This window comes from Companilactobacillus tucceti DSM 20183, assembly GCF_001434665.1.
Classification (GTDB): domain Bacteria; phylum Bacillota; class Bacilli; order Lactobacillales; family Lactobacillaceae; genus Companilactobacillus; species Companilactobacillus tucceti.
Genome location: NZ_AZDG01000014.1, coordinates 1 through 57,671 on the forward strand (window position 1 = coordinate 1; position 57,671 = coordinate 57,671).

Annotated in this window: 54 protein-coding genes and 1 pseudogene (1 of these 55 running past the window's edge); 19 read left to right on the forward strand and 36 right to left on the reverse strand. The window is 34.8% G+C overall.

Annotated features, from left to right (window positions below):
* Positions 1 to 109 precede the first annotated feature (109 nt).
* The 4 genes from FC72_RS06870 to FC72_RS06885 form a co-directional block, all read right to left on the reverse strand.
* Positions 110 to 946: a WxL domain-containing protein gene (locus FC72_RS06870; RefSeq protein WP_057766123.1), complete on the reverse strand. Its 837-nt coding sequence runs from the start codon at positions 944 to 946 to the stop codon at positions 110 to 112.
* A 138-nt stretch (positions 947 to 1,084) separates the two neighbouring features.
* Complete coding sequence (locus FC72_RS06875) at positions 1,085 to 1,516, reverse strand: LPXTG cell wall anchor domain-containing protein (RefSeq protein ID WP_057766126.1); 432 nt, start codon at positions 1,514 to 1,516, stop codon at positions 1,085 to 1,087.
* Between the two features lie 117 nt (positions 1,517 to 1,633).
* On the reverse strand, positions 1,634 to 2,143 hold the full coding sequence (locus tag FC72_RS06880; protein WP_057766128.1) for a GNAT family N-acetyltransferase: 510 nt from the start codon (positions 2,141 to 2,143) through the stop codon (positions 1,634 to 1,636).
* A gap of 2 nt (positions 2,144 to 2,145) precedes the next feature.
* The gene (locus tag FC72_RS06885) at positions 2,146 to 2,793 is read right to left on the reverse strand and encodes a nitroreductase (RefSeq protein ID WP_057766130.1); all 648 of its coding nucleotides are present in this window, start codon (positions 2,791 to 2,793) and stop codon (positions 2,146 to 2,148) included.
* 98 nt (positions 2,794 to 2,891) lie between these two features.
* On the opposite strand from FC72_RS06885, the gene tpx reads away from it, so the two are divergent.
* The gene (gene tpx / locus FC72_RS06890) at positions 2,892 to 3,389 is read left to right on the forward strand and encodes a thiol peroxidase (RefSeq protein ID WP_057766132.1); all 498 of its coding nucleotides are present in this window, start codon (positions 2,892 to 2,894) and stop codon (positions 3,387 to 3,389) included.
* Positions 3,390 to 3,437: 48 nt separating this feature from the next.
* Here the strand turns inward: tpx and FC72_RS06895 are convergent, their stop codons facing one another.
* Positions 3,438 to 4,202: a flavodoxin family protein gene (locus FC72_RS06895; RefSeq protein WP_057766134.1), complete on the reverse strand. Its 765-nt coding sequence runs from the start codon at positions 4,200 to 4,202 to the stop codon at positions 3,438 to 3,440.
* 95 nt (positions 4,203 to 4,297) lie between these two features.
* On the opposite strand from FC72_RS06895, the gene FC72_RS06900 reads away from it, so the two are divergent.
* Positions 4,298 to 4,939 (forward strand): SDR family oxidoreductase, encoded by a 642-nt coding sequence (locus FC72_RS06900; RefSeq protein ID WP_057766136.1) that lies wholly within the window; start codon positions 4,298 to 4,300, stop codon positions 4,937 to 4,939.
* 171 nt (positions 4,940 to 5,110) lie between these two features.
* Here FC72_RS06900 and FC72_RS06905 read toward each other — a convergent pair whose 3' ends face one another.
* Positions 5,111 to 5,959: a YitT family protein gene (locus FC72_RS06905; RefSeq protein WP_057766137.1), complete on the reverse strand. Its 849-nt coding sequence runs from the start codon at positions 5,957 to 5,959 to the stop codon at positions 5,111 to 5,113.
* A gap of 154 nt (positions 5,960 to 6,113) precedes the next feature.
* Here FC72_RS06905 and FC72_RS06910 point away from each other — a divergent pair, with 154 nt between their 5' ends.
* Positions 6,114 to 6,980 carry an NAD(P)-dependent oxidoreductase gene (locus FC72_RS06910; protein ID WP_057766139.1) on the forward strand — a complete coding sequence of 289 codons (867 nt, stop codon included), beginning with the start codon at positions 6,114 to 6,116 and terminating at the stop codon, positions 6,978 to 6,980.
* A gap of 429 nt (positions 6,981 to 7,409) precedes the next feature.
* On the opposite strand, the gene FC72_RS06915 is transcribed toward FC72_RS06910, so the two are convergent.
* From FC72_RS06915 to FC72_RS06925, 3 genes are read right to left on the reverse strand one after another with little or no spacing between them, the layout of a single operon-like run.
* The gene (locus FC72_RS06915) at positions 7,410 to 8,177 is read right to left on the reverse strand and encodes an ABC transporter ATP-binding protein (protein ID WP_057766142.1); all 768 of its coding nucleotides are present in this window, start codon (positions 8,175 to 8,177) and stop codon (positions 7,410 to 7,412) included.
* Positions 8,110 to 9,075: an ABC transporter permease gene (locus tag FC72_RS06920; protein WP_057766144.1), complete on the reverse strand. Its 966-nt coding sequence runs from the start codon at positions 9,073 to 9,075 to the stop codon at positions 8,110 to 8,112. Before FC72_RS06920 ends, FC72_RS06915 begins: the two co-directional genes overlap by 68 nt.
* An 18-nt stretch (positions 9,076 to 9,093) precedes the next feature.
* On the reverse strand, positions 9,094 to 10,062 hold the full coding sequence (locus FC72_RS06925; RefSeq protein ID WP_057766146.1) for an ABC transporter substrate-binding protein: 969 nt from the start codon (positions 10,060 to 10,062) through the stop codon (positions 9,094 to 9,096).
* Positions 10,063 to 10,615: 553 nt separating this feature from the next.
* Between FC72_RS06925 and FC72_RS06930 the strand changes: the two genes are divergently transcribed.
* Positions 10,616 to 11,839 (forward strand): MFS transporter, encoded by a 1,224-nt coding sequence (locus tag FC72_RS06930; RefSeq protein WP_057766148.1) that lies wholly within the window; start codon positions 10,616 to 10,618, stop codon positions 11,837 to 11,839.
* A gap of 44 nt (positions 11,840 to 11,883) precedes the next feature.
* Positions 11,884 to 12,273 carry a winged helix-turn-helix transcriptional regulator gene (locus FC72_RS06935; protein WP_057766150.1) on the forward strand — a complete coding sequence of 130 codons (390 nt, stop codon included), beginning with the start codon at positions 11,884 to 11,886 and terminating at the stop codon, positions 12,271 to 12,273.
* A gap of 54 nt (positions 12,274 to 12,327) precedes the next feature.
* Here FC72_RS06935 and FC72_RS06940 read toward each other — a convergent pair whose 3' ends face one another.
* From FC72_RS06940 to FC72_RS06965, 6 genes are all read right to left on the reverse strand, one after another.
* Complete coding sequence (locus FC72_RS06940) at positions 12,328 to 14,715, reverse strand: isopeptide-forming domain-containing fimbrial protein (protein ID WP_057766152.1); 2,388 nt, start codon at positions 14,713 to 14,715, stop codon at positions 12,328 to 12,330.
* A gap of 232 nt (positions 14,716 to 14,947) precedes the next feature.
* Positions 14,948 to 15,361 carry a DUF805 domain-containing protein gene (locus tag FC72_RS06945; protein ID WP_057766154.1) on the reverse strand — a complete coding sequence of 138 codons (414 nt, stop codon included), beginning with the start codon at positions 15,359 to 15,361 and terminating at the stop codon, positions 14,948 to 14,950.
* A 12-nt stretch (positions 15,362 to 15,373) separates the two neighbouring features.
* Complete coding sequence (locus FC72_RS06950; RefSeq protein WP_235805160.1) at positions 15,374 to 15,718, reverse strand: fluoride efflux transporter FluC; 345 nt, start codon at positions 15,716 to 15,718, stop codon at positions 15,374 to 15,376.
* Complete coding sequence (locus FC72_RS06955; RefSeq protein ID WP_057766155.1) at positions 15,715 to 16,122, reverse strand: CrcB family protein; 408 nt, start codon at positions 16,120 to 16,122, stop codon at positions 15,715 to 15,717. Before FC72_RS06955 ends, FC72_RS06950 begins: the two co-directional genes overlap by 4 nt.
* Before the next feature lie 301 nt (positions 16,123 to 16,423).
* On the reverse strand, positions 16,424 to 17,323 hold the full coding sequence (gnd, locus tag FC72_RS06960) for a phosphogluconate dehydrogenase (NAD(+)-dependent, decarboxylating) (protein WP_057766157.1): 900 nt from the start codon (positions 17,321 to 17,323) through the stop codon (positions 16,424 to 16,426).
* Between the two features lie 75 nt (positions 17,324 to 17,398).
* Positions 17,399 to 17,926: a MerR family transcriptional regulator gene (locus tag FC72_RS06965; protein ID WP_057766159.1), complete on the reverse strand. Its 528-nt coding sequence runs from the start codon at positions 17,924 to 17,926 to the stop codon at positions 17,399 to 17,401.
* Between the two features lie 176 nt (positions 17,927 to 18,102).
* On the opposite strand from FC72_RS06965, the gene FC72_RS06970 reads away from it, so the two are divergent.
* The gene (locus tag FC72_RS06970; protein ID WP_057766162.1) at positions 18,103 to 19,197 is read left to right on the forward strand and encodes a CAP domain-containing protein; all 1,095 of its coding nucleotides are present in this window, start codon (positions 18,103 to 18,105) and stop codon (positions 19,195 to 19,197) included.
* A 77-nt stretch (positions 19,198 to 19,274) separates the two neighbouring features.
* Positions 19,275 to 20,663: a hemolysin family protein gene (locus FC72_RS06975; protein WP_057766164.1), complete on the forward strand. Its 1,389-nt coding sequence runs from the start codon at positions 19,275 to 19,277 to the stop codon at positions 20,661 to 20,663.
* Positions 20,664 to 21,071: 408 nt separating this feature from the next.
* Here FC72_RS06975 and FC72_RS06980 read toward each other — a convergent pair whose 3' ends face one another.
* From FC72_RS06980 to FC72_RS06995, 4 genes are all read right to left on the reverse strand, one after another.
* The gene (locus FC72_RS06980) at positions 21,072 to 22,754 is read right to left on the reverse strand and encodes a hypothetical protein (RefSeq protein ID WP_057766166.1); all 1,683 of its coding nucleotides are present in this window, start codon (positions 22,752 to 22,754) and stop codon (positions 21,072 to 21,074) included.
* Between the two features lie 101 nt (positions 22,755 to 22,855).
* Positions 22,856 to 23,218, reverse strand: a complete 363-nt coding sequence (locus FC72_RS06985) for an iron-sulfur cluster biosynthesis family protein (protein WP_057766168.1) — start codon at positions 23,216 to 23,218, stop codon at positions 22,856 to 22,858.
* A gap of 16 nt (positions 23,219 to 23,234) precedes the next feature.
* A complete protein-coding gene (locus FC72_RS06990) occupies positions 23,235 to 24,047 on the reverse strand; it encodes a hypothetical protein (protein ID WP_057766170.1) in 813 nt (270 codons plus the stop codon).
* 2 nt (positions 24,048 to 24,049) lie between these two features.
* Positions 24,050 to 24,712, reverse strand: coding sequence for an HAD hydrolase-like protein (locus FC72_RS06995; protein ID WP_057766172.1), 663 nt, complete (start codon positions 24,710 to 24,712; stop codon positions 24,050 to 24,052).
* A gap of 89 nt (positions 24,713 to 24,801) precedes the next feature.
* Here FC72_RS06995 and FC72_RS07000 point away from each other — a divergent pair, with 89 nt between their 5' ends.
* On the forward strand, positions 24,802 to 27,129 hold the full coding sequence (locus FC72_RS07000; protein ID WP_057766174.1) for an HAD-IC family P-type ATPase: 2,328 nt from the start codon (positions 24,802 to 24,804) through the stop codon (positions 27,127 to 27,129).
* Positions 27,130 to 27,355: 226 nt separating this feature from the next.
* Here the strand turns inward: FC72_RS07000 and FC72_RS07005 are convergent, their stop codons facing one another.
* Positions 27,356 to 29,572, reverse strand: a complete 2,217-nt coding sequence (locus tag FC72_RS07005) for a hypothetical protein (protein WP_057766176.1) — start codon at positions 29,570 to 29,572, stop codon at positions 27,356 to 27,358.
* Between the two features lie 372 nt (positions 29,573 to 29,944).
* On the opposite strand from FC72_RS07005, the gene FC72_RS11130 reads away from it, so the two are divergent.
* Positions 29,945 to 30,145 (forward strand): hypothetical protein, encoded by a 201-nt coding sequence (locus tag FC72_RS11130; protein WP_057766179.1) that lies wholly within the window; start codon positions 29,945 to 29,947, stop codon positions 30,143 to 30,145.
* A gap of 581 nt (positions 30,146 to 30,726) precedes the next feature.
* Here the strand turns inward: FC72_RS11130 and FC72_RS07015 are convergent.
* The 3 genes from FC72_RS07015 to FC72_RS07025 all read right to left on the reverse strand — a co-directional run bounded on the left by FC72_RS07015 (position 30,727) and on the right by FC72_RS07025 (position 32,371).
* Complete coding sequence (locus FC72_RS07015) at positions 30,727 to 30,927, reverse strand: hypothetical protein (protein ID WP_057766181.1); 201 nt, start codon at positions 30,925 to 30,927, stop codon at positions 30,727 to 30,729.
* A 70-nt stretch (positions 30,928 to 30,997) separates the two neighbouring features.
* On the reverse strand, positions 30,998 to 31,975 hold the full coding sequence (locus FC72_RS07020) for a ribose-phosphate diphosphokinase (protein WP_057766182.1): 978 nt from the start codon (positions 31,973 to 31,975) through the stop codon (positions 30,998 to 31,000).
* Positions 31,976 to 31,990: 15 nt separating this feature from the next.
* Complete coding sequence (locus tag FC72_RS07025; RefSeq protein WP_057766185.1) at positions 31,991 to 32,371, reverse strand: YueI family protein; 381 nt, start codon at positions 32,369 to 32,371, stop codon at positions 31,991 to 31,993.
* Between the two features lie 72 nt (positions 32,372 to 32,443).
* Here FC72_RS07025 and FC72_RS07030 point away from each other — a divergent pair, with 72 nt between their 5' ends.
* The gene (locus FC72_RS07030; protein WP_057766187.1) at positions 32,444 to 32,680 is read left to right on the forward strand and encodes a hypothetical protein; all 237 of its coding nucleotides are present in this window, start codon (positions 32,444 to 32,446) and stop codon (positions 32,678 to 32,680) included.
* Between the two features lie 173 nt (positions 32,681 to 32,853).
* On the opposite strand, the gene FC72_RS07035 is transcribed toward FC72_RS07030, so the two are convergent.
* The gene (locus tag FC72_RS07035) at positions 32,854 to 33,714 is read right to left on the reverse strand and encodes an ROK family protein (protein WP_057766189.1); all 861 of its coding nucleotides are present in this window, start codon (positions 33,712 to 33,714) and stop codon (positions 32,854 to 32,856) included.
* 85 nt (positions 33,715 to 33,799) lie between these two features.
* Between FC72_RS07035 and FC72_RS07040 the strand changes: the two genes are divergently transcribed.
* On the forward strand, positions 33,800 to 34,621 hold the full coding sequence (locus FC72_RS07040; RefSeq protein WP_057766191.1) for a MurR/RpiR family transcriptional regulator: 822 nt from the start codon (positions 33,800 to 33,802) through the stop codon (positions 34,619 to 34,621).
* A gap of 344 nt (positions 34,622 to 34,965) precedes the next feature.
* Here FC72_RS07040 and FC72_RS07045 read toward each other — a convergent pair whose 3' ends face one another.
* Together FC72_RS07045 and FC72_RS07050 are read right to left on the reverse strand one after the other, a co-directional pair.
* Positions 34,966 to 35,658, reverse strand: coding sequence for an N-acetylmannosamine-6-phosphate 2-epimerase (locus FC72_RS07045; protein WP_057766193.1), 693 nt, complete (start codon positions 35,656 to 35,658; stop codon positions 34,966 to 34,968).
* Positions 35,659 to 35,672: 14 nt separating this feature from the next.
* Complete coding sequence (locus FC72_RS07050) at positions 35,673 to 36,548, reverse strand: N-acetylneuraminate lyase (RefSeq protein WP_057766194.1); 876 nt, start codon at positions 36,546 to 36,548, stop codon at positions 35,673 to 35,675.
* Positions 36,549 to 36,984: 436 nt separating this feature from the next.
* Between FC72_RS07050 and FC72_RS07055 the strand changes: the two genes are divergently transcribed.
* The 5 genes from FC72_RS07055 to FC72_RS07075 all read left to right on the forward strand — a co-directional run bounded on the left by FC72_RS07055 (position 36,985) and on the right by FC72_RS07075 (position 42,079).
* Entirely contained in the window at positions 36,985 to 37,728 is a 744-nt protein-coding gene (locus FC72_RS07055) for a sugar phosphate isomerase/epimerase family protein (protein ID WP_057766203.1), read from the forward strand.
* Entirely contained in the window at positions 37,728 to 38,921 is a 1,194-nt protein-coding gene (locus tag FC72_RS07060) for a cation:proton antiporter (RefSeq protein ID WP_057766205.1), read from the forward strand. Before FC72_RS07055 ends, FC72_RS07060 begins: the two co-directional genes overlap by 1 nt.
* A complete protein-coding gene (locus tag FC72_RS07065) occupies positions 38,918 to 40,423 on the forward strand; it encodes a sodium:solute symporter family protein (protein ID WP_057766207.1) in 1,506 nt (501 codons plus the stop codon). The genes FC72_RS07060 and FC72_RS07065 overlap by 4 nt, the downstream gene beginning before the upstream one ends.
* 25 nt (positions 40,424 to 40,448) lie before the next feature.
* Positions 40,449 to 41,423, forward strand: a complete 975-nt coding sequence (locus tag FC72_RS07070; protein ID WP_057766209.1) for an acetylxylan esterase — start codon at positions 40,449 to 40,451, stop codon at positions 41,421 to 41,423.
* Between the two features lie 215 nt (positions 41,424 to 41,638).
* Positions 41,639 to 42,079, forward strand: a complete 441-nt coding sequence (locus FC72_RS07075; RefSeq protein ID WP_057766211.1) for an OsmC family protein — start codon at positions 41,639 to 41,641, stop codon at positions 42,077 to 42,079.
* Positions 42,080 to 42,320: 241 nt separating this feature from the next.
* Here FC72_RS07075 and FC72_RS07080 read toward each other — a convergent pair whose 3' ends face one another.
* The 6 genes and pseudogenes from FC72_RS07080 to FC72_RS07105 all read right to left on the reverse strand — a co-directional run bounded on the left by FC72_RS07080 (position 42,321) and on the right by FC72_RS07105 (position 48,636).
* Positions 42,321 to 43,928 (reverse strand): TIGR03766 family XrtG-associated glycosyltransferase, encoded by a 1,608-nt coding sequence (locus tag FC72_RS07080; protein WP_057766213.1) that lies wholly within the window; start codon positions 43,926 to 43,928, stop codon positions 42,321 to 42,323.
* 70 nt (positions 43,929 to 43,998) lie between these two features.
* A pseudogene (locus FC72_RS07085) lies at positions 43,999 to 44,361 on the reverse strand (6-carboxytetrahydropterin synthase); the annotation flags it as partial.
* A gap of 3 nt (positions 44,362 to 44,364) precedes the next feature.
* Positions 44,365 to 45,720 carry a TIGR03111 family XrtG-associated glycosyltransferase gene (locus tag FC72_RS07090; RefSeq protein WP_057766215.1) on the reverse strand — a complete coding sequence of 452 codons (1,356 nt, stop codon included), beginning with the start codon at positions 45,718 to 45,720 and terminating at the stop codon, positions 44,365 to 44,367.
* The gene (xrtG, locus tag FC72_RS07095) at positions 45,720 to 46,319 is read right to left on the reverse strand and encodes an exosortase family protein XrtG (protein WP_057766217.1); all 600 of its coding nucleotides are present in this window, start codon (positions 46,317 to 46,319) and stop codon (positions 45,720 to 45,722) included. The genes FC72_RS07090 and xrtG overlap by 1 nt, the downstream gene beginning before the upstream one ends.
* 36 nt (positions 46,320 to 46,355) lie before the next feature.
* Entirely contained in the window at positions 46,356 to 47,540 is a 1,185-nt protein-coding gene (locus tag FC72_RS07100) for a Firmicu-CTERM sorting domain-containing protein (RefSeq protein WP_057766219.1), read from the reverse strand.
* 343 nt (positions 47,541 to 47,883) lie between these two features.
* Entirely contained in the window at positions 47,884 to 48,636 is a 753-nt protein-coding gene (locus tag FC72_RS07105) for a glycosyltransferase family 2 protein (protein WP_057766221.1), read from the reverse strand.
* A gap of 73 nt (positions 48,637 to 48,709) precedes the next feature.
* Between FC72_RS07105 and FC72_RS07110 the strand changes: the two genes are divergently transcribed.
* The 3 genes from FC72_RS07110 to FC72_RS07120 all read left to right on the forward strand — a co-directional run bounded on the left by FC72_RS07110 (position 48,710) and on the right by FC72_RS07120 (position 53,071).
* Positions 48,710 to 49,459, forward strand: coding sequence for a tyrosine-protein phosphatase (locus tag FC72_RS07110; RefSeq protein ID WP_057766223.1), 750 nt, complete (start codon positions 48,710 to 48,712; stop codon positions 49,457 to 49,459).
* Positions 49,460 to 49,512: 53 nt separating this feature from the next.
* Positions 49,513 to 51,459: an ABC transporter ATP-binding protein/permease gene (locus FC72_RS07115; RefSeq protein ID WP_057766225.1), complete on the forward strand. Its 1,947-nt coding sequence runs from the start codon at positions 49,513 to 49,515 to the stop codon at positions 51,457 to 51,459.
* Positions 51,460 to 51,772: 313 nt separating this feature from the next.
* A complete protein-coding gene (locus FC72_RS07120) occupies positions 51,773 to 53,071 on the forward strand; it encodes a zinc-ribbon domain-containing protein (protein WP_057766228.1) in 1,299 nt (432 codons plus the stop codon).
* Positions 53,072 to 53,590: 519 nt separating this feature from the next.
* On the opposite strand, the gene FC72_RS07125 is transcribed toward FC72_RS07120, so the two are convergent.
* From FC72_RS07125 to FC72_RS07140, 4 genes are all read right to left on the reverse strand, one after another.
* The gene (locus FC72_RS07125) at positions 53,591 to 54,478 is read right to left on the reverse strand and encodes an alpha/beta hydrolase (protein WP_057766229.1); all 888 of its coding nucleotides are present in this window, start codon (positions 54,476 to 54,478) and stop codon (positions 53,591 to 53,593) included.
* Between the two features lie 8 nt (positions 54,479 to 54,486).
* Complete coding sequence (locus tag FC72_RS07130; protein ID WP_057766231.1) at positions 54,487 to 55,233, reverse strand: glycerophosphodiester phosphodiesterase family protein; 747 nt, start codon at positions 55,231 to 55,233, stop codon at positions 54,487 to 54,489.
* Between the two features lie 116 nt (positions 55,234 to 55,349).
* Complete coding sequence (gene nagA / locus FC72_RS07135; protein WP_057766232.1) at positions 55,350 to 56,507, reverse strand: N-acetylglucosamine-6-phosphate deacetylase; 1,158 nt, start codon at positions 56,505 to 56,507, stop codon at positions 55,350 to 55,352.
* Positions 56,508 to 56,677: 170 nt separating this feature from the next.
* Positions 56,678 to 57,671: the 3' portion of a D-alanine--D-alanine ligase family protein gene (locus tag FC72_RS07140; protein WP_057766234.1), read on the reverse strand. 59 nt of this gene lie beyond the right edge of the window; the window shows 994 of its 1,053 coding nt (coding positions 60-1,053); its start codon lies beyond the right edge, outside the window; the stop codon is at positions 56,678 to 56,680.

A 57,671-nucleotide genomic window follows, 5' to 3' on the forward strand; every position in this document is an offset into this window, starting at 1 on the left:
TCTTACGATTTCCACGTTCTGATCTTTTTTCTTAGGACTTTTGTCACAGCCTCTTTATTTAAATCAATTGTTGTTAACTACTAAATTGACTTTATTATCAAACTAATGACTAGTTACCTGAACCACCAGTAGCTGCTTTTGTCATAGCTGTTGGTGTTAATGTCCATGTAATAGGTGCCTTATATGATTGTGCTGTTGGTGTTGAACCATTAGCTGCATCTGCTGGAACTGTTAATTGAGCATCTGAGTTAGGTGTACCTGTTTGTGCTGCAAATTGGGCAATGATAGCACCATTATTATATGAACCGGCTTTAAGATTCATAACATCGTGATCTGTTTTATCTCCAGCTGTAAGACTTGCCTCAATTGACTTTTGTCCTTGGATAACATCTTTAGAATCTGTTGATGTTGTTAATTGTACTGGTTTCAATGCTAGAAGGAATTTACCAGTTGCTGGATTATCTGCGTCAGTAGTATAGAATGAACCTAATTGAGCAGAAACTGTAAATCCTGCTGTTGTTTTATCTGAATTTTGACGTGAGTCAGTTACTTGTAAAATACCTGATTGGTTACCATCATCTTCAATAGCTGAACTATTGTTTTGAAGATCAACTGTTGATCCAGCTGCGGCTGTACCAAATCCAAAATCAGGAACCTTATCTAAAGTTAAAATACCACTGATAACTGTAACGTTTGCATCTGATTGTGCAGTTGCTGTTTTAACATTACCTTCACCATCATCATAAGCAATTGCAAGACCTGGATTATCTGGATCATTTAATGAGTTAACGTCTTTATTTGTGTCACCTGTTGGTTTAACTACACCATCTGCACCAACTGTTGCTGATGTTGTAGCAGCTTGTGCTGTTAGTGATGGGGCAAATGCTCCTAATACGATACCTGCTGTAGCTAATGAGCCTACTAATACGTTTCTTGATAATTTCATGTTTGTTTCCTCCCTGATATACGAATTACTTTTTGTTTGATGTAACTTGATTACATATTGATAATACCAATAAAAATGCTTCTGTAAACTTCACCTTTTGTAAATGAAATTTATTAAAAATGGTATTTTTTGTAACCATTAAATCTTTAAAGCTTTACGAATTCTCTTCATGTAAAAAGCGAATAGACCAACCAACATAGATAAACCGACAATAACCAACCCTGTTTCATCGGCATCCCCTGTTTGTGGATACGATGATAGATTATTGATGTTTACTGATGGCACGTTATCTGATGACTGAGTTTTACTTGAATCCCCGTCTGTGTTATCCCCTGTATTATCACTTGTTACTAGTACGTGGGCGTTTGAAGGTCCTCCGCCATCGTCACTATCTTCAGCGACAACAGGTTGAGCACTATCAACGGAGCTTCCAGTAGAGTTCGCGGAATCGGCGATGACTTGATTTACCCCAAAGGCACCAACAACTCCAAAAACAATAACGGCAATCGCAAATAAACCGATCATTCGCTTTTTGACTGTGAGACTTTTACTTGATCTTCTTTTTTTCATATCAAAAACCTCTCATCAAAAATCAGTCTATTATCTCCTTACCAGAATTAAGTGTAACATGCATGTTATACCTTTAAATTCCGTTTTACTTAAGAAATCTTTTCCAAAAGTGGGAAACTAGGGTTTCAAAAGATAAAAATCTAAAGGCACTTTATTATCCGTCAGGAGAGAATTCTGATTAACTTGGTAAATAAATTTGAATTTTAGCTTGTTTAATAGATTTTTTGTGGGTAAATTGTCAGTTTCTACTGCTGCCCACAGTTCAATTAGATCTAATTTCTTAAATCCATACTCAATTAGTAAAGAAATTGCCTCACTGCCGATCCCTTTTCTTCGATAATCTCGATCAACAATGAAGCCAATTTCTCTAGTTTTTCTCAAATCAGCGGTCATTCCACGCTCATTTAATTCAATTATCCCTACCATTGAATTATTTTCCAGCGCAATCGCGTAACTATTTGGTAATTCTTGATACTTTTTAAAAAGCTCTTTGGCAAGATCTCTATTGAGCACAAACTCTAATCCAGCCTTTTTATGATTGTCCTCATCTTGTACTAATCGATAAAAGCTTTCAAAGTCTTCATCGACAAAATCTCGGATGATCACTTTTCTTCCTATTAAATGCATTTTTATTCCTTCATATGTAAAATTTGCTTAACTGAAGCACGCTTAGTTTGGATATCATTTATCTTACTTTCATTAGCATAACCCATTGCAATACCAACAACAATTTCTTGGTCTTGTGGGATAGATAATTCCTTTTTAATAATATCCGGATGGCTTACTAATGCATAAGCGGGAATAGTTCCGATACCTTTACTAGCTGCACTTAGCATCAATGTCTGCCCAAATGCACCCATATCATAAATTGTAAATTCACTGGCTTTTTTGTTAGTCGTTAAATAAATTACATACGGTGCATAGAATAGATTTTCTCTTGCTTCAACAAATTCAGGGTCGGAAGTTCCTTTGTCACCAACTGCATCTTCGACTGATTTAGACCATTCTTTGATATTATTCAATGATAATTCAGACCTATTATTACGATGTGGTGTAGACAAGTCAGGATTACCTGGAACATCGGATTTCTTAAAAGCCTTTCTGATTCTATTTAAACTATCTCCAGAGGCAATATAAACATCCCAAGGTTGTGAATTTTGCCAAGAAGGTGCACGTTGAGCATCTTGGATTATTTCTTCTATATTAATAGTAGAAACTTTCTTATTGCTAAACGAACGAATCGACTTTCTTTGATAAATTAAGTTACTATTTTCCAATGGTAATTACCTCCCAATAATCTAATTTCTAGGTTTTTACTTTTTTTTAATCTATAATCAAATTATAAACATTTGTAACAGGAAAGGTGTGGACAAGTATGGATTTAGATTTCAAAGGAGAAACAGTAACAACTTTGGGGCAACCTCCTCTAGTTGGTGAAAACTTCCCAGATTTCAAAGCATTAGATAAAGATGGCAACACAGTAAAGTTAAGTGATCTTTTAGATAAGCCTCTTTTGATAAGTGTCGTACCTGATATTAATACCCGTGTATGTAGCATTCAAACAAAGCACTTCAATACTGAAGTTGATGGTCATTCAGAGATTAATTTCATCACTATTTCAACTAACACGATCGAACAACAATCAAATTGGTGTGCAGCTGAAGGCGTTAAAAACATGAAGATGCTTTCTGATGTCGATCATGATTTTGGTAAAAATAGTAAATTATGGATCGAAGATAAAGATATCCTAGCTCGTTCTGTTTGGGTAGTTGATACAAACAAACAAGTTATCTACTCAGAAATTCTCAAAGTACAAACAAATGAACCAGATTACAACAAGGTATTAGATCAAATCGATCAAATGCATGAATAAAAATAAGGGACAAGATCACATAAAAGTGAACTTGTTCCTTTTTTATATCTAACGTCTTCGATGCTTTACAAAAGTAACAAAATGCAAAATGCATGCTAAAAGTACAAAGAAAATAACTGTGAAACTTATATAATTGATCCAAAAGTTATCAATCGGCATTATATTTTGCAAAGGAACTTGAATACCCATTGTAATTAAAGCCATAATAGCAATCATGAAAAATAGCTGAATATATCTTTTCAAAGTTGAGTCATCCTTTCTCTTCTTATGAGATATCTTGTGTCCATATTTAACTGCCAAACGTTTTTTCGCTTCAGGAATTTCTTTCATACCAAAAGTGCCAGGTAATACTATCTCACCTGTTTTAATAACTCCTGCAGCGCTCATTACTCGATCGATTGTCTTAAAACTTTCATCAGTAACTCCGGTTACAAAGTTTTCTAGTGGACTGACATAACAAGATGTAATACTCAAATAATGTTTATCTTTAAACTTGCCCGGAATTGTGTCACCATTTTCTTTAAAATAAACAAACTTAGGACGCATACAATCAAAGAAATTCTTCAAAACACCGGATAATTCACGCCAATATGTCGGTGCAGCAAAAACCCAAACATCACTAGACATTAGTTTTTCAGACAATTCGTCCAATACAGGATTCTTCTCATGGTATTTATGAGGTGTAATCTGATAATTCTCTAAATAAATGGTTTCAGTTTCAACGCCCTCATCCACATTCTTTAAGACTTCATCAAGCATTTGTGCATTCAATCCATGCTCTTGATGAGAAGCCAAAATGCCAAGAACTTTCATCTAATCCCTCCCTTTCACCCTATTATAATGAAATTCATATCATTGGTAAAAAGAATCTTTTGCTGATATGGTAGTTATAATAAGGAGGGTCTCAAATGAAAGTATTAATAATTGGAGCTCATGGTAAAGTTGGGCATTTATTGATTGGTGAATTACAGTCTAAAAATATCGACTTTGTAGCAGGACTAAGAAGTGAGGAACAAATAAAAGCCTACAAAGCTAACAATATACCTACACAATTCTTAGACTTAACTTCTTCTTTAGATGATATTACTAAATCTATCAAAGAATCAGGAGCCGATGTTTTACTATTCTCTGCTGGCGCTGGTGGTGCCGGTTCTGATTTAACCTTACAAATTGATCTGGATGGTGCCATTAAGACAATGATGGTTGCAGAAGCACTAGGTATCAAACGTTATATCATGGTCAGTTCAATCTTCAGTGACAATCGTGATAAATGGGATGCCTCAGGCATCAAGCCTTACATGATTGCTAAACACTACGCCGACGTTCATTTAAGAGGAACTGACCTTGATTACACAATTATTCACCCAGGCGTTCTTACTAATGATGAATCAATTGGAAAAATAAAATCCTTGGGCGAAAATGAATCCGGAAGTATACCAAGAATTGACGTTGCTAAATCATTAGTTGAAATATTGCAAAATCCTTCTACTATAAAGAAAGAATATAGCATTGCTAGTGGTGATGAACCTATTTCTGATGTTATAAAGTAAGTAGTTCAAAAATTTAAAATAATCACAACTTCTATATTTTTTTAACCTTCGGTTAAACGCGTGAAATATCGCAACTTCCTCCGTTTAACTTCAAAAAGCCTCCGTATTTACTGTGTAAATACAGAGGCTTTTAGTAGTTATACTCAGAAGCTGAGCGCGATATTTCACGCTCTAATTATCAAAAAAGTTACCCATAATTGACATTGTTGGTTGAATATTTATAAAGGCTTCAGGATCAATTCTAGAAACTGCATCTCTAACGAAGAATAATTGATATCTTGTTAGAACCATTGTTGCTGAACCGATTGGTTCTCCTGAATATCCACCTTGTAGGTGATGATCAAGTGTGACTCCGCGATGAACTGTTTTCAATAGTTCTTGAGAGACGTCGTCAATATGGTGTGAATAAACGGTTACGGTAATCTTTTGTTGTTGAATATACATCTTATCCACCAACAGATACGTAACGTAAATAGACACTATACTGTATAAAGCTAGCTCCCAGCCGAAAACAACTCCGGCAATCGAAAGAATAACGGCATTAACATAAAAACCTATTTCACCGACACTTTTTCCAGTACTCTTCTGGACTAATAGTGCGATAATATCCGTTCCACCGGTTGAAAAACCACAGCGGAAACAATACCCCGTACCAACACCAACCATGACCCCACCGAATACGGAAGCTAGCATTGGATCGCTTGTAATTGGATTTAACGGAATAAATTTAATAAAAAGTGTTGACGAGGCAACGGCGATTAACGATAAAACCGTAAACCTCCTACCTAATTTGAACCAAGCAATTAAAATAATTGGCACGTTAATAATAAAATACCATAAATAAACTGGGCTATTAATTTTGGCAAATTCAGCGAACAAGTTTGATATCAACTGACCTGCACCCATAACCCCAGCAGTATAAATTTTTGCTGGTTGTAAAAGCAATTGAATTCCTATAGCGGAAGTTATTCCAAAGAATATTGCTGCAAAGATGTCTCTTGGATAATTATTGAATTTCATGTTGAAATCACCTCCTATTTTTTTGCTAGCCTCACACACTATAGCTTAGGAATTTCCAAAAAACAATATACTTTTGGATTCTCACTAAATATTTTAATTTTTGAATCAAATAGATTATATTTTATATATAATCGAGTTATCAGGAGGTAGAAAAATGCAAAAAATCGGATTTATTGGAACCGGTGTCATGGGCAGTGGAATAATAAATAACCTGTTGAAAGCAAACTATCAGGTATCTATCTACACAAGAACAGAATCTAAGGCTGAACCTTTAATAAAAAAAGGTGCCAAATGGTACAATTCACCAAAAGAAGTCGTTGAAAATGCCGACATCATTTTCTCAATGGTAGGCTTTCCAAAAGACGTTGAAGATGTCTACTTTAATTCAGAAAAAGGTATCTTTAAAGATCTAAAATCTAATCAAACAATTGTTGATATGACAACAAGTACACCAACATTAGCTAAGAAAATCGGCGAAAAAGCTGAAGAAATTGGAGCTTTGGCATTAGATGCCCCTGTTTCCGGTGGAGATGTCGGTGCACGTGATGGAAAACTAACCATTATGGTCGGCGGATCTAAAAAAGCTTTCGATGAATTACAACCAATTTTTGAAATAATTGGCAAATCCAATCATTACTTTGGAACCTATGGAGCTGGTCAACATGCCAAGATGGCCAATCAAATCATGATTGCTGGAACAATGACCGGAATGACAGAAATGCTGGTCTACGCCAAAGCCGCAAACTTAGATCTTCCTTCTATTATAAAGACAGTTAGTGGTGGTTCTGGTGATAATTGGAGTCTAGAAAACTATGCACCTAGAATTTTAGATAGTGATTTTAAACCAGGATTCTTTTCAAAACATTTCTTGAAAGACTTAAGAATTGCGATAGATGAAAGTGAAAAGATGAAACTAAATTTACCTGCTACTCAAAAAGCAAAAGAACTATACGAAAAGTTAGTTGACGAAAAAGATTTAGGCAATGATGGTACACAAGCACTGGTTAAGTTGTGGTGGTAACTTTCCACTTCCGGTATTGAGTAATTCCACCTGTTGTGCGACCGACTTCAGCCAAGGTCTGAAGTCTCAATTTGAAGCTTTGCTTACGCAAATCTTCAAATCGTCGGTGGAGTAAGAACGCACGCGTTCAACTCCACTTTCACAACTGGTTACATTACTCAATACCTCCAGTTAAATATAATTTCTACATAAATAAATCCCCCTTTATATACAGACTATTAATAGTAACTGTATATAAAGGGGGATTAACTGTTTATTAGCCGGAGAGTGAGAAAATTCAGTCAGCCATGAATGTGGTGTTGGCCGCTTGTGGCCTTACACCACGGACGTATTTTGAGATTTGCGTTAGCAAAGCTCAAAATCGAGGTTCAAGACCTCGGCTTGAACCGGTCCTATGGCAGACTGATATTTTCTCACTCGGAGGCGGGCTTAATTATCAAACATCCCTACAAGTTCTTCGGAATCCAAATTTTGTTTGTCTTTGCCACTGACATCTAAAGTGATTTGACCATCTTGGACCATGATCAAACGATTACCGTACTTCAATGCATCAGACATCTTATGAGTAATCATCATAGTCGTCAGTTTTTCACGATTAACGATCTCATCAGTCAAATTCATAACATCCCGGCTAGTTTTGGGGTCAAGAGCGGCGGTATGTTCATCGAGCAATAGCAATTTAGGCTTACTTAAAGTTGCCATCAATAATGACAAAGCTTGTCTTTGACCACCAGAAAGGTACTTAACTTGAGTCTTCAATCTATCTTCAAGTCCCATATCAAGAGGCTTCAACAACTCTTGAAACTTTTCCCATTGTCCTTTTTTGTTATACCATTTTAAACTAGTCGTATTAACGTGGCTTTGTGCTAAAACTAAGTTTTCAGCAACACTGAGTTCACCAGCAGTTCCCATTTTAGGATCCTGGAAAACTCGAGACATCCAACGTGATCTATATGAAACAGATTTTTTGATAACATTCTTGTTCTCTAAATTAATTGAGCCTGCATCTGCTGACAAAGTGCCAGCAATCGTATTTAGTAAAGTGGATTTACCAGCACCATTGTTACCGATAACTGAAATAAAATCGCCATCATACACTTTTAAACTAACGTTCTTTAAAATGTGACGCTCATTCTCTGTCCCCGGAAAGAACACCTTTTGTAAATTTTGTATGTTTAATACTTCCGTCTTGCTCATCTTGTTCACCTTCCGCTAACTGAGATAAATACAATTTTAATTGTTTACGAGTTTTAAGTTTATTTCTAACAATTGGTACACATATAACGATAACTAGGATGATTGCTGATAAAATCTTTAGGTCATCTGGAGGGAATCCTAATCCCATCGCTACTGTTAGTAAGAATCTGTATAATACAGCACCAACTACCATAGCTGATAACCTAACTAAAATATTTCTACCGCGAAGGAAAATTTCACCAACTAAAACTGATGCTAAACCAATAACGATAGTTCCAATTCCCATTCCAATATCAGCATAGCCATTACTTTGAGCTATTAATGATCCTGATAAAGCAATCAAACCATTAGAAATGGTATATCCGAAAATAATCATTTTGTCAGTGTTAATTCCATTGGCAGCACTCATATCTTTATTATTACCAGTTGCCATTAAAGATAATCCCAAATGTGTCTTGAATAATAAGTAGAGTAATCCTATAACGATCACCACAATGACTGCACCCAATATAATAGTCTGGATCTCTGTTGCCCAGTCTGGTAAATAGTCAGTCAAAACTTTTTGAGTTAATAGAGGTACATTGGATTTTCCCATAATGTGCATATTAACTGAATAAAGACCTGTCATTGTCAAAATACCGGCTAACAATGATGGAATATGTAACTTGGTATCAAGCACACCTGTTACAAATCCGCCTAAGCATCCCGCTACAAATCCCATTAAAGTCGCTATGAAAGCTGATTGTCCATTTAACATCAAACTAATTGTCATTGCTGCACCGAAAGGAAAACTTCCTTCAGTCGTTAAATCGGGAATATCTAAAATTCTAAAAGTAATAAACACACCAATCACTAATGGTGCCCATAATAATCCTTGTCCTAAGCTGGATATTAGCATATTGTTTAGTGCTCCTTTTTAAGGTTTCTGAATCTTTGCTGGATCTAAACCAATTTTTTTGGCATTAGCTTTGTTTATGTATAAATGCAATGTCTTAGACTTTTCAACTGGCATATCTTCAACTTTTTTGTTTTCAACTAAAACTTTATAAGCCATCTTACCTGTTTGCTTACCAAGATCACGGTAGTTCAGACCATAAGTTGCGGTTCCACCATCTTGTGCCATTTCAATCGAACCAGTAACTACTGGCAATTTAGCTTCTTTAGCCTTTTTACCAATTGTCTTCATTGAACTTGCCATCAAGTTGTCTGTTGGAAGATAAATCCCTGCGACTTTACCTTTCATTCCATCAACGGCACTGGCAACGTCATTTGTACTTGTTACACTAACTACGTTCAATTTAATATTGTTTTTCTTAGCATATTTTTTAGCCATTTTTACTTGTAAAACAGAATTTTCTTCAGATGAGTTATATAAAATTCCAAGTGGTTTATTTGATTGGACTAAAGTCTTTAATAATTTAACTTGCTTTGTAACTGGTCCAAGGTCTCTTGTTCCAGAAACGTTTGTTTTAGGTTTGTCATTTGATTTAACTAAACCTGCTGCTTTTGGATCTGTTACGGCTGTAACTAAAATTGGTGTATCTTTTGTTTTCTTGCTTAAGGCTTGTGCTGCTGGTGTAGCAATTCCCAGCAATAAGTCGTTTTTCTTTTGAGTTAATTGTTGGCTCATTGAGTTCAAATTAGATTGATCTCCTTGAGCGTTCATGTAATTGTATTTTACTTTGATATCTTTATTGTGAGATTTAATTTCTTGATTCAATCCTGACTTGAATCCATCCCTTGCAGCATCTAGTGATCCGTGCTGAACTATTTGTAAAATTCCTACGTTCAAAGTTTTCTTATCAGAACTAGCATTTGACGAACATCCCGCCAAAACTAATACTGCCATCATCATTGTTATTAATCCCATTAAATATTTTTTCATATTCTTATCCCTCCAGAGAAAATAAAAAACCAGATGGATTACGAGAATCCATCTGGTTTAATATCGGGCCCGAATATTATTTCCAGATAGATTCAACTCGCATCTATCTGGCTTAGCGACATGCTTAATAACTTTATCCAATCAATAGATACGAACGCTGCGTGTGCGTTCGTATCCAAGAGATTGAATACAAACGCTATCTAAAGAAAAAGCTAAAGGCAAATTGACTATTTAAATGTTTCAGTTGAGTTTTTATCATAGCTAATTACCTTTCCCTTCATGTCTGTTTTTTATTATGTTTCCTAGTAAAACATTATCAGATTAACCTGTCAACAAATAATCTAATAATACGACAAGTTTATGAGTAATTTTCTAATGTTGAAAGTGCCTTCATTCCCTTATAGATAGGGATTTATAATAATTTTAAAAAAATTTCAAAAATAATAGGCACTTTTTAGTACCTATTGCACTTTAAAGTACGTAATTGTTTATTTATCCTAACTCCATATAATGTAACTCATGCTTATATTTCAACACAAAGGAGTTATCACATATGAATAACAAAGTATCATCAAACTGGATCCTAATGTCACTTGCTATCAGTGCCTTTGCCATTGGATCAACTGAATTTATCAGTGTTGGTATTATGCCTCTTTTGACTAATACCTTTAATGTTTCACTTGCAACAGGTGGATTGACTGTCTCAATCTACGCTACCGGAATCATGTTCGGTGCACCAATTTTAACTTTACTAACTAATAGATGGAACAGAAAAAAACTATTAGTCGGTATTATGATAAGTTTTGTAGTTGGTAATTTAATCGCCACACTTGCACCAACCTTTGGAATTCTTTTAGCGGGACGTGTAATTACAGCCTTATCCCACGGAATTTTTATGGCTATTGCTTCATTGATCGCAGCTGACGTAGTTGCACCTAATAAACGTGCATCTGCAATCGCCATTATGTTTACTGGCCTAACAGTAGCAACCGTTACAGGGGTTCCTCTAGGAACATTTATCGGTCAAATTCTAGGCTGGAAAGCATCATTTTTATTCTTAGTAATTCTCGGCTTAGTAGGATTAATAACTAATTTCATCCTTGTACCAAATGACTTGCCATTACCAAGACCAACAAGTGTCAAAGGTATTTGGAAAATATTAAAGCAACCTCAATTACTATTGATTTTGATTATTACTGCTTTAGGTTATGGAGCAACCTTCCCAGTTTACACTTACCTAACAACGATTTTGAATAAACAAATGCAATGGTCACAAGCAGCTATTGTTGTAATTCTAGTATTTTATGGTTTAGCCGTTGCTGTCGGTAATACACTTGGTGGAAGATTTGCTAATACAAATCCATTAAGTGCACTCTTGAAAATGTTCATCGGTTTAGGAGTTGCTCTTCTATTGATGGAATTCACTATGAATATGCACTACCTTGGATTATTAGCTGTATTAGTTATGGGATTATTCGCCTTTATGAATGTCCCTGGATTACAACTTTATATTGTCCAACTAGCTGAGAAATTTACCCCAAATGAAATTTCTTTAGCCTCAGCTTTAAATATTTCTGCTTTTAATGTCGGAATTACTTTTGGATCATCACTTGGTGGTCAAGCTGTTAGTGCCGGCCAATTAGTTAACACACCTTGGATCGGAATAGGTATGATTTTAGCTAGTGTTATTTTGACAGCTGTTTTAATGAAACTCGGAAACAAAAATATTGTTTCTAGTGATGACCTAAAATTGCAATCAGATTGCCAAACAAAATAATAATGGTAAGATATCATTACTGAAATAAAGGACTGGTGAATTAGATGAAACAAGCAGTTTATAATATTGGCGTTGAAGCTACTATGAATATTATTGGCGGAAAGTGGAAACCTATTATTCTCTGCCATCTTAAACATCAAACAATGAGAACTGGTCAATTAAGACGGGCCATTCCAAATATTACGCAAAAAATGCTGACACAACAATTACGTGAATTAGAAGATGATGGTATTGTCAGTCGTAAAGTATACAGCCAAGTTCCACCTAAGGTTGAATATTCACTAACAGATTACGGTGAAAGCTTGAATCGTATTCTTGAAGCACTTTGCCTTTGGGGAGAACACGATATTGAACTTAGAAAGCAACGTGGTGAAAACATAATTTTATTAAATAGCGAAAATGTTGAGCCTGATGAAATACCTTATGTAGACTAAAAAATCCTTGGATTTGCTTTATTGCAAACTCAAGGATTTTTTTAATACAATTTTTTAAATACTATCAGAAATATTCCAAGTTATTTTACCGCTATAACCACCTGGATTAGTAGTTGGGCTAAGTTTCAATTGCCAATCACCAACACCGATGTAGTTAGTTAGATCTTGATTGCCAGTAAAGGAATCACTTCTGATTTTGGTTCCCGTTGCATCAACAGATTGCCAAGTTCCTGAATCAGTCGCTGAACTCTTTCTTTGCTTTAAGAATAGCAATCCTGTATCTGCTGAAGGATTTAAAACAGTTCCTGTAACAGGATCTTTTAGTTGTGTACTTGCATCATTATTATCATAACTAACAGTTACATCATAAGGATTTCCACTAGAATTATTAACAGCTAGTTGTCCCTCTGTACTTATATTAGATAATGTCTTCTCTGTACCAGCCATATGTACTGTCCCAAAATCAATTTTAGTTGGAATAGAAGTAAATCCTACTAAATTTTCGATGTTAACTTCTGTTTGATTAGTCGTTAAAGTACCTAGACTTGTTCCAGAGCTAGTTTGACCACCTGATAATGTTGCATCGTTATATGACGTTGAGCCAGCATTTCCAGTTATTGTGGCAGAATAAGTAACCGTCACAGAACTTCCTGGTTTAAGATCATATAGTATGATCGTTCCTCCATTTACAGAAGAAGTATAGGATGCACTGCCATCACTAAATGTAAATGTGGCATCCCCCTTGGCGGTTAAACCATCAGGTAGTTCAGTCCTAAATGAAGCTTTTCTGCCTAAAAATGAATCGCTACTATTCGGCAAAACAGTATAAGTATTCTTAAAATCTACCGTATCGCCATTAGCACCTTTAGCGGTCGTACCCCAATCGGAGTCTTTTGAATTCTTTATTTCTTGAGTAAATGAATCCTTGTAGGGATTACCCTCTACAGGTATATCTACAGAAGCGGAATAAGTCTTTATAACACCTCCGTCTGTATTTGGATCTGTACCAATAAAGTCACCTGTATTAGTTATCTTCGAACCATCGGCGTTAGAATTTATCGTTGCTTCAAACGTTATATCAGCTGATTGACCATCACTTAACACTAAATTAATCGGAGCATTCAAAGTCCTAGTTGAAGCATCGTATGCTGAAGAGTCAATACTAGTAGTTGTACCATTCTGATCAATTTTCTTAATTGAATTAGGATCAATTTGTAATCCATCCGGGATTTTATCTTTTACACTAGAAAAATTCCATTTACTACTATATCCATAATTACCTAATTTGAGATCAAATTTTAACTTATCGCCAACACGATTTTTACCATCATTGCTGGTCTCGTTGGTATAACTCTTTCTAGGTGTGGGTACTGAATATGGTGATTCCGTAACTCCCATGCCTGAACCAAAGTGCGCTGTGTCACCAACTTTTAAGTCTGTAACATAAGGCCATACTAGAGTATAAGCACTATCCTTTCCGCTAGATAGACTAGTTCCGTAACTATTAGATTTGACTTCATCACCTGTTCCTTCAATAGTTTTATCACTAAATTTACCTAACCAGTTCATGTACCCATTGGTATAATCTTGCCCAGTATACTTGCTAAATCCATCTGGAACATTGTTACTTACCATTAACTTATATGCCCCATCTTCAATGTATATACCATGTTTATTACCTAAATCTTTTACACGAACAGTATCAAATTTTCCTAATTTTGTATCCTCACCAAAGAACACTCCAAAAGACTGTGGAGATGTACTTACATTTTTTACAAATAATTCTCTTTGTACAAAAGCCGTATTACCGGGTGATACTCTAAGAAGTAGTTCCACTATAAATTTATGAGTACCATAACTATCTGTCTTACTATAGTTACCCATTATTTTAGAGACCTGATTATCATTGGCGTCAGTACCTGTGTAATATTCCTTGTTAGTCAAATTCATTAAAATAGAATAGTCTTCGGCATTGATCCCATTAGATCCTTTATCTGTCTTAGAGAAAACTATTCCAAAATCTGCTGAAGATAACGATACCTTACTTGGATCAGTATTATTAGTTGTACCTGATTGGAAAACTGAACCAATATAGGTGCCATTATTATTCAAAAATATATTCATTTTTGAGTAACTAACATTATTAGCACTAGAATCAAATATCTTACTTTGGGTAGTGACGGTATTGTCATCACCCTTAGTTACATTACCATTGCTATCGTTGGCCAATCCAAAAGTATATCCTAAGGACAATCCATTACCAATCTTCTTTTGTCCTACAGTTGATCTACTAGTATTAGCACTCCAATCTGTAATACCATCATCAATTTGTCCATTCAAAGCCGCTTTAACATCTTGACTCATTCCAGAAATCCCAAAAATAATAAACAATGCAAAGAAGAATGATAAGATGAAGGACTTCAGATATCCGTTTCTTCTCATAAAGATTCTCTCCTCAACAATTACTAAAATATCTTATATTTTTTATATTAATTCTATTTGAAAACGTTTCTATTTCTATTATATAAAGATATTTATCTATCATGACATCATTTATTGTAAATTATTCTTTCAAAATGAGTTTCACTTATTATTTGACAAAACAAAAAGCGCTTTACTTCACATATGTTGGACCAACAATGTTGAAGTAAAGCACTTTTTAACTTGTTTAAACTTAAATAGTTCGAGGCCATTTTGAAACGTCTTTTTGTGGCAAAACCATCAATATAATCAAAGCTAGTGAATCCATAAATGGTATAACAAATAATAAAACCCACCAGGCCGACATATTTAGATCATGTAATCGTCTAATTGTAGCTGTAAAAATTGCTATTAAATAATAGCCAAATGTCATGGCAAATGCTACTCCCATAACAGCACTCCAATAAAAACTTCTCAATGACAAAAAATTCATCAAAGCCGCAAAAATAACCATTAAAACAACTGTTAAAATCGTCATTCCCAGCATACCCCACCAAAAATCAGCACGACTAATTCGTTTTGCACCAATAAACATATCTTGAAAATACAATTTAGTTGAATTTAAAATTCCTGGCTTAGTACTTTCATTCCAAACTGAATCATTCATTTTAATTACTTCCTATATGTAAATTCCTATAATAAAACCTAATATACCAAAAATGTAGGTCAAACTAAAATATAACAAACAACTAACATAACGTTTTTGAAACCACAGCTGACTTAGTTCCATGTTAAATGTACCAAAAGTAGTAAATCCCCCACATATTCCGGTACCTAAAAATAATAACATTCTTTTATTGGTAACAGTTGATGTTAGATAGCCTAATACAAAAGATCCTAAAATATTGATGATCAAAGTCATAAATGGGAAGTCTATTTTAATTTTTCGAGAACTCTGTGTTAAAAAGTTCCGAATATAAGCGCCAAATGCGGCACCGATTCCGACTAATAAGGAATTTATCATAGCTTCCTCCTTGCTAAATCACGAAAGGCCTGTGATGCAGCCCAGTAATTTCCAAGGATTGCTAATAAAAATCCGCCAACGATCGTTAGTAATAAATATAATGTTAAATATCCCCAACTATTACTTTGAAAGAGTCGATATGTATCAGCCGTGAATGTTGAAAAGGTTGTATAAGACCCAAGTAAGCCTGTACTAAGAGATAGAATCGTTTGCGCTGATAAGTTATAACGGTCCTGCAAATAATGTATTAAAAACGGCAGTAATAGCGCTCCAGAGAGATTAGCCACGATTGTGCCCAAAGGAAAGTTCCCACCAGTACTAAAAATCAATCCCTCAACATATCGCAGATTACTACCTATAAAAGCTCCAACGAAAATAATTAAAAAGGTTTTTACTTCTTTGATGAGCTATCTCCACCTCTCAAAATTCTAAAAATAAAGAGTGGGACAAAACATGTTCAACTTTCAAGTATTAAGGCAAATGGCACCAGAAATCCGATTTTGGATTGCCGGTGCCATTTGTTTTAAGCGGAAAAAGTTGTATTTTGTTCCAAACTCTTTTTGTATTTCCTAACTTTTATAGACTAAATGCGTAACAAAAGGCTGCAACCTGCACATAGCTACGAACCACAAATGATTAATGGTGCCAATCATTCGTGATTCTAGGCTATGTTCCGGTGGCAAAACACCTTTTGTCACACTCTTTTTATTTCTTATCTACGTCATGTCCGCCAAATTCATTACGTAAAGCGGCAACAACTTTTCCTGTAACTGTATCATTTTCAAGAGAACGATAGCGCATCATCAATGAAGCGGCGATTACTGGTGTTGGAACTTGTAATTTAAGTGCCTCTTCTAAAGTCCACTTACCTTCACCTGATGAGTGCATAACGCCACGAATTTCATTTAATTTAGGATCCTTTGAAAAGGCTGATTCAGCTAATTCCATCAACCATCCACGGATAACTGAACCATTTGACCATACTTTGGCAACTGCTTCGTTATCGTAGTCGAATTTACTATGTTCCAAGACATCAAAACCTTCAGCGATAGATTGCATCATACCGTATTCAATACCGTTATGAACCATCTTTAGATAATGACCACTACCAGCTTTACCTGTGTATAAATAACCATCCTTTTGAGCAATTCCTTCAAAAATAGGTTCAATAATCTTAAAGGCTTCTTTGTTGTCACCACCGATCATGAAGTTTCCATCATGATTAGCACCTGACATACCGCCAGAAGTTCCTGCATCAAAGAAAATAATACCTTTTCCTTTTAGAATATCGTTATGTTTTAGTGAGTCTTCATAAAATGAATTACCACCATCAATAACAATATCGTCTTTTGACAAAATGTTACTTAATGTATCGATAGTTGCATTAGTTGGCTTGCCAGCTGGCAACATAACCCAAACGATTTTTTGCTTTGGTAACTTATCTATAACACCTTGTAAATCGTCAGCTACTTCAGCACCCAATTTTTGTGCATCCTTTTTGGCATCCTCGTTTAAATCAAATGCTACTACTTCGTTATTATTTCTGATTAAATTTTCGGTCAAGTTGATCCCCATCTTGCCGAGTCCGATCATTGCTAGTTTCAAAGTGAATCCTCCTAAGTTTTTACCAATCAACAATTATACGCAAAAAAAGCAGGCATGACAATTTGCCTAACCTACTTATTTGACGAATCTATTCCACCAATGACCCTTTTTGTCATCTTTAACTTGTTCATTAACACGTTCTTTTAGTTCAGTAGTTTTTTCTTCAGACTTTTCATTTTTAGTCTTAAGTGTTGCATTTTTTGATTCCAATTCTTTATTAGCTGACTTTAAATCGGCAACTTCATTTTTTAGTTGTTCAATAGTTGCTAATTGTTTCTTATTTTCAGCCTTTAGATCAGCAATATCTTGTGCCAAATGATTGTCATCAGCTGCTTCAGTTTTTTCTTTACTTGGATAAACTTTTTGTGCTGCTAGATCCAAAGTCATTTTTGGTTCATGACCTAAATCTACCATTTTCTTAAAGTCACCCAAATTTTCAGAAGTATACAAGCGATTATTCTGACTATTGCGTTCAAAATAATTGGCGTTACCAGTTGTATGTTCAACGATCAATGAATATTTTCGTAGCGTTGCAACACTGATCCCCAATTCTTTTGCAGCTTGTGCAGGCGTTAAAAAGTTTTCATTCTTTACATTACTCAAAAGTATTTCCCCCAGATCAATTCATTCTTTCATTATAAAAATAATCATTTAGGAGTTCAACCACAAATATTGCATTAAAACAACTAATTGACTAGTTCGTTTTCTTCAAACTACATTTTATTATTAGAATTGGGTATACTATAGATAGTAAATACATTGCAAATGAGGTTATGAAAATGAAGAGGTCACGGTTACTTATTAGTTGCGCGTCCTTACTGTTACTCTTTTCCGTTGCAGCTCCTACAACGGTACAAGCAACCAGTAATGTAACGACTAATATTTCTGATTTGTATAGAACTTATTACAGTCCAAGTGAAATCACTAGAATTAAGCAGCTTCAACAGACATATCAAAACCTTGATAATGATCTTTACAATAAGAGCAATTTATTTACGACGGCTCCAAATTTGACCACTGATGGAAGCTTTTATCCAGGAACTCTTAGTGGTAATGCAATTAATGGTACCGTTAGTTGGATAAATTATTATCGTGAATTATCAGGATTAAGTCCGATCACTTCTAAAGAAGATTCTAACTATACTTCACAAATCGCTTCTTCAGTAATGGCTGTTTCTAATTCCAATCCATATATTAGCCAACATTTCTTAGCTAATACAGCTAGACCTGATAATATCAAAGATATTTATTGGCATCAGGCCGTTTATGGAACTGGATACGGTAATTTATACTTTGGATATCCAAAAACCATCGGTGATCCTGTTCGTGAATTGATTTTTGATGACACTGATATTGAAGGTGCTAATACAGGTCACCGTGCTTGGTTGTTGTCACCTAGACTTTCATCAGTTGGAGTCGGTATTGCCATTGGTAACTACGGACGACAATATGAAACGATTTTTGTTAACAACCCAACCGATATTTACAATCAGGCTGAAAAGTCAGTCGTAACTTATCCATATAATCTTTTCCCTGTTGAGGAATTGACTAATAAGTATGGAGCTTTGATCCCCTGGTCCATTACTTTCGCTGATCAAAATAAAAATATTATCACCGACCAAACGACAATTACAGTTGAAAACTTAACTGATGGATCATCTGGTATAACAACTCCGTTATCTGATAGATCATATGCATACTTGAGTGACGTTATCGCCTATATGCCACCAAAGAATATTGCCATAAATGATCATTCAACTTATCGTGTTACAATTAACAACTTAAATTCTGAAAGCGTTCCTAGTTATAGTTATACTTTCAAAACCTTTTCAGAAACAGCTAACGGATTAGGATATGGTTACGCTAATCAATAAAAGCCGACAATGTCGGCTTTTATTGATGTTATAGTGTTATAATCCAACTTACATAGAAAAAAAGGGGAAATTAAATATTGTCAAGTTCTGCAATTACAGCTAACTTAATTATTATTCTAATAACATTTATCTTCGCTTTCTTCTTTGTTGCTGCTGAGTTTGCTTTAGTACAAACACGACCCAGTCAACTAGAAGATGCAATTTCAAAAGGCGAAGGTAATCAAAAGAAATTAAAACGTGCTTTAATGATGGTCAATAACCTAAACGAATATCTATCAACAACACAAGTTGGTACAAGTATCGCTGGTATTATTCTAGGTTGGATCGGTGAAAGTACTATAGAGTATTTATTAATAGATTTATTCGGTTTGATCCATCTATCAAGCGGTGGCGGTTTACATATCGTTGGTTCTGTTGTTGGTGTTTTGTTACTAACATACTTAGAAGTTGTTCTAACAGAAATCGTACCTAAAAACGTCTCTATTGATATGCCAATGCGCATGTTAATGATCGTCGTTACACCAATGAGAGTATTCCATCTAGCAGTTTACCCATTTGTCTGGTTACTAAACGTTTCTGCTACAGGTATTATCAAGTTAATGGGATTAAAGCCTGCGGATTCTGAAAATGAGATATTCTCACAATCAGAAATTCTCAGATTATCCAAATCATCAGTTCATGGTGGTGATATGGATCAAAACGATGTTGTCTTCATGCAAAGAGCCTTTGAATTAAATGACAAGGTTGCTAAAGACATCATGGTGGATAGAACTAGTCTTTATGTCGTAGACATTACTGATAAAGTCAAAGATGTCTTAAAAGACTACTTACAACAAGGATTCTCAAGATTTCCAGTTGTCGCTGATAACGATAAAGATAAAGTTCTAGGTTATGTTTATGCTTACGACATTGTCCGCCAAAATCAAGTTGATGGTGATATTGGAATCAGCCGTGTTTTAAGATCAGTTAATACTGTTCCCGAAACTATGCCTATTCAAGATATTTTGTCGAAGATGATCAAAAAACAAACACCTATCGTCGTAGTTGTCGATGAGTATGGTGGTACTAGTGGTATCGTTACTGATAAAGATATCTATGAAGAATTATTTGGTACCGTTAAAGATGAAATCGATGATGTTTCTGATGAATACATCGTTAAAAATGAAGATGGCAGCTATAATGTATCAGGTAAGACAACACTATATGATTTTGAAAGATACTTCAAAACCGATATTCCTGAGTTTCAAGAGTCAGATATTATTACCGTCGGTGGGTTCATGATCGAACAATATCCTAATATTGACCAAGATTTTGAATTCAACATGTTAAACTTCCACTTCAAAGTAGCTGAGTTTGATCACGGTTTTGTTAACTGGTTCAAAGTTACAGTTGATAAAAAAGCAGTAACTAAACAAGATAACTTAGCTTCATTAACTGATGTAGATGACTTAAAAGAAGAGCAATAAAAAAAGCAATCTAATGATTGCTTTTTTTATTGTCTTTTTTTGGTTCTTTATCAATTTTAGTTACTTTTTAATGAGGTAGTAAAAAAATCAAAGAATAAACTAGCCGGAAGGAGCAAGAAAATTGGGCCGCTGTGAAGGTGGTGTTAGGTCGGTGGTTTTCCGGCCTTACAGCACAGGATGACTTTTGAAATTCGCGTACTTTGCGAAGTTCAAAATCAAGTTCGTAGACCTTGGCTACGAACGGTCCCATAGCAGCCTAATTTTCTTGCTCCTGAAGGCGGCATATTACTACTTCCAAAGTATAGAGCAGTTATAACGTAACTACTCTTCAAATCAAATATGCAGCATAAACATGTGCCAACACATAGCTTTTTCCGTTTAAAGCTGACCATGTGTTGGCACACTCTCTTAATTTTTTCTCTTAAATTTAAATCCAAATTTATCAGCAACAAACCAAACCACCATTACAACTAAACTTAATAGAGAAATGATTTTACTGTATTTTTGAATACTTGTTTGAGTATATTCAACGGTTAATTTACCACTACCATTCAACTCAACTTGAGCTAAGTTATTATTGCTCTTATCCATTGTTACAGCACTTGTATTACCCTTAGTAGTTGCCTGATAACCATAATATCCAATAATAGGTAGATCAACTTTAGCCTTTTTAGCATTCTTATAATCAAGCGTTAAAGTAGACCAATCTTGTTTGAAATTACTCAATTTAGCTTTACCAGCTTTTACTTGAGGTTTGTGCCCCATTTTCTTTAGTTCCAATGGACTAGTGCCTACAGGTAAATATTCTTGTCCTGCTCCAATACTGTATGTTTCTAATTTGTTATATTGAGAATACGTGTTTATAGCATCTGCCGTATGACCAAGTCTGCTGCTGGCAGAAACAGTCAATAGCATTACTACTAATATCATCCCCATCTTGCCTAATCTTCCCTTAAGGATATGAAGTGGATCATAGGCAATAAATATCGCTAACATGATGGAAATAACAATATCTAAACGCCAAGGATATTGAAGAACTTTCAATGGAGTTTTATCAAGAATACCCCATGGAAAAATTCTAGTACTCATAACTAGTAATCCAGCACCTAGTAATGAAAAGTTCTTAACAGCTGGATTATCTATCTTTTTGTAACTTGCAAATACAATAACAGCCAAGGTCATCATCAATAAACCAATAACTGGTTGAGTAACAACGTTATTCAAACTAGCATCTATTAAATCCTGTAATTCTAATGCACCAGCAGAAAGGCTGATTGCTGAGTGAGATAAAACAAAATCAGTATGTTTCATTTGTTCCATCATTGGTAAGAAATATGCTAATGAAAGTAATAGTGATGTACCTGCCGCATATAATAACGACAAAATACGCTTAGGATGAATTCTTAATTCCTTATATTGACATAAGGCAACTAAGACGATCACGATAGCTACCAAAACTGGTGACAAAGCATGTGAATAAATAATTGCCGTCATCCCAATTGTTAAATACCACCAATTTTGACGCTTGCCATAAAACACTTCATAAATTCCTAAGAATGCAATTGGCAAGAAAACAAATACGATCAATTCACCGACATCATGACGATACAATAAATCATGAAGACGATATGTTGATAATGTATAAACAAAACTGAATACTAAACTATTCCAATATTTTTTGCTTACTTTTAAGAAACTTAAAAATGATGTCGAAAATGTCAAAACATTTAATAAGAAATAAAAGGCTATAAAAGTTTTAGCCATTGAAAATCCCATTAATCTAAAAATAGCAGCTGGGTAAATCATCAAATCTGAATAAAAAGTATTTACTATATATCCAAATCCATCCATAAACGACATATTTATCCAAGGAAAATACTGATTGTGCTTAATGGATTCAGCTAATCCCTCAATTCTCATCGCATGAAAACGATTGTCACTAGAACCTAGATATGACCAAAATTGGCCATGATAAATTTCAGTAAAATAAACTGTTGCAATACTAGCTATCGCGAAAACAATCAAAGTTGCGATAGTCATTAAAGTATATTTCAAATATTTATTTTGCTTATCCTTTGAACTATTCTGCATTGTATAAACTCCCCTAAATTTAGACGCTATCACATATTATACAAGACTAACGCAATAAAAAAAGAGTACCGGAATAATTCCAGTACTCAAAAATTTAAGTCTTATTTAGATTTTACTGAATCAAAATCAATAATATTAACACTATTATCAATAGTTTCGTGGTTATTTTTCAGAACAAGCAATTGTGTTTTAGGATTGACCTTTAATTGCAAACCGGCTTCCAAGAAGTCAGTTGCACTTTCTTTATAGTAAATATCTCCTAATACACTTTTCAAATGAATCGAATAATCTGAAACGTCCTCATCATTATCTACAACAATTACGCGGAATTTAGTGATCAAAGCACAATCCCCTTCTCCTGAAAAACGTCCCAAGCCGTCATCAAGATCTAGGACCAACTTTTTTCCTTTTTCTGTATAGGCCTTGAGTTTATTCATGGCCTCAGTTGTTAACTTGATTTCCATGACCAACACCTCGCTATCAGTACTTATATTTCATGGTACTTCCCCAGTCGATCAAACTTAGGATAAACACCATAAAAACTATTGATATGTAGCTGAGGAATATACCATTGAGGACATTATAAAGTACATCATGTAAATTGTACTCAATATTGCTCGATATAAGGTCTTGTATAGGAAAATAAATAAATGCCAATAAAATTGCTAATAATATCGAGGTACATATGCCTACCGTACCTAAATGGTGGAAAAATAACATACTAGATCCAACCTTGGCCCGCAAGCGAATAGCCAATAATACAAAAATAATTGCTAAAGTCAAAACAATCATTTTAACTATCCCACGAACTCTTTTAATACCGATCGATAAATTATTTATCGGTCCCAGATCATCATCGATCATCTGATTCATTAAGTCTTTATTAACGCTAATTGTTTGATTTATTTCTGCATCAATATTTAAACCTTGTTTTTTTGAAGCTCGTTTTAAATTACCGCCAATGGTATCTAAAATACTGCTACCAACGGTAAGTTTGGAGTCATCATCATAAACTTCATCCACAGAAGTTCCGATTATTTTTTTTACATCTCTTCTACTTAGATTAGTCGAAACGCTGGAAACTGATGAATAGCTGTTCACTAACCTATTAATTTTTTGATTAGAGTAACTACGTATTAAAGAGACATTCTCATCGCTGGAAATCACTTTTTTAACATAGTCCCCATTCAAAATTGTGGTCAGAGTTATCCCTAAAAACACTATCAACATGAGACATATTGATAATAAGAATAAGGTAAAACCATGCCTATTATATGATAATGACTTGCTCATAATTACTTCTCCATAGCTATTTTAGTGATGTCAGATGGTTTGTTTACAATCCACTCTGATTTGGCGTCAGCTAATTCTTGACGTTTACCAAAACCATAAGTAACACCGATTGCTTTCAAATTATTCTTATGTGCCCCCACAATATCACTACTTCTATCCCCTACCATGACTAGATTATCAGGATCTAGTTTCACGGAAGTTTTAGCTATACCATATGAAATTACATCTTCTTTTAGAGAACGAGTCTTTTCATCATCAGTAGCTCCAAATACATGTCTAATATATGGTTTCATTTCCAATTGGTCAACTATCTTCTTAGCAATACTTTCCGGTTTAGAAGTTGCAATAAAAACTTCTTTTCCAGAGTTATTTAAATCCTTGAGCATATCATAAACCCCATCATAAACGCTCAATTCTTTCCAACCTTTAGTCATATAATAATCATGGAAAATTGATACTCGACGTTGTGCTTCGGGATCATTTCCATCTAAGTTATCATACTTTTTAAAAGAATAACTAATAGTTGGTCCAATGTATGTTCTCAAAATATCATCATTATGAGGAACATAACCAAGGACTTCATTGTACATGTACTTGAGTCCGTTTACGATCCCCTTTTCTGAGTCAATAATTGTCCCATCCAAGTCAAAAAATAAGTTATTCAAAATATATTCATCCTTTTGTGTTAAATTTTAAGTAGTAAAGCAAATTATATAGCATTGGCTATAAAATAACTAATAGTCGTAGGTAATCTATGGTAAAAATTAAGAAACCTGCTTCATATACTGACATAGATTCTGGTCTTTCAAGTGAAGCTATACAATCTAAAATAAATCAAGGACTTACAAATGTCCAAATAAAAAAATTATCCCGATCGATTCCCCAAATCATCGGTAGTAATCTATTTACCCTATTCAATCTTTTAAACTTGGTCATCGCCATTCTCATCTTTTGGACTGGTTCATATCGAAATCTATTTTTCTTAGGACCTGTAATTGCCAATATAATTATTGGAAGTTTCCAAGAGATACGCTCTAAACTGACCATTGATAAAATCAGTCTTGTAAATGTTCAGGATTTTCCTACTATTAGGAATGGCGTTAAAATTGACGTTAAAATTGAGGACCTAGTAGAAGACGATATCATTGTATTAAAACGTGGAGATACGATTCCAGCTGATGGTATCGTGCGTTCTACAAATGGCCTACAAACTAACGAATCAAGTATTACTGGTGAATCCGATACTATAACTAAAGAAGTCGGTGAACCGGTTTACTCAGGGAGCTTCGTAGTTGCTGGACAAGCTAAAATGCAACTGACTCAAGTTGGATTGAATAGTTTTGTTTCCCAATTATCTTCTGCTGTCAGTAAAGATAAACGCTCAGTAAGTGTCTTAATGAAGATTATCAACAACATCATTAAAATTCTAACATACACCATCATCCCTATTGGGCTTCTTTTATTTTTCCGTTCGTATCTTCAAAACAACAATATTTCAACTTCGATCCTTGGGACCTCTGCATCTGTTATCGGAATGATACCAGAAGGTTTAGTTTTACTAACATCAGTTGCCTTAGCCACTGGTGCTTACAACTTATCTAAAAAAAATATTTTAGTACGATCACTAAGTGCAATTGAAACCCTTGCTAGAGTCGACACTCTTTGCCTGGACAAAACGGGAACTATTACTACTGGTAATTTGAACGTTAAAAAAATAATAGCCTTCAATGACTTTTCAGAAGAAATGATTAAAAAAACGGCTACCAAAATTGTCGATGCTACCCAAGAAACCAACGCGACTGCACTAGCAATAAAAAAATTGAATAGTGATTCGCTAAATGTAGAAATAAAGAAAGTAATTCCATTTTCATCAGAAACTAAATACTCTGGCTTTATAGACATCAACAATACTAAGTACATCATGGGAGCTCCAGAGTTTATCATAAAAAATCCTTCAGATGATCTAAAAAATACTATTCAAACCGCTGCTCAACAGGGCTTTAGAATTATTGCTGTTTTGAAACAAGATACTTTAGTTGGCTTAATAAAAATTGCCGATGAAGTAAGAAAACAAGCTCCAGCCACATTCAAATACTTAACAAATCAAGGAATCGATTTGAAAATCATTTCAGGTGACAATCCTGTTACTGTGGCAAATGTTGCTAAACAAGCTGGGATAGATTCCGGTGAGAATTACGTAGATATGAGCGAGATCGATGAAAATTGTGACTATCATAAATTAGTTAATGACTACAAAATTTTTGGTCGCGTTCGTCCAAGTCAAAAATCAGATTTAATAAAAGCTATGCAAGATAACGGATTAACCGTTGGTATGACCGGTGACGGTGTCAATGATGTTTTGGCAATGCGTCAATCAGATTGTAGTGTAGCTATTGCTGGTGAAAGTGATGCCGCTGAAGCAAGTGCCGATTTCGTATTATTAAATAGGAACTTTGATTCAATGATTTTCATGCTTAACGAAGGCCGCAGAGTTATCAACAACGTTGAACGAGTTGCTTCTTTATACTTGATAAAAACAATCTATTCAGTAGTTTTGGCGGTCATCTTTATTATTCTTGGAACCGGATATCCATTCCAGCCTTCACAACTAACGCCAATTAATGCTTTAACCGTGGGTATTCCAACGTTCATCTTAGCTTTAGAGCCAAATTACACTCCTCCAGCTGGAAGATTTATGAGAAATGTCATGGAGATAGCCTTACCCGCCGCAATATGTAATATCTTATTAATTTGTGGAATTGCTTTCTTTGGTGGAAAAATGAACATTCCATTTAATATAACCTCGACCCAATCTGTGTTTGTGATCGGTTTGATTGGATATTGTGCTTTATTGTCAATTAGTAAGCCGCTTATAAATCGTAAGAAAGTAATGATCGGCGTGTCCTTTGCCATTTTTGCAATACTATTTATTTTCGGAGCATCATTATTTGGCATTCAAAGTATTATGGATTGGCGCTACATTTTCATTTACTTAACTATCTTTATCATAATCTGGCCCCTATTCATATTTATGCGTGAAGTACTGGGACGTCGAGTATTTTCTAGAATAAATTGGAAGTAGAGCGCAACCCAACACGCTCAGCTTTCGAGCATTAAAGTAAAACACAAATAAGGGGCTGTGACATATGTCATAGCCCCTTTTTACATTTCCGAAATTTTTATATAGCCTAAACGTGTAACAAAAGGCTGCAACCTCCACATAGTCTAGAACCACAAATGATTGAAAGTCCCAATCATTCGTGATTCTAGACTACGTTCCGGTGGCAGACCGCCTTTTGTCACACCCTCTAGTTAAGACTATCAACCAAAGTCCAATCAATCTGACCAACATAATTTCCACTTGTTACATCAGTTGTCGATTGTAATAACACTCCAGAATCACTTGTCCAATCATACTTATCCGGAATTGAAGTAGTACCTGTTTCAGCGTCTTTTGACTCACCGATTTTAATCAAGTTATCCTGCATATCTCGAGTAGAATCAGCATCTTTATAAATAATATAACCGGCAAACTCTTTATCACCATCCATTAATGGGCTTGCCTGTGCATCTAATTCCCAAGATGAGTTCTTAGACGTTACGCTTAACGGCCAATCACCTTGACGCTTTATTATTCTAGCACTAGCACCATTAAGAGTTCTAAAACTGTACGCGTCTGAAGCATTTATCTTGGAATATTTATCATCAACGATGACCGTAAAAGTCATACTATTCGATTTTATATAGTACGAATCAGAAGCAAAAATCGTTATTTTATGTGTACCTGCTTTCAAATCAGTACCAGATAAAATTTGACTAAAGCTAAGACTTGTATCTGACCCTGATGAACCAACATTAATTAAATCCTGATCTTCTCCATCAACATTCACATGAATATCAGCACCTTGAGTATCAAACTTAGCACCATCAGAATACTTTAAATTACCATCAATTGTTGCGTCTTGATCTTGTTGAATTTCTTGTGATGATTGCGTAGTTGAAGTTAGTGATAACGTGTGTTTTGGTACAGAAGGTCTAATAATAAATCCTGGTGCATAAGTATCTCCGATATATGTATTACCCTTAAATGAAGCATAGCTCTTAGGTACCGTTGTTCCTAACATTGAGTATGCTGTTCCAACATGTATTTCAATTGTTGCCGTTTTATTATTTTCATTTAACGCATTAGTTGTTGGAGACGTACTAATGGTATGTGTTATCAAATTTTTGGAGTATTCACTTGAAGTTATTGTTTCAGTATTACCATTAGCAAACGTCACAGTTCCACTTTTGAACGTAGTCATATTAGGAAGATTAATATTAGCTAAAATATCTTTCAAATCCACAGTTCCACTATTATATTTAACTTGATACTTATAGGTTAAATTATCACCCGAATTAATATAATTGTTACCCTCTGGATCATCCAAAACACGACCATCTTGACTATCATCAATCAATTGTGAAGTTATTGAACCATCAACAATAGTTGGTATGGATTCAAGAACTAATAATAAACCGCCTCCAAGTGAACTGGCAGAACCTGTAAATCCCCAGTATAGTTTTTTACTCCCGTTAAGATGAAATTGACTCAAATCGACCGTCTCTGTTTTTGATTCTTTAATTGGATTAGTTTGAGTTTCAGTACCTGTAGAAGAATTTTCGGTACCATCTGGATTTTTATCATTGATCGTATACGTTACATCAGCGGTTTTCCCATCACTATTGGGACTATATTTAACTGATAAATGGTGCCAATAGTGTCCAGATGTATTACTACCTAAGTAATGGTACATAACGCCTTGATGAATAAGCTGATAGGTGTTAGTTCCAACATTAACATAAGAACTTGATTTACCTGGATAATTACTTGCAATATGCGGTTTTGCCGTTTGTAATCCTACATCAAAAGCATTATTAGTTATATTACTATTATTTGAATTTGTATCGAGTTCTATTGCCCAACTATTTTGAATAGCACCTGCTGGATTCGAAGTATCTGGAGCCCAAACACCTAGTCCTTCAGGAGGGGTCATAATCGGTTTACCTGATGCTTCATTACCTAAAGTAGCTCTAGCATTTTCTCCTTTAGGATCATTTTGCAAGACAAAGGCTAAGCTGGCATCCATCTTGCCACTACTTCCTGGTCCTGCTGCGACCCAAAAACCAAATGTTTGTGACTTAGTAATATCTAACATGTTATTGCTTTTACTCCACATATAACCTGTAGTATCTGAAGAATCCCCTGCTTGATTAATTCCACCAATTGCTGAATAAGGATCCACATTACTAAATCCATTATTCGCCATCACAAATGCATTACGATATCTATTATCATCACCGGATGTTCCCCAAATTGGATTTGGGTCATTAAATAAATTTTGAATAGAATTATAATTCAATCCCTTAGGCGCCTGCACACGTACGTCATCGGCAGAAACTTTAATACTCAAACTAAAAAAGACAAGCAAAAATAAGCAGGCTTGCAAACTAATCATCAATATTTTCTTTGCTTTCCCTGACATTTCTCCTCTTCCTTTCGTGCTTTTTACCCCGATAAAAATATGTATATATCATTACCTATATAATAATACCTTTGGATAATTTATTCATTGGTTCGGAAGAATTTCATTTAAAAAAATAAAATTGTAACAAAATATATTTTTTTCTTCTTAAAATAAACGGTTCTAAGTAATCCCTACAGGTCTATATGAAAAGGCTTTCGTAAAAATAAAGGAAGAGATATAATATTCTTAGGATTTAAATGGATCTCAAATTATTCCTAGACTTCTTTCTACCAGAGATAGACACACGGTTTCTAAGATCTTATGGAATCCACTTTTCCCATCCACAATAAATCTAGGTTGATATTATTCTAATGAAAGAAGTGACATCTGATGATGATGTATCCATATATTAAATTAGGCCCTAGAGATGGAGTTTTGTTAATTTCAGTTCTTATTATGTTAGTCTTAACCTTAGTTTTTAAATGGTCAGTATGGGAATTTTTGCTTTCCGTTATTGCAGTAATAATTTCGTTTTTAGCAGGAAGCATGAAACCAAATAAGAAAAAAGTACTTGCTTTCATGAAAAAATAGTTAAAATTGGGACAGAACACAAAGAGGCTAGATATTTTTTCTTGGTATAAATCCAGAAAAAGTATCTAACCTTTTTACTTATATTCAATTTCAAATAATATAGTATGTTTATTAAATTAGTTATTCACATAGTGTTACATATTAGTCTCTGGGTACAAGAAATATTGGTAGCGGTGAAGGTTGTGTTAGGGCTTTAGCCCTTACACAACGGGACGAGTTTTGAAATTTGCGCCTTTTGCGAAGTTCAAAATTGAGCTTGAAGACCTCGGCTCCAAGCGGTCCCCACAGCGCCAATATTTCTTGTACCCAGAGACGGCAATTAACAAACTAACTCATCTACTTTTCCTAAGTATGCAGTATAAACGCGCAACCCAACACAACTTTTTCCGCTTAAAACAAGGAGTCCCAGCACTCCAAAATCGGATTTCTCCTTTTATTTTTCTTAAATATGCAGTCTAAACGCGCAACCCAACACAACTTTTTCCGCTTAAAGCAAAAGATCCCATCAATCCAAAAACGGATTGATGAGATCTTTTGCCTTAATGCTCGAAAGCTGACCGTGTTGGGTTGCGCTCTCGTACTTAAGGTTTAACGGTCTTGCGTTTCTTACCGTGTCCCTTGTGATTTCTTTCCATGCCCATTAGATAGACAGCTGAAATCACAATGACTTCCATTAGGGTTAAAATTGCCCTTTGCTGGTCAGCAATGTAAAGAATTACGCTGACAACCAATAAAGTTATAATTAAAATCGTTAAGGAAAATATGGGACCTTTCTTTTTCATATATACCACCTTTTATATTTTTTGATTAGTTATAAAAAAGGATTCTTCTGGGACACCCCCAGATGAGTCCTTATTTTATTTCTCGATAGTTATCACGAACAGTAAACAATGGCGCTGTTGAATCATCTGATTCAATAATGCGAATAGCATCTCCAACTAATCCAGTAACTGATAATACCTTTAGTTTATCAAAACAGCATTCATCAGGGATAGTAATTGAATCTGTAACAACAATTTGTTTCAAATCAGAATCTTGCAATCTTTGAGCTGCATTCTTTGAAAAGATTGGATGTGTCGCTGCGGCAGAAACACCAGTGGCACCAGCATTCATTAATGACTTAGCACTATTGATCATTCTAGTACCTGTATCGATCAAGTCATCTACAATAACACATTCTTTTCCTTCAACGTCACCAATAACGTCAGAAACAATATCATCATCTTCAGTAGATCTTTGGTCAACGATAGCAATTTGTGATCCAAATACTTCTGCTAAAGCACGCGCACGTTTTGTTGAATTATGATCAGGAGCAACGAAAACAACATCTTCTTTATTATCCATTGTATCCATAAAGTAACGAGCAAAGATAGGCATTGCACGTAGATGATCCACTGGAATATCGAAGAATCCTTGAATTTGATCAGCATGCATATCAAGTGCAATCACACGATCAACTTTTCCCATTTCAAGCATGTTAGCAAAAAGCTTAGCAGAAATAGGTTCTCTGGAACGTGATTTTCTATCTGAACGCGTATATGCAAAGTATGGTAAAACACATGTAATTCTATGTGTACTTGCACGTCTTAACGCATCAACCGCAATCATCAATTCCATAAAGTTATCGTTAACGGGATCAGATACAGAGTGGATGATATAAACATCCTTACCACGAATACTCTCGTTGATCTGAATGTTGATTTCCCCGTCACTAAAATGAGAAACAGAAGCATCCAACAATGGAATTCCCATATATTCAGAAATTCTCTTTGCTAAAGGTTTATTTCCATTTAAAGAAAGTAAAGCAAGTTTATCTAATGACTGAGACATTTTTGTCCTCCAAAATTATAAAAGTACTGGTCGTCCAATGGGTTTATTCTCGTCAGCAATCACCAAGGCCATATCAGAATCGGTTAATTCTCGACTACCTTTTCTCACGGGTGATTGCGTAACAATGGTAAACTTATACCCTAATTTTACACTTAATTGAATATAATTATCCAGTATGTATGGATCTATTTTTCCATTTAAATAAAGATGATAATGAGGATACTTTTTCATAATGTCCTCTACCAGCTTGATATTACTAGAGTTCTTTAATTGTGCAACCGTTAACGCGATCGCAACTCTTTCAGCAAAATTACCTAAAAATTTATTTTTTTCATCAGGCTTTAATTGTGGCTTGCCAAAAATATTTTTCTTAATATAATCTTCAACATTAGTCATAGCATCCCTCTTTCTCTTCGCTTAATTAATATCATAATTGTATAATAGAAGCAATGAAAGGATGTGTTGGTTATGGACGAAATGGTATTTTTTAACCCGGGCGATGCAATTGCTAATTCAAGGGATTTTGGCGAAGCTGTTCGAGGAGCACAAATATATAAAGCTAAAGATCCTTATGAATCATCCTTGGTAGTAGCAGAGGACGTAGCTGATAATAAGAAGTTCTACGTTTATTTTGCTAAGGACGCTAAACCAAACGACAAAGAAGATACAGGTGTCGTGCAATATAATGTTAAGAAAAGAATTTAATTTACAGAGTGCGACAAAGCATGGTCAGCTTTCGAGCATTAAGGCAGACAAGGTCAGTAATCCGACGGATTGCTGACCTTGTCTGTTTTAAGCGGAAAAAGCTATGCTTTGTCGCACGTTTATGTTACAAATTTAAAGATAAAAATAAAGAACCGAATTCAGAAAAATGTATTTTAACCCATAAACCTAGAAACAGCCCCATATATCTGTGCCTTATCCGTCAATCGGGCAATGCGTAATTCCGTTTTAAACAATCCATCAGGGATCTTGCTGTCCATATGACGATGCAACAAATCTAATAAATACTGCCCTTGTTTTGATACAGCGCCACCAATAACTAATATTTCTGGATCATACAATAAAACTACCTCAGCTAATCCTTTTGCCACCTCATCTGCCCAATCTTCGATTATTTGTAAGAATGGCTCCTCTTTTTTCTTAGCAAATTCAAAAGCATCTATAACACTAGTATGATATTTTTCTAAATTATGTTCTAAGGTCAAAGTTGAAGCGCGCTGTTCATAGTTTGTTTTGGTTTTTTCATCATATAATATATAGCCAATTGAATTTGCATAAGCATGCGTACCACTTAGTAATTGGTTATCTTTGAGATATGCTCCACCAATTCCTGTACCTAAAGCCACGCAATAAGTTGTATCACTGTTTTGGGCTACACCGGCTAATTGTTCTCCTAACAAGGCAGCGTCAACATCATTAACAACAAAAACTGCTAATCCTGTTTGTTTTTCCAAAGTCTCTTGGATTTTTGTGCCTTGATAGCCTGGAATAGTTGGTCCAGCAAATAAAATGCTACCATCTTTAACTATCCCTGCAGTACTGACTCCAATTCCACTTAATTTATACTTTTTTTGAAAGTCAGCAGTAACTTCTTGTAATGCCGTCAAAATATATCCATCTTTATTATGCTTAGTATCAACTTTACCAAAATCACTGACATTTAGTTCTTTATCTACGATTCCATACTTAATGGTAGTTCCACCTATATCAAAAGCAAGAAATAATTTATCATCCATAATTCTCTCTCCCTATTTGTTAACAATTATTGATTTTTATTAATTTGGTATTTATTATTGTGTTATAGTCCACGGAGGAACTTTTATGAATATTCTAAAACTAGTTGAAGAACAGTTACCAATGCTTTCTAGACAAGAACGAAAAGTCGCCATTCAAGTTATTCAAAATCCTAGTGATGTTCAAAAAATGAGCATTACTACTTTAGCAAAAAAGGTTGGTGTTAGTAACGCCACCATCACCCGCTTTGTTAAAAAAATGAATTGTCATGATTTCTATGATTTTAAATTACAATTAGCTAGCGAACGACAAGCAGCGCCAAAACCATCAGCCAAAAATTCTATTGCTGACGAAGTTTACAGCTTTTATAGAAACGTACTAAGCGATACTTGGGAACGTTTAGACACTGATCAATTAAAAAAAGTAGTTAATCTAATATCCAATTGTCATCGTATTTATATTTTCGGTATCGGTAGTTCTGGATATACTGCTCAAGAAATGACACAAAGACTCATTAGAATGGGTATCGCCGCTTTTTCCATGACTGAAAGTCATATAATGTACATCACATCAGGTATCATCGGAAAAGATGACGTCGTTTTAGCACTTTCATCTTCTGGTAGCACAACTGACTTGAATAAAGCTGCCGAAATTGCTCAAAAAAACGGAGCAAAAGTAGTCGGCATCACTGGTTTTGAAAAAAGTAAACTATATGAGCTAAGTGATTATCCTATTTTAGTTAAAAACAGTAATTTTGTTGATAACACTCGTTTTATCAATTCACAATTTGCCATTACATATGCGTTAGATATCATTACGACTATGCTTCTGGAAAATGAAACATTCAGTAAGCGTCTTAGTCATACAGTTGAATTAGTTATGGAAAATAAATTTCATAGTAATAATTAAAGAGTGTAACAAAAAGCGGTTTGCCACCGGAGCATAGCCTAGAGACACAGATGATTGGCACCATCAATCATTTGTGGTTCGTAGCTTAGAGGTTGCAGCTTTTTGTTGCACGTTTAGTCTATAGAAATCCAAAAACGAAGAAAAGGATTGTGACCTATGTCATGATCCTCTTTTTGTACACTGAGGATAAAGTCGTGACATATCCTTTTTTCTTTAATATGCAGCATAAACGTGCTACAAAGCATAGCTTTTTCCGCTTAAAACAGACAAGGTCAGCAATCCGTTGGATTACTGACCTTGTCTGCCTTAATGCTCGAAAGCTGACCATGCTTTGTAACACTCTTTTATGCATTCACAGCATCTATAAATTTCGTAGCTATTTCCAAAGGACGAGTGATTGCTCCACCAACTACTACAGCGTGACAGCCAAGGTCGATACAATAACGAGCTTTTTCTGGTGTATCAACTTTACCTTCAGCTATTACTGGACGATCGGCAACCTTAAGAACTTCTTTTAAATAACTAAAATCGTTGTCGGCAATATTCATTCCTTCTGTATCAGGAGTATATCCATGCATTGTCGTTCCGATAATATCAAAACCTAGATCCATGGCCTCATGTACATTTTCAATTGTTGCTGTATCAGCCATCAACAATGTATCAGGGAATTCCTTACGCATTTGAGCAACGATATCTGCCAATTTTTCTCCATGTGGTCTAACTTGTCCTGTTACATCACAGGCAACAACTTCTGCACCAGTGCTTGCAACAGCACGCATTTCTTTCATTGTTGGAGTTATATAGACTGGTGAGTCATCATAATCCACTTTGTTAAGACCAATAATTGGTAAATGCGTTTCATCTTGAATCGCTTGAATATCAACTACAGAATTACATCTGATAGCTACCGAACCAGCTTGCTTTGCAGCACGAGCCATTCTAGACATGATAAATGAGCTGTGCAAAGGTTCATTAGATAGTGCTTGGCATGAAACGACTAACTTTCCTTTAACTATTTTTAAAAATTTATTTTTCATAAAAGTATCACTTCTTAATCTTCTTTTAGGTAGTCATTGTAAATTTTCTTTGCTCCAGCAATCATTTCAGAAGTTGGTTGTGCCATAGGTTTCTTTGTAACACCAGCATTAACACCGAGTTCTTTGAAGACAAGTTTCAATGATGGATAAATATCATTAGCAATTAATGCTGAGATCAAGTCATTACTATCTTTTTGTAATTGACGAGCTTTGTCGATATCTCCAGCGTCAAAAGCATTCATTTCTGCTTTAGCACGTTTTGCATTCAAGTTATATGTAGAACCAATAGCACCATCAACCCCAAGTGCAAGTGCTGGAAGTAGCATTTCATCAAACCCTGAAAGGATCAATTTATCAGGGAATCTGTTACGAACTCTCTCTAATAAGAAGAAGTCAGCATTTGTATACTTGATACCAATGATCTTTGGATTTTCAAATAATTCTGCGAATTGATCAAGTGATAGTGAAACACCTGTTAGAACTGGAATTGAATAAATAATAAGTTCATTATCAACGTCTTTAACGATTTCATTATAGTAATCTTTGATTTGTTCAAATGTGTAGTTGTAATAAAAAGGTGTAACGGCTGAAATATGTGGGTAGCCAAGATCTGTAACAAATTTAGCTAAATATTTTGATTCATTTAAATCTAGTGAACCAACTTGTGCAATAAGATCAACATCATTTTTTGCTTCATCAATTGCAATCTTGAAAACTTGTTCCTTTTGTTCATGACTCATGTTGAAGTTCTCACCTGTACTACCACCGACATATAAACCGTCAACTTTGTTTACGTCAATGTTGTAACGAATCATTTCTCTTGTGCCGGCTTCATTAATTGAACCGTCATCATTAAAAGCTGTCATTAATGCTGAATATAATTTTTTCATAATTGCCCTCGATTAAATTTAGATTTTATTTGTAATAGTTTTTCCAATCGTTAACCGCTGACATAAATGTACAATACGATAATTAATATTTCAATGGTGTATTTCGATAATTATTTTCGTTTAATTGTTCTGTTAGTGCTAAATAGGCTTTCTTGATTATTAAAATTTTTTTGCCATTTTATATAATCATTTTGTCCAAATGTTTATTTCTAAAATCAAAGAAAATAAAAAAGTTCTCTATAAAGTAGTAGAGAATCCGTTAATGATTATCGTTTTATACTTATTCGATATCCATTTTTAAAAAAGCGTTTACATTGCTGTCAGACCATGTTATATTTTTCACGTAATAGTTATCCAATTCTTATAACCGCTACTAATAACGCCCTGTTTGGGTGGATATTAGTGACGGTTTTTTTATTTGAGAGGTGGAAAAATAATGCAAGCGTCTATTAATACAGCTGTATTCGCAAATGAAATCCAAGCTGGCAACTCACAACTTTCCTATTTGGAAAAATTATCTGACTACCCTATTGATAATATCGAAGTCCGTGGGGAACTCTTCAGTAAAGATACAAAAGATGAAGAGTTAAAAGACATTTATTCCTTATGTAAAAAGCAAAATTGGGGCTTCTTTTATTCAGTTCCTGAACAATTATTCAAGACCAATGAAGTTAATCCAAATATAGAAAATCATCTGAAGATGGCTCAAAAATATCATATTGAAAATCTAAAAATAAGTCTTGGCGATTTAAGCGAAGTTTCAGCTGAACAGCTAAATAGTTTAAAAAACTTACTTAACCAATATGACATTAAAGTAACGATTGAAAATGAACCAAACGACAACGGAATTTTAAAAAATATTGTCCAACAGATCATAAAATTACGAGAATTAGATATTCCTTTAGGATACACATTTGATTCAGGTAATTGGTATTGGATAGAAGAAGACCCAATCGATGCTTTCAAAAATGTATCTGACGCAATTACTGTCTTTCATTTAAAAGATATAAAAGATAAAGAAACAGTTATGTTAAATGAAGGAGCTACTGATTGGAAGTCATTGATCAATAACTTGTCAAAGAACATCCCTGTATTCATTGAATATGAAACATCTGAACAAGACTTACCTGGACAAATCAAGCTAGTTAATGATGTTTTACAAAAACGAGATAGTAACTAATGAGTATTCTTCTTCAATTAGTAATTATTTTAATCTTAACTAAATTGGGAGCACATCTTTCCAGCGTATTGAACTTTCCAAGTGTTATTGGGGAACTTCTAGTTGGTGTCATTGCTGGTCCCGCTGTTTTAAACATTTTGAACGGTACTACTTTTGTTCAATATTTTTCTGAAATTGGTGTCATCGTTCTAATGTTTATTGCCGGACTTGAGGGTGATCTTTCTTTACTAATCAAGTATTGGAAACCCGCTATGACCGTAGCAACTTTGGGTGTTGTTTTTCCAACAATAAGTGCCGCTTTATTATGTGCTCTTGTATTCAATTTTCCATGGACGACCTCAATATTTATAGGCTTAGTACTTAGTGCTACTTCAGTCAGTATTTCAGTACAAGTACTAAAGGAAATGGGACGGATGAATACACGAGAAGGGGCAATCATCCTAGGAGCAGCAGTTGCTGATGACATTATGTGCGTCATCTTATTAGGACTTTGCGTAGCATTCTTTGGTTCTTCTGGAAGTAGTGAACAACCTGTTTGGTTAATGATCAGTACTAAATTGTTATTCTTCGTCATCATGCTAGTTCTAGGTAAATGGTTTGTCCCTAAATTCATGTCCTTCTTCAGTAAATTAAATACTAGTGAAAATGAAGCTACCGGTGCCGTCATTTTATGCTTTGGCTTTGCAGCAATTGCAGTTGCTCTTGGTATGAGTGATGTTTTAGGTGCCTATTTTGCCGGTATCGCTTTATCAGAAACAAAGTTTAAAGAATCTTTAGCTCTAAAAATAGAACCAATTGGATATGCCATTTTTATCCCCGTATTCTTCGTAAGCATTGGCTTAAATATCAGCTTCAAAGGATTACAAAATGACATTATCTTCATTGTTTCATTAATTATTATCGCTATTATCGGAAAACAAGTCGGTGGTGCTCTTGGAGCAAAAGTATTCCACTTATCCTGGAATGAATCAAACATCGTTGGTGCTGGGATGGTATCACGTGGAGAAATGGCATTAGTCGTTGCCAATGTTGCACTTGGAGCAAAGTTGATCGATCAAAATCATTACACAGCCATGATCGTGGTAACGGTAGTTACTACAATTATTGCACCACTGATTCTCAAATTATTTATTCAAAGAGCTAAAAAAGAAAACGAAATTGTATCAAATAATATAAATGAGGTGAAAATATGACAAAGGCCGGTTTTGGTACCTTAAACTGGATCGTTTTAGTTATTTACTTACTTGCTATGCTTGGTGTTGGTGCTTATTTTACAAAGAAAGCTAGTAAAAATTCAGATGCATTCTTTACTGCTGAAGGTAAGATCCCTGCATGGGCAGCTGGATTTAGTATTTATGCAACTACATTAAGTGCTATTACTTTTATGTCAACTCCTGAACAATCATTTTTGAATGACTGGGGTTACGCCGTGGGTAATTTATCCATCTTGATTCTTATTCCTATTTTGATTAAATATTACGTTCCATTCTTTAGAAAATTACACGTTACTACAGCTTATGAATATCTTGAAGAACGTTTTAGTCCCATTATGAGAGCCATCAGTAGTGCCCTTTTCATGCTCTATCATATTGGACGTGTCGCTATCGTTATTTATTTGCCAATTATTGCTATTACTTCCGTTTCAAACATCAATCCTATCTTAATTGCCGTCTTCGTTGGTGGATTATGTATTATCTATACTTTCCTAGGTGGTATTGAAGGTGTTATCTGGAGTGATGTTATCCAAGGTTTCCTTCTACTTGGTGGCGCTTTGTTAGTTTGTATTCTAGGTATCGTTTATGTTGAAGGTGGTTTTGGTACTGTTATAAACGATGTATCTGTACACCAAAAATTCTTCTCTGGTGCTGATTGGAATGTTGGAGATCTATCCAAATTTATTCCTTTGATCCTTGCAGGACAAATCTTTAACAGTTTATATCAATACACAGGTAGTCAAGACGTTGTTCAACGTTACCAAACAACTGGATCAGTTGAAGAAACTAACAAATCTCTTTGGACTAACGGTATTCTTGCTTTGATCACTATTCCATTATTCTTTGGAATGGGAACAATTCTTTTCAGTTTTTACCGTCATACAGGTTCTCTACCAAAGGGATTCAATACTAGTGCTATTGTTCCTTACTTTGTTATCACACAAATGCCTGCCGGAGTTGCGGGATTAGTTATTGCAGGTATCTTTGCTGCTGCTCAATCAACAATTGCTTCAAGTTTAAATGCTATATCTTCTTGTGCTGTAACTGACTTTAAACAAAGATTCTTCGGTGATAAACTTAAAAATATGAGTGACGTAACTCTCGCTCGTATTATTATCATTATTGCTGGATTGTTAGGTCTAAGTGTTGCTATTTATCTACTATTAGGTAACGCATCTGAAACATGGAATCTATTCCTAACTGTAACTGGTATCTTTGGTGTTCCTATTGCTGGTGTCTTTGCCGCTGGTATTTTTACAAAACGTGCAAATTCCGCCGGTGTACTACTAGGACTTATTGCCAGTGTTGCTCTATCATTCTATGCACAATCACTTAACATCTCATCACTATTAGTTGCTTGTGTTGCCTTTATTTCATCATTTGTTCTTGGTTATGTTTTCAGCTTGCTCATTCCAAAATCAAACAAAGATGTTACTGGTTTAACAGTTGGTACTATCAATCAACAATATGTTAAAAAATAATTTTAAATAAAGGAAGTCAATACTGTTGCAAGATACAATGTCATTGGAAGATATGAAAACTTATCGCGGAAGACAAGAAGTCCCAAAAGATTTCGATTCATTTTGGGATAAACAAATCAAAAATTTAAATTCCTCACCAGAATATAAATTAACTCATCAAGATTTTAATCTCCCAAATGTCGATTGTTACGAGCTTAGATTTAAAGGCACAAATGATTCGACTATTTATGCAAAATGTATTTTCCCCAAAAATAAAGAGAAGTGTCCTGTAGTATTCACATTTCATGGTTACATGGCACAATCACTAGATTGGTCAGTACTACTACAATATCCAGCTGCGGGTCTTGGAGTTGTAATGATGGATGTCCGTGGTCAAGCAGGCCAATCACAAGACAATACAAGATTTCGCGGTAATACTATAAAGGGTCAAATCATTCGTGGTGCTATCGATGGTCCTGACCACTTATTCTTTAAGGACGTCTATTTAGATGTCTATCAAATAGTTGAAATAATCTCAAAGCAATCTTTTGTAGATGAAAGTAAACTCTATAGTTACGGAGCTTCACAAGGCGGTGCGTTGTCACTTGTCGCCGCCGCTTTGAACAAAAAAATCACTTTAACAGTTGCGATATATCCATTCTTATCCGACTTTAAACGTATCCTTGAATTGGGAGATCAAAATGAACCTTATGACGAATTATTTAGATATTTTAAGTTCTCAGATCCTTTCCACACAACTGAAGAACAAATTCTAAATACTTTATCTTATATCGACATCAAGAATATGGCTCATAGAATCCAAAACCCTGTAAAACTCATAACTGGACTAGAAGACAATATCTGCTTCCCTTCGACTCAATTTGCCATGTTCAACCGGCTAACTTGTGATAAAGAAATGTTCACCCTTCCCGATTACGGTCACGAGGAAATGAATGTCCATGTTAACGATAAAGTCATGAATTGGTTGTCAGGTTCTAAGATCAAAATTCAAACCCAATAAGAAAGTGCAAAGAAACATGGTCAGCTTTCGAGCATTAAGACAGACAAGGTCAGTAATCCAACGGATTGCTGACCTTGTCTGTTTTAAGCGGAAAAAGCTATGTTTCTTTGCACGTTTAAGCTGCATATCTAGAAAAACACATTCTAATCATTTAATTTGTACGAACCCCATAGATAATTTAATCTATAAATATAGTCAAAATAGGAGGGATTATTATGGCTAAAAAATTATACAAAGCTACGATCAACCCGGTTGAAGGAATCAAGGTCAACAGTAACGTTAGAGATTTTGATTTTATCTTAGATGAACCAATCAAATCTGGTGGAACAAATGAGGGTATGAATCCTGTTGAAGCTCTATTATCAGCACTTGGAGCCTGTGAAACTATGGTTGCCAAGTCCTTTGCTAAATCACAAGGAATAATACTAAGAAATATCAAAGTAGAAGTTGAAGGTGTTTTTGATCCAGATGGTTACTTAGGTAAAAATCCCGATGCTAAAGTAGGATTTTCTAAGTTAACCTCTACTTTTTATGTTGATGCCGATAATACCGAGGAAGAAGTAAAAAAATACATTGAATTTGTAACTAAGCATTGTCCAGTACATGATACAATTGCAAATCCTCCAGAATTTGAGGATAAAGTTTCAACTTACTAGAGAGTGTGAAAAAAGGCGGTTTGCCACCGGAGCATAGCCTAGGGCCGCGAATGATTGGCACCATCAATCATTCGTGGTTCGTAGCTATGTGTAGGTTGCAGCCTTTTATCGCACGTTTAGTCTATAAAGTTCGGAAACTAAAAGAGGGAGTGACTCACGTCACATCCCTTTGTTTGGTTTAAGCGGAAAAAGCTATGTGTTGGCACACGTTTACGCTACACGTTTAAAGACAATAATATTTTTAACTGTTTCTAGCTAATTTATCAGCCTTTTCAGCCTCATCCACTTTAACTTCATACCAACCGAGTAACCGTTTGATATTAGAAAGTGCTTGTTCAGATGAAAGTATACTTAGCAACAAAATGCAAGGGAGATACTGTATCAAATAACGGCTACGTCCACCTTCAAATAGTAATAAAAACATGAATCCGCCGACCAATGATAATTTCAATATTCGAACAAAGTCATTTCTTTGACCAAAACCTAATGCAATCGTTACTAACAAGACTATCCACCATAATTGGGCCGTAAATCTAAAATCTGCGATATTTCTACCATATAGATATATAAAGTTCTTTAATTTATTAGTAATACCTTTATCACTCGGCTTTTGATTCTCTAGGAAAAAGTGGCCTTCTTTTAGCCAGCCAAAAGTTCCATCAGCTGTATTGTTTCGTTGTTTCAGAATCAGAAATTTAAAATAACCCCAAGGGCCAAGTTGTTTAAGCCTCTTTTTAAGCATATTAACGGAGTATTCAGATTTCTGCTTCTCAGTCGGTATAAAAGTCATTGCCACGGCCTGATGCCAGTCATATCCACCTTGTCCGTATACTCCCATAGCCATAAAATGAATAGCTGGAATAGAACGAGACTTATCAATTTCGATATATGTTTGATTTTGTATTTTATCATTGGCAACTTTATAAGTAGCGCCACCGCTGACTCCAATTAGTAATAGTGCTGAAAAAATCAATACTACACCTTGCATCGTAAAGTGCTTTTTCTTGATCAACCAATTCAATAAGCCAATAATTACAATTGCAACTACGGGAATAATAGCAGATGGCTTTACAAAATATACTAAAACAGCACTAAATCCAAATACTAATCCCGCTAAAACAAAGGACAACTGCTCCATTGGCGTCTTCATTTTTGCGGTTTTATGCATTACAAAATAACAAAATAAATACAGCGAAACTAGTGGAAGTGACCAAGCGTCTGTATAAGGCATGATAATCGTTGGAAAAACCATCAACCAAGCACAATGCATATAGATGGCTGTCCCTAATAGTTTCTTTCTAATGAGCCAAATACTCAATAAATTAAGTGCCGCCGATACATCAACAGTAACTAACGTCACATAATCAAAAAATAACCAAGATGTTTGACCACTTAAAGTAACCAACCAATGCATGAACAACATTATCGGCAAGTTATTTTGGTTAAGACTAAAATAACTAGTTACATCAACCTCTTGAGCATGTTTAACACTTGTAGCTGCATGTAACAACATCCCCGAATCAAATCCACTCGTTGGATGACAAAATGTAACAAAAAATATTTGACCAAGAACTACTAAAAATAAAATAAAACTACTAGTCCTTATCTGATGAGTTATAAAAACATTGTAAAACCAAGCTCTTATACTTGGATACGCGTAAATCATAACGCATATTGCCACAATAAAAATAATAAGTCCGGTCGTTAACATAGTTGTACTAGTCCCAAACGTATCATTGTCACCAAGAATGATATTTACTGAGGTTAACGCAAAAAAGAGAGTCAGAAAAAATAAGACTCTCCAAAATATATTGATCACTGAATTACTAAAATTATAAAGTCTACGCATCTGGTTTTTCCTGTTGTTTTTGTTCAGATTTAGTTTCTGCTTCTACCTCTGCCTCAGTTGGCAAAGTTCTTTCCGTAATATCTATACAATATGCACGTGTAGGAGAATCACTGACTTCGATTCTCATCAACATAGCGCCATTTGCACGCAATATTGCATCGATTTCATTAAAGAGATATTCCGTTACATTTTCAACTGTTGGATTAACAACTTTGAATTCAGGCAAATCATTTAAGAATTTACCAGACAAAGCATCAATGGCTCGATGCAATGATTTTTCGATATCAAAGAAAGAAACCATTCCTTCAAATACATGCAATTCGCAAGTTATTTCCCAAGTATGGTTATGTTTCTTACCAGTACCTGACTTCCAACGCACCGCATGACTGGCATTAACATACGATTTAATTTTATATGATCGTTGTTTTACCATGAATTATTCTCCCTTTCTATCCTTTTTTCGCTGCTCTCTTATTGTCTGAATGTCATCTTTAACAACATTTTTCAATTGACTCATTTCAGTATTAATACCACGCATACCCCAAGAAGCTTTGGTAGTCATAGCATTAATAATTCCTATCAAACGAATCCATGAACAAATAAATACATAAATCGGCAAAGTTAAAGTTACCCACCAAAGACGCACATAATAATGTTGTTCTTTAGGGTACTTTCGTAAAAGGATACTTACACTAATATAATTGACGACTGCCACAAAAACATATAGCGAATAGATCAGCAAATAAGACAATAAAAGTATCCATGCTGAAAATCCAAATGCTATCAATACAAAACTGGCAAAAGTCCAAATCATTCTTGGAAAACTGAAGGTATGATCGATCATCATTCTTCTTACCAAGAAATTATTAAAGAATCTCTTCAAACCGGCTGACTGTGACATATAGTTGTGGGTGACTTCTAATTCACCACGTTGCCATCTTTGCCGTTGCGTATACAACTCCTTAAAACCAGAAATAGGTTCAACATAAAAAATTGCATCCGCACAAATAACAACTTTTTTACCTAATCGAGTTCTTATCTGGAAAGTCATATCGGTATCTTCACCGACTGTATCAATATCATACAAAAATGTTTCCATTAAAACTTCTCGTCTGAACGCCGAAAAAGCAACCGACATAGTAAATAATTGATCACGAGAAGACTCGATCGTCCTCCCTGACATAAAGGCTTGGGCATATTCATAGTATTCATTCTTAGCTAAAATACGATGCCAAAATCCCTTTACATTTTGAACCATTTCTTCTTTAGGTAAAATTGCTCCAGTCATTGCAGCAATACTAAAATCATTTTCAAATCTTAAAACCATATTTTCTACAGCATGAGGTTCAAGTAGACCATCACTATCAATATTAATAACGTAAGTCCCAATACTCTCATAAATAGCCGTATTCAAGGCCTTAGCTTTACCATTGTCAGTATTTACATAACGTAATATCAACTCAGGAAAGGTATTTTGAGCTTTAGCATAGGCACCAAAACTATCATCTGTGCTTTGATTGTTAGCCAAGACAATTTGCATAGCATCTTTTGGATAAGTTTGATTATTTATAGAACGAATACAGTCAAATAAGGTATCTTCAGAATTATATACTGGAACAATAATGGATACATATGGCCATTTTCCAGGTGGTGTTAACTTCTTTTCATGCATGTGCATATGCATCAACTTGATCGTTGAAATAATTGCAGGAATTATCTCAACAACAATGGGAATAAGAGCCCATGTGATCCAAAAACCCATTCTGGTAAGTGCTAAATTAATCCAGTACATTACTTCTTTTTACCCCTCCAATCTATAAACTGTCGATAAATTCCACGTGCTAATTGAGAGTACGTGAAAACGTTATAATACAATGCAATGACTAATACGTAGAACACTAGTCGTCCGATAACTGAATGGGCCAAGAAAAATGACTGTCCACCCATAAAATGAACGATTGCAATAACTAATATCAATCTCAAAACATTGATCATATATATATATACTAATCCAAAAATAGCATAGAACACTTTTTCTTTACGTTCATACATTGGAAAGAAAACGACCAATGAGACGAACGCACACGTTTCAATAATTCCTGAACATTCATAATCTATCGACATAATTACTGGATTATGACCGTTAGTTATATACACTAGACCTGTTTTTAACATAACCGTTGTCCAGCCAGTAATTTTATTAAATATGTCTACACCATGAATAACTGCATGTGTAAAAAACCAGACCCAATATGGTCGGCTTATTGCCATTAAAATAAAGAAAAGTCCAGCACTACCAACAATAAAGAAGAAAGCAGATAACTGGGCTCGCTTTAGTACTGACAACATGTACAACCACACTACAATTCCTAGCAGGATGTATACGTTCATTTAACATCAGTCCTATTATTTAATTTATCTAACAAACTATTTACCAGAGATACGTGATTCTTTACGCTTCAAGTATCCAGCTTTCTTTAGTTTGACATAACCGAATCCAGCAATTAAAACTCCTACTCCAGAAATCAAAAGTGGACCAGTTGAACCACCAGAAGTTGTAACACTTTTGGCACCGATACTAGGATTATCGATAGTAACAGTTTGCCCGATCATTGTTGAGACATCTAACTTGCTGACATCTATTCTAAATTCGCCGACATTATTATCACCATTATTTGTAACATAACCGTTTCCGACTACCCCGTAGGATTTATCTCCATGATAATCTCCGGCTTGTAGATCAACTGCCTTAGTTTGTCCTTTATCTAGACTGCTTGGCATATTTTTTGAAAATACGGAGAACTTTTTATCACCAAAAGTAAGGTTGTATTCACCTTCACCTGGCACCATACCATATTTCATTTTTACATAGAAATAAACATAATGACCATCACTGACTAGGGCAATATATCCACCGTAGCCTTCTGTTAATTGGATATTTTTCCAATCTTCATATTTACCATCAATAACAATATTTAAATTATCATTTGTATTATTAGCATTAGCGTCAGTAGGTGTGTCACCTTTTTCGCTTTTATCTGCTTTACCGGTCACAGTACCAACAGCATCTTTTCCACCCACTGAAGCGATGGTTGTAGTAGCAGCATCGTTACCAATGTTAGAGTTTGTCATTGAGATTTCTTTACCAACATCAGAATCTGGTAAATTGAATTTACTCAAATCTATTCTAAATTCACCAACATCATGTCCATCTTCTTTAGAAACATATCCGGTACCGACTGTACCATACTGTGTTCCGTCGTAGTCGGATCCACCAGTGATACTGATTTGTTTTGGTTCATCACTACTTGTATCAGGGAACCAGGCATGATACTTTTTACCATCAATATTGAAAATGTAATCTCCATGACCAGGAACAGCAGCATATTTCATCTTAACGTAAACATCGATATATTGACCGTCACTTACCATCGATGTGTAACCGTTATAACCCTCAACTAATTTAGCATCTTTCCAATCCGAAAATTGACCGTCAATTGTAACTGAACTAGCGTCAGACGCAGCATTTGCAACTGAAGGTGTGAAAAACGCACTGGTTCCAGCAAATCCTAAAAGAATTGCACCGAGTACTATCATTTTACGTAATTTCATAACGATAGATTCCCCCTCCTTTAAAATAGAGATTCCTCAATCACCATTTTCTAAAGTTTATTACAAAAATATTTATACTTAATTATATTTTAACTCAATTTATAGCCGTTATAAAGATTCTTAGTTTTAGATATATAAAAAAGTTATCCGATCAATTATTTGTATTCATTCGTTAATATAACTAAAACAATTTATAATATAGACACCTTACTTTAGCTAGTTGTCATGATATAGTCAATAGCTATTGAAAAGTTTATTTAAACAAAGTTCTAGTACGCAAAAAAGGCAATTTATTATCGTCCTAATTAGAACGACGATAAATTGCCCTCGAAAAAAAATATTCTTATTGCATCTCTTCACGATCATTGAATCCATGAATGGTTCTGTAAACTCGTAAGTTTGCTAACCCTACATCACGGACATTTTCAATCGTCACTTTACGACTAGCACTATCTTTCCTATTAACGTAATGGTACAGAGGTAAATTATCTAAGTAGAATTTGTGTGCAAGAGTTGCATACTCCACATTAAAAACTTCATCTTCCATCAAATCTAAGTCAGTTTGAAAGCTAAGATTATTTTCTTTAATAATGGAAGTTTTATAAGCCTTATTCCAAGTATATCCCATGACTGTTCCATTGATTTTAATAATCTGTTTAATAGCTTCATCGCGATCAACAAAACCATTTTGACGATCAAGTTTTTTATTTTTTAATTTTCCATTCTCATTAAAGAAGCCGCAAGTAGCGAGATCAATATCATACTTATTAAAAAGACCAAGAAAAAAGTCAACGTAATCTGGCTCAATGTAGTCATCTCCGTCAACAAAAGTAACTAAATCAGTATCAACTGCTTGTAGTCCGGAATTTCTAGCTGCCGAAACCCCAGCATTTTGAGCATGATAAATAACTTTGATCCAGTCATATTTTTCTTCATATTTTTTGATAATATCCAATGTATTATCGGTAGAACAATCATCAACAATTATCAATTTGAAATTTTTATTAGTTTGTTCAATGATTGAGTCGATTGTTTTTGAAATATAGTCAGCAACGTTATACGCTGATACAATAATTGAAAGTTTATTTTCTGCCATTAATAAAATCACCTTAATAGCATTTTACTTCTAAAGACCTAATAGACGCAACGAATTATCAGGGAGGAAAATTATGAAACGCATTTTAAATCTCGAAGGTGCCATAAACTTACGTGAACTGGGGGGTTATAAAACCGCCAGTGGCCAACAAATTAAATATAATAAACTCCTTCGTTCAGGAGATATAAGTAACTTAACGCCCGAAGCTTTAAATTACCTTAAAAAATATGGATTGAAGTATGTAGTAGATTTTCGATCAGAACGTGAACAAAATGCTTGGGCTGATCAAGATACTAATTTTTATAAGATTTATTCAGATCCAGTTTACCCTCTCAAGGGAAACGGTGAAAAATTAATGAATGCCTTTGGAAGACAAGAATCATACTTAGGAATGATTTATCAATCTGTATTATTGGATAAATATGGACAAAGGGCCTATAAATTATTCTTTGATTTATTACTAGAAAATGACCAACCAAATGAATCACTACTATTTCACTGCGCCGCTGGAAAAGATCGTACTGGAATGGGTGCCATTTTAGTTCTAAAGGCCTTAGGAGTTGACGATGCGACAATTACCAAGGATTATCTTTTAACCAATCTCATGTACGCTGATACAGCTACGATTGCACGGACATTGAATGATGAAAAAGGTAACGAAGATATTAATAAAATGAATATGACTAAGGCCGATTTATCCAGTATAACTTCTGTATTCTCTGCAATTGAACATTATTATGGTAGTTTTGAGGATTATCTAGACTCTGCACTTGGAATAAATTCGAAAAAACTTAAAAAATTAAAAAAAATTTACTTAGAGTAGGATAACCTTTATAATCAATTTACAAAATAAATAGTTATGAAATGAGGTAGCCAATGAGCTTACTAGAATTAAAAGACGTAAAAAAGTCTTTTATGCTGGGAAAAAAGAAGTTCCCTGTCCTTAAAGGAATAAACTTAGAACTTAATCGAGGAGAATTCGTCTCGATTTTAGGGGAATCCGGTGGTGGTAAAACTACCTTACTAAATACTATCGGTGGACTAGATTCTCAATTTGAAGGAGATATTCTTGTAGACGGAAAATCCCTCAAAAAAGGATCTGACAAAGCACTGGACAATTATCGAAGTCATACTGTCGGTTTTGTCTTTCAAAGTTTTCACTTAATTAGTCACTTAACTATTTTAGAAAATGTTTTGGTTCCTTTAGAAATGTCCTCACTAAGTAAATCAGAACGTGTAGAACGTGCTAAAGACCTTCTAAAAAAAGTCGGTTTGGAAGAACACGTTACTAAACATACCAATCAATTATCAGGTGGACAAAAGCAACGTGTTGCTATTGCGCGTGCTTTGGCAAATGATCCTGAAATAATCATTGCCGATGAACCTACTGGAGCTCTTGATTCTCAAAACACAGAAGAAGTTCTAAAAATTCTTGATGACATCGCTAAAGAAGGCAAACTAGTTATTGCTGTTACCCACTCACAAACAGTAGCCGATTACGGAACTAGAATCGTCCACTTAGCTGATGGTGTTATTGATTCTGACAAAACTATTCGCGACAGTTACAAAATTGAAGAAAATATCAATAGTAATAAAAAAATTACTCATCTAAGTTTCATGGATACTTTCAGATTGGCTTGGGAACATATGCTCTACACTAAAGGAAGAAATATTTTGATCATCCTTGGTGCTGCGATCGGTATTTTCTCAGTTATCTTAATGTTAGGTCTTGGTTCTGGTGTAACTGGCTATATCAATGGAGAAATGACTAAGCAGATCAATCCCAATGCTATCCAAGTAACTAAGAACTTGCCTCAAAATGGAGCTAATTCCGATACAGATTCTATCAATATCACTAAATCCGATATGAAGAATTTTAAAGATATCGATAATGTCCAAAAAGTTGAAAAAGCTTATTTCTTACAATCACCAAAATTAAATTACAATAAGAAAAATACTTCAATACCATATTTCCAAACTTGGAATAACACTGAAAAGACTGGTGATATAACTAAGGGATCTAAACCTTCAAACGGTGAGATCATCTTACTTAAATCAGATGCCCAAAAATTGGACAAAAAGCATTATAAGAACCTAGTCGGTAAAACCGTAAAAATATACATCTCTACATTAGATGACGATAAAAAGCCTACTCAAGTAGCAATTGATCTAAAAGTATCAGGTATTATCAAATCCGGATCTTCCGCTATTACTTATGACACTTTGAAATCTGCTGCTAAAAAATCTAATGTTACTATTAAACCAAACTTTGCTACCTTAACTGTTAACGAAACAAAGAACGTTAAACCTGTTCAAGATAAAATAAAATCTTACCAGATGACAGTTAAGAATAAGAAACAAAATAAATACATGATCACAGGTGTTGGTGCCATCATTGACCAACTTAATACTTATCTAAATCTAGCCTTTTACGTTCTAGCAGGTGTAGCTGGTATTTCATTGATTGTTTCAGCCATCATGATCATTGTTGTTCTATATATCAGTGTTTCTGAACGTACTCAAGAAATTGGTATTCTTCGCGCCATCGGTGCTAGAAAGAAAGATATTAGAAATATGTTCGTTTCTGAATCATTCTTAATTGGTTTAGTTTCTGGTGTCTTTGCGGTATTGATTGCTTATGGTGTTCAACTGCTGATAAATAATGCCACCCAGAGCGCATTTAAAGCAACGATAGTCTCCATATCACCAGGAAATGCTATCTTTGGTATTGTTATTAGTATTATCATTAGTTTACTAGCCGCACTAGCTCCTGCAAGACGTGCTGCTAAACTTGATCCTCGTGATTCACTAACAGATGAATAATTAATTCGTTAGGGGCCGTGATATAAGTCACAGCTCCTTTTTTTCAAAATTTTTATAGACTAAACGTGCGAGAAAAGGCTGCAACCTCCACATAGCCACGAGCCACAAATAATTGATAATACCAATCATTCATGTCTCTAGGCTATACGGTGGCAAACCACCTTTTCTCGCACTCTATTTTTTTGTATAATTAAGTTTCAACAAAATCATTAATCAACAATTATGATGTTTTTGTGAACTTTACATAAGACATCTTTATGAACGTCCGTTTGTTTTGTATACTTATCTTTGTCAAAGTAATGGAGGAATAAATATGTTTTGTCCTAATTGTGGCCACAAGGTTGACCCTTCACAAAAATTTTGTGACAACTGTGGTGCTGCTTTAAAGAAAAAAAACACTGATGCTGATCTTAATACTGATGAACTTCATCAAGCTGAAGATGACGATACCATTCGTTCACTTTCAGAGATTGAGGCCGAATTAAAAGCAACTGAAAATAAACCTGAGCCAAAAGTTCAACAAGCTCCCGCTCAACAAAAGGAATATAGTCATAAAGAGCCAGCAAAACCTGTTCATAATAGTGAACCGGAACATTATGATCCGGTTAAAACTTATGAGCGTACAAAATCTAGTCCTGAAGATGCACTAGATGATAGAACTATGGCATACAATAAAAACGATTTTAGACAGGCTGCAAAAGTTTATCACGATCCATATACAAATAAACCTTATAAACCTTCAGAAGATCCGTTTAAGCCAACTAAGAGCAAACTTAAGAAACAACAAAAATTAAAGCAAAAAGAACAGGCAGAAAAACAAAGCGATGGTCTATTCTCAAATATGCTTAGTTTTGCCCGTAACAATAGTTACTTAAGTATCTTTGCGGTTATTATCACTGCAATTCTACTGGTTTTCAAACGAAATTATGGATGGATCGCCTTAGCAGTATTTATTCTGCTTTGGTTCTTAATGTCACAAATTAAGCATGGCAAAGAAGTTGGTTTAAATCAGAAGTTCTCACATTCAAATGAAAAAGACGATGATTCAAATGAGAACTATACTTCAAATAGTTATGATCAACCAAGAGAATATCAACGTCCAAGTCACCAAAAACAACCAACACACAAAAAGGAACATAAGATAAGAGATGCTAGTCGTGGTAAAAACTCTCGACAGATCCTAATTATTATTTCCTCAGTTATAGGCTTTATTTCGTCTGTTGGTGGGCCATTTATAAATGGAACTTCACTATCAAGTACAATTGCTTCTGCTGCTAATTACACGGCAAATCTTGGTGCGCAAACTGTCTTGATTATGAATATTTCTTCTGCAATTCGCTTGATCTGTTTCATTTCACCAGTAATAACTTTAATTGCTGCATGTTTTAGATCACATGGTAGTATCAGAATAGTTAGAATTTTTACATTTTTACCAACAATAATTTATGTATTGGTATATGCTATTTTCTCATCCGGCGTAGTAAATTCTGCTGCTATTACTGGTCAAACTGTTGTTGGTGGAACGGTATTCGGATACAGTTTCTATGTTCTTCTAATAACTTCAGTGATATCACTAATTTTGGCCTATACTTTAAGACCAATCCAAAGATAAAAAAAACGACTTTTTCGAGTCGTTTTTTTTGTATATTCGACAAAATAAGCTATAATTCAAGGTAAGAAAATCAAATATGTTTAAACATATTTGATTTTCGACAACCTCATTGCTTTACTAGACCTAAAGAATGAGGACGTAGCTACCAAAACCTCAACAGTTTAAAAGAAACTGCAGTTGCGGCAGTTACCTAGCTTCATGAATGGGATAGAATAAGGGGCCTAGCCCCTTATTTTTAAATCAATATACGGGGATGAAAAGTCGATACTAGAGATTAAATATTTTACTCGGCTTAGTCAGTTTCATGTGCTGACTCGACCATTTGAATAAACCCTCCTGATACATTACAACTACTAATACGTTTCCCAATAGGTGATCATATGCAACGAATAATATTAGGTTCAATGTTAATTCTATTAACCATTGGCCTTACCTCCCTGGGAATTATATACACCAAATTTAAAATAAGAAATGCTTCCTAAAAAAGGCTCTTGAGATAACTCTCAGGAGTCTTTTCGTTTACTTCATATATTTTATAAACCAATTTACAACTTGTTGAATAACTTCATCTTGATGCCATTCGATAGTACCGTGACCAGCATTTCTAATCATAACTAACTCAGTATCAACATTTTCATCTTTTAAAGCTTCGTACATTTTTTTACTTTGAGATGGTGATACTAACGTATCTTGATCTCCTGCCATCAACAACATTGGCGGTAAATTTTTCCTAACATAGTACATTGGACTAGCTATTTTAGCATTTTGAATATTTTTTTGAATAGACAAGAACGGATGCACACTGATATTAAGTCCATTCAGCAAGACAGCTTCTGGAGATGCTGGTGATTTGTGACTATTCTTAATATTTTCACTAAAGTCCGATCCAACAGTCAACAAGTCACTCAATCCATATAGCGAAACAACTGTTTTTACTGCCTCGGAAATTCCTAGATTATCACCCTTACTAAATTCTTTAGAATCAGCAACTGCAACCATCTGAGCTAAATATCCGCCAGCTGAATCTCCTAAAACTCCAATCCTATCAGGATCGATATTAAATTCCTCACTATGTACTCTTAAATATCTTAATGCGGCTTTACCATCGATCACTAAATCAGGAAAGACACTAGGAATAACTCTGTATTGTGCACTAGCAACCACAAATCCAGCACGAGCTAATGCGTATCGAAAATCTATAAACTTATGATAATCAGATTTAGTAAAACCACCACCAGGAAAATAGAGTATAGCTGGATGTGGCTTACTATTTCTTGGAACTAGTAAACTCATTTTCAATTCATTTATAACGTGTGAATCGTTTGTGTTGCCAAAGTTTTGTTCATAAACAACATCACGAAATTCATCTATTATTTCTTGATTAACAGATACTTCGATACTTTTCATTCTATCGCCTAGCTTTCAATTAAAAAATTCATTCTATCAGCAATATTAGTAAAAATCCCATCGACTCCATATGAGAACAATTCTCGAGCCCGGCTAATACTGTCAACTGTCCAAACATTTATCTGATAACCATAATCTTGCATCTTTTTTATTTTTTCTTTAGTTAGACCATTTGAATCAGGATGAATGATTTTAGCATGACAGGCTTGCATAGTTAAATTCCAATCTTCCTTTAAACCTACTTCATCAAACAAAACAGCGTATTTCAAATCAGGTTTTAACTTATACATTTTTTCTAACATGATCGGATTAAAACTAGAAATAATCAAATCAACATTATCATCCAAACGATCCAATGCTTCAGCAAATTGTTTAACTAGACTATCAGCTAAATAGTTAGCGTCATCCCCAACGACACCTTTTAGCTCGATATTAGCGTTTAACTTATGAATATTTAAAAAGTCGATCAATTGACCTAAAGTGGGTATCTTTTCACCACGATACTTTTCAGCAAACCAATAACCTGCGTCCGCATTTTTAACATCACTACTATCTAAAGTTTCAATCGACCCTGTGCGATTAGTAGTTCTATTCAATTTATCATCATGAATAATAAAGACTTGTTCATCTTTAGTTATACTCAAATCTGTTTCAAGCCAATCGATTCCATAATTTATCACTTCATTGAATGAAGCCATAGTATTTTCAGGCGCTAACGTCGGAATCCCTCTATGAGCAAATATTTTTTTAGTCATAATAATCCTCCATGATGTCATTATAGGCTAATTTCAATAAAATAAAATATCCCTTAGAAACACAAATCAAAAGATTCGTGCTCCTAAAGGACAATGTATTTATTATCTGATTTTAATTAAGCCTTGTATCTTGATTCACCATCTAAGTATGTTTCTGACAAGCTCATGTCATCATCCAAAATAATGAAATCAGCATCATGTCCTGGTGTGATAGAACCACACTTGTCAGCAATCTTAGAACTCTTAGCAGGTACGTAACTACCCATTGTTACAGCTTCTTCTTCTGTAGCGATGTTCCAATCAACAACATTCTTGATAGCATCTTTAAGAAGTAAAATACTTCCAGCTAAGTTATGAGGTTCTTCTTGCAATCTTACTTGTCCATCAGCAACAGTAACAGGTAATTCACCCAATACATATTCGCCATCTGGCATTAATCCAGCACTCATACAGTCAGTGATAAGTGCAATATGTTCTGGAGTCTTTTTGTCGATAAGGATTCTTGCAGCATATGGTTGAACATGATGTCCGTCACAGATAAGTTCGTCATCAACAAAGTTCATTGACATAGCAGCTCCGACCATACCTGGTTGGCGATGGTTCAAACCACTCATACCATTGTATGCATGTGTAAATCCTGAAGCACCGGCTTCAACACAAGCCTTAGCTTGTTCAAATGTGGCTGATGAATGACCTAGTGTAACAGCAACATCATCTGATGCAACAGCACTAGTGAATTCAACAGAACCTTTTCTTTCTGGAGCAATTGAGATCTTCTTGATCATACCCTGAGCAGCTTCTTGCCATTCTTCAAACTCTTTAACATCAGGATCTCTGAAATACTTAGGATTTTGAGCACCCTTATGTTCTTCTGTATAGAAAGGTCCTTCAAAATGGATACCGCGTACTTTAGCACCAGTAGCTTTTTGATAGTTTTCACCGATCATACGGCAAGTTTCCATTAATTGTTCATGAGAAGCTGTCAAAGTTGTTGGCAACCATGATGTAACACCAGCCTTCAATAGGCCTTCTGACATTTCATTGATTTTTGTCCAATCATTGTCCATAACATCATTTCCAACAAGTCCATGAATATGTGTATCAACAAGTCCTGGGGCAACCATTTTATCAGAATAGTCGACGATCTTACCTTCTGGCTTATTGTCCTCTGTGTAGAAAGCACCGAATTTACCGTCATCAGTAATTTCTAAGTAGCCACCATTTTCAGTCGTGTTCTTCAAAAAGAATTTTTTAGCATGAATGTAATATGTCATTATTCAGTCTCCTCCAAGTTATAAATTCATTATAACAATCATTAATGGTCTATACCAGATTGATTTAAGAATTTTTTCGTGCAATTTCATTTTCACGCTATCTAATAGATATGTAAATCTAAAAAAATAAAAAAACATATCGATTTTTCATTCGATATGCTTCTCCATAATTACTTAGCTTCTTCATATAATCTGATTTTGCTCTTAATAATTCTCTCACAAAGATCTGGATATGAAATACCAACAGCTTCTGCTTCTCTTGGCATCAATGAACGTGGCGTCATACCTGGCAATGTGTTTGCTTCCATTACGTATAATTCACTGTCACGTAATAAGAAGTCAACACGACCATAGTTACTCATAGCTAAAGCATCAAATGTTTCTTTAGTCATTTCTTGCATACGCTTATGAGTTTCGTCATCCAATTCTGGAGGTGTAATAAAGTGAGTTACACTGTTGTCTTGGAATTTGTGATCAAAGTCATACCAACCTGTATCAACAGTGATCTCAACAGCAGGTAAAACTAAACCATCAACGATGGCAACTGAGAATTCTCTACCTTTGATATATTCTTCGATCAATACTTCAGTATCAAATTGCAAAGCGTCTTCGATAGAAGAACCTAATTCAGATGCATCTCTAACGATATGTGTACCAACACTAGAACCACCATTTGAAGGTTTAACTACCATTGGGAAACCAAATGGAATATCTTCTTCTTTGATATCAGGTGTCTTAGTTGTTGTGTAGTCAGCTGTTTGAATATGCTTTTGAACAAATACTTCTTTAGAGAACTTCTTATCCATAGCAATACCTGAAGCTAAACTGCCACTTCCTGTATAACGAATGTCAAAGACATCAAACATTGCTTGCATCTTACCATTTTCGCCATCTTCACCGTGAAGTCCCATGTAGACAATATCGGCATGTTGACAAATTTTTAAAACATTTTTACCAAGCAATCCCTTAGTTCCGTCGGTACGCAATGCTTCGATTTTTTCGTTTGTTAAAACTTCATCATCAATAATCATTTTTGATTCGTCTTCTGGTTCAGTAATGAATAGATCGTCGATCTTATCTTCATCAACATCTTCACCTAAAAATGAATCAACATAAGCTACCTTATAGCCTTTACTTCTTAATGCGTTTGTAATTTTAGCACCT

What these genes read in the sequence shown, in the direction of transcription:
- FC72_RS06870 (WP_057766123.1), bottom strand. Translation starts at nt 946, where the DNA reads ATGAAATTATCAAGAAACGTATTAGTAGGCTCATTAGCTACAGCAGGT.
- FC72_RS06875 (WP_057766126.1), bottom strand. Translation starts at nt 1,516, where the DNA reads ATGAAAAAAAGAAGATCAAGTAAAAGTCTCACAGTCAAAAAGCGAATG.
- FC72_RS06880 (WP_057766128.1), bottom strand. Translation starts at nt 2,143, where the DNA reads ATGCATTTAATAGGAAGAAAAGTGATCATCCGAGATTTTGTCGATGAA.
- tpx (WP_057766132.1), top strand. Translation starts at nt 2,892, where the DNA reads ATGGATTTAGATTTCAAAGGAGAAACAGTAACAACTTTGGGGCAACCT.
- FC72_RS06895 (WP_057766134.1), bottom strand. Translation starts at nt 4,202, where the DNA reads ATGAAAGTTCTTGGCATTTTGGCTTCTCATCAAGAGCATGGATTGAAT.
- FC72_RS06900 (WP_057766136.1), top strand. Translation starts at nt 4,298, where the DNA reads ATGAAAGTATTAATAATTGGAGCTCATGGTAAAGTTGGGCATTTATTG.
- FC72_RS06905 (WP_057766137.1), bottom strand. Translation starts at nt 5,959, where the DNA reads ATGAAATTCAATAATTATCCAAGAGACATCTTTGCAGCAATATTCTTT.
- FC72_RS06910 (WP_057766139.1), top strand. Translation starts at nt 6,114, where the DNA reads ATGCAAAAAATCGGATTTATTGGAACCGGTGTCATGGGCAGTGGAATA.
- FC72_RS06915 (WP_057766142.1), bottom strand. Translation starts at nt 8,177, where the DNA reads ATGAGCAAGACGGAAGTATTAAACATACAAAATTTACAAAAGGTGTTC.
- FC72_RS06920 (WP_057766144.1), bottom strand. Translation starts at nt 9,075, where the DNA reads ATGCTAATATCCAGCTTAGGACAAGGATTATTATGGGCACCATTAGTG.
- FC72_RS06925 (WP_057766146.1), bottom strand. Translation starts at nt 10,062, where the DNA reads ATGAAAAAATATTTAATGGGATTAATAACAATGATGATGGCAGTATTA.
- FC72_RS06930 (WP_057766148.1), top strand. Translation starts at nt 10,616, where the DNA reads ATGAATAACAAAGTATCATCAAACTGGATCCTAATGTCACTTGCTATC.
- FC72_RS06935 (WP_057766150.1), top strand. Translation starts at nt 11,884, where the DNA reads ATGAAACAAGCAGTTTATAATATTGGCGTTGAAGCTACTATGAATATT.
- FC72_RS06940 (WP_057766152.1), bottom strand. Translation starts at nt 14,715, where the DNA reads ATGAGAAGAAACGGATATCTGAAGTCCTTCATCTTATCATTCTTCTTT.
- FC72_RS06945 (WP_057766154.1), bottom strand. Translation starts at nt 15,361, where the DNA reads ATGAATGATTCAGTTTGGAATGAAAGTACTAAGCCAGGAATTTTAAAT.
- FC72_RS06950 (WP_235805160.1), bottom strand. Translation starts at nt 15,718, where the DNA reads ATGATAAATTCCTTATTAGTCGGAATCGGTGCCGCATTTGGCGCTTAT.
- FC72_RS06970 (WP_057766162.1), top strand. Translation starts at nt 18,103, where the DNA reads ATGAAGAGGTCACGGTTACTTATTAGTTGCGCGTCCTTACTGTTACTC.
- FC72_RS06980 (WP_057766166.1), bottom strand. Translation starts at nt 22,754, where the DNA reads ATGCAGAATAGTTCAAAGGATAAGCAAAATAAATATTTGAAATATACT.
- FC72_RS06985 (WP_057766168.1), bottom strand. Translation starts at nt 23,218, where the DNA reads ATGGAAATCAAGTTAACAACTGAGGCCATGAATAAACTCAAGGCCTAT.
- FC72_RS06990 (WP_057766170.1), bottom strand. Translation starts at nt 24,047, where the DNA reads ATGAGCAAGTCATTATCATATAATAGGCATGGTTTTACCTTATTCTTA.
- FC72_RS07000 (WP_057766174.1), top strand. Translation starts at nt 24,802, where the DNA reads ATGGTAAAAATTAAGAAACCTGCTTCATATACTGACATAGATTCTGGT.
- FC72_RS07005 (WP_057766176.1), bottom strand. Translation starts at nt 29,572, where the DNA reads ATGTCAGGGAAAGCAAAGAAAATATTGATGATTAGTTTGCAAGCCTGC.
- FC72_RS11130 (WP_057766179.1), top strand. Translation starts at nt 29,945, where the DNA reads ATGATGATGTATCCATATATTAAATTAGGCCCTAGAGATGGAGTTTTG.
- FC72_RS07015 (WP_057766181.1), bottom strand. Translation starts at nt 30,927, where the DNA reads ATGAAAAAGAAAGGTCCCATATTTTCCTTAACGATTTTAATTATAACT.
- FC72_RS07020 (WP_057766182.1), bottom strand. Translation starts at nt 31,975, where the DNA reads ATGTCTCAGTCATTAGATAAACTTGCTTTACTTTCTTTAAATGGAAAT.
- FC72_RS07025 (WP_057766185.1), bottom strand. Translation starts at nt 32,371, where the DNA reads ATGACTAATGTTGAAGATTATATTAAGAAAAATATTTTTGGCAAGCCA.
- FC72_RS07030 (WP_057766187.1), top strand. Translation starts at nt 32,444, where the DNA reads ATGGACGAAATGGTATTTTTTAACCCGGGCGATGCAATTGCTAATTCA.
- FC72_RS07035 (WP_057766189.1), bottom strand. Translation starts at nt 33,714, where the DNA reads ATGGATGATAAATTATTTCTTGCTTTTGATATAGGTGGAACTACCATT.
- FC72_RS07040 (WP_057766191.1), top strand. Translation starts at nt 33,800, where the DNA reads ATGAATATTCTAAAACTAGTTGAAGAACAGTTACCAATGCTTTCTAGA.
- FC72_RS07045 (WP_057766193.1), bottom strand. Translation starts at nt 35,658, where the DNA reads ATGAAAAATAAATTTTTAAAAATAGTTAAAGGAAAGTTAGTCGTTTCA.
- FC72_RS07050 (WP_057766194.1), bottom strand. Translation starts at nt 36,548, where the DNA reads ATGAAAAAATTATATTCAGCATTAATGACAGCTTTTAATGATGACGGT.
- FC72_RS07055 (WP_057766203.1), top strand. Translation starts at nt 36,985, where the DNA reads ATGCAAGCGTCTATTAATACAGCTGTATTCGCAAATGAAATCCAAGCT.
- FC72_RS07060 (WP_057766205.1), top strand. Translation starts at nt 37,728, where the DNA reads ATGAGTATTCTTCTTCAATTAGTAATTATTTTAATCTTAACTAAATTG.
- FC72_RS07065 (WP_057766207.1), top strand. Translation starts at nt 38,918, where the DNA reads ATGACAAAGGCCGGTTTTGGTACCTTAAACTGGATCGTTTTAGTTATT.
- FC72_RS07075 (WP_057766211.1), top strand. Translation starts at nt 41,639, where the DNA reads ATGGCTAAAAAATTATACAAAGCTACGATCAACCCGGTTGAAGGAATC.
- FC72_RS07080 (WP_057766213.1), bottom strand. Translation starts at nt 43,928, where the DNA reads ATGCGTAGACTTTATAATTTTAGTAATTCAGTGATCAATATATTTTGG.
- FC72_RS07090 (WP_057766215.1), bottom strand. Translation starts at nt 45,720, where the DNA reads ATGTACTGGATTAATTTAGCACTTACCAGAATGGGTTTTTGGATCACA.
- xrtG (WP_057766217.1), bottom strand. Translation starts at nt 46,319, where the DNA reads ATGAACGTATACATCCTGCTAGGAATTGTAGTGTGGTTGTACATGTTG.
- FC72_RS07100 (WP_057766219.1), bottom strand. Translation starts at nt 47,540, where the DNA reads ATGAAATTACGTAAAATGATAGTACTCGGTGCAATTCTTTTAGGATTT.
- FC72_RS07105 (WP_057766221.1), bottom strand. Translation starts at nt 48,636, where the DNA reads ATGGCAGAAAATAAACTTTCAATTATTGTATCAGCGTATAACGTTGCT.
- FC72_RS07110 (WP_057766223.1), top strand. Translation starts at nt 48,710, where the DNA reads ATGAAACGCATTTTAAATCTCGAAGGTGCCATAAACTTACGTGAACTG.
- FC72_RS07115 (WP_057766225.1), top strand. Translation starts at nt 49,513, where the DNA reads ATGAGCTTACTAGAATTAAAAGACGTAAAAAAGTCTTTTATGCTGGGA.
- FC72_RS07120 (WP_057766228.1), top strand. Translation starts at nt 51,773, where the DNA reads ATGTTTTGTCCTAATTGTGGCCACAAGGTTGACCCTTCACAAAAATTT.
- FC72_RS07125 (WP_057766229.1), bottom strand. Translation starts at nt 54,478, where the DNA reads ATGAAAAGTATCGAAGTATCTGTTAATCAAGAAATAATAGATGAATTT.
- FC72_RS07130 (WP_057766231.1), bottom strand. Translation starts at nt 55,233, where the DNA reads ATGACTAAAAAAATATTTGCTCATAGAGGGATTCCGACGTTAGCGCCT.
- nagA (WP_057766232.1), bottom strand. Translation starts at nt 56,507, where the DNA reads ATGACATATTACATTCATGCTAAAAAATTCTTTTTGAAGAACACGACT.